At 39.6% G+C, this 43232-nt stretch carries 30 protein-coding genes and 1 pseudogene; 18 read left to right on the top strand and 13 right to left on the bottom strand.

What is annotated here, in order from left to right; genetic code table 11:
- The 6 genes from serS to LBQ60_02965 form a co-directional block, all read left to right on the top strand.
- On the top strand, positions 1-867 hold an 867-nt coding region (gene serS / locus LBQ60_02990), incomplete at its 5' end, for a serine--tRNA ligase (protein ID MDR2036869.1).
- Positions 868-1127: 260 nt separating this feature from the next.
- A complete protein-coding gene (locus LBQ60_02985; GenBank protein MDR2036868.1) occupies positions 1128-1811 on the top strand; it encodes an energy transducer TonB in 684 nt (227 codons plus the stop codon).
- Between the two features lie 118 nt (positions 1812-1929).
- Complete coding sequence (locus tag LBQ60_02980; GenBank protein ID MDR2036867.1) at positions 1930-2619, top strand: energy transducer TonB; 690 nt, start codon at positions 1930-1932, stop codon at positions 2617-2619.
- Between the two features lie 70 nt (positions 2620-2689).
- The gene (hflX, locus tag LBQ60_02975) at positions 2690-3907 is read left to right on the top strand and encodes a GTPase HflX (GenBank protein ID MDR2036866.1); all 1218 of its coding nucleotides are present in this window, start codon (positions 2690-2692) and stop codon (positions 3905-3907) included.
- Between the two features lie 32 nt (positions 3908-3939).
- Complete coding sequence (locus LBQ60_02970; protein MDR2036865.1) at positions 3940-4410, top strand: 23S rRNA (pseudouridine(1915)-N(3))-methyltransferase RlmH; 471 nt, start codon at positions 3940-3942, stop codon at positions 4408-4410.
- A 32-nt stretch (positions 4411-4442) separates the two neighbouring features.
- A complete protein-coding gene (locus LBQ60_02965; GenBank protein ID MDR2036864.1) occupies positions 4443-5234 on the top strand; it encodes an aminotransferase class IV in 792 nt (263 codons plus the stop codon).
- A 216-nt stretch (positions 5235-5450) separates the two neighbouring features.
- On the opposite strand, the gene LBQ60_02960 is transcribed toward LBQ60_02965, so the two are convergent.
- Both LBQ60_02960 and LBQ60_02955 read right to left on the bottom strand, forming a co-directional pair.
- On the bottom strand, positions 5451-6215 hold the full coding sequence (locus LBQ60_02960) for a LytTR family DNA-binding domain-containing protein (GenBank protein MDR2036863.1): 765 nt from the start codon (positions 6213-6215) through the stop codon (positions 5451-5453).
- Complete coding sequence (locus tag LBQ60_02955) at positions 6190-7002, bottom strand: histidine kinase (protein ID MDR2036862.1); 813 nt, start codon at positions 7000-7002, stop codon at positions 6190-6192. Before LBQ60_02955 ends, LBQ60_02960 begins: the two co-directional genes overlap by 26 nt.
- Before the next feature lie 1070 nt (positions 7003-8072).
- On the opposite strand from LBQ60_02955, the gene nagB reads away from it, so the two are divergent.
- From nagB to nadC, 3 genes are all read left to right on the top strand, one after another.
- A complete protein-coding gene (gene nagB, locus LBQ60_02950; protein MDR2036861.1) occupies positions 8073-10010 on the top strand; it encodes a glucosamine-6-phosphate deaminase in 1938 nt (645 codons plus the stop codon).
- 282 nt (positions 10011-10292) lie between these two features.
- Complete coding sequence (locus LBQ60_02945; GenBank protein MDR2036860.1) at positions 10293-10697, top strand: DUF4783 domain-containing protein; 405 nt, start codon at positions 10293-10295, stop codon at positions 10695-10697.
- Complete coding sequence (gene nadC / locus LBQ60_02940; GenBank protein MDR2036859.1) at positions 10694-11542, top strand: carboxylating nicotinate-nucleotide diphosphorylase; 849 nt, start codon at positions 10694-10696, stop codon at positions 11540-11542. The genes LBQ60_02945 and nadC overlap by 4 nt, the downstream gene beginning before the upstream one ends.
- A 76-nt stretch (positions 11543-11618) precedes the next feature.
- Here nadC and LBQ60_02935 read toward each other — a convergent pair whose 3' ends face one another.
- The 4 genes from LBQ60_02935 to LBQ60_02920 form a co-directional block, all read right to left on the bottom strand.
- Positions 11619-12986 (bottom strand): TrpB-like pyridoxal phosphate-dependent enzyme, encoded by a 1368-nt coding sequence (locus LBQ60_02935; protein MDR2036858.1) that lies wholly within the window; start codon positions 12984-12986, stop codon positions 11619-11621.
- A 618-nt stretch (positions 12987-13604) separates the two neighbouring features.
- Positions 13605-15503, bottom strand: a complete 1899-nt coding sequence (gene dnaK / locus LBQ60_02930) for a molecular chaperone DnaK (protein MDR2036857.1) — start codon at positions 15501-15503, stop codon at positions 13605-13607.
- A gap of 110 nt (positions 15504-15613) precedes the next feature.
- Positions 15614-17314, bottom strand: a complete 1701-nt coding sequence (gldG, locus tag LBQ60_02925; GenBank protein ID MDR2036856.1) for a gliding motility-associated ABC transporter substrate-binding protein GldG — start codon at positions 17312-17314, stop codon at positions 15614-15616.
- A 17-nt stretch (positions 17315-17331) separates the two neighbouring features.
- A complete protein-coding gene (locus LBQ60_02920) occupies positions 17332-18240 on the bottom strand; it encodes an alpha/beta hydrolase (protein ID MDR2036855.1) in 909 nt (302 codons plus the stop codon).
- A gap of 173 nt (positions 18241-18413) precedes the next feature.
- Here LBQ60_02920 and LBQ60_02915 point away from each other — a divergent pair, with 173 nt between their 5' ends.
- The 4 genes from LBQ60_02915 to LBQ60_02900 all read left to right on the top strand — a co-directional run bounded on the left by LBQ60_02915 (position 18414) and on the right by LBQ60_02900 (position 22917).
- The gene (locus tag LBQ60_02915) at positions 18414-19397 is read left to right on the top strand and encodes a hypothetical protein (GenBank protein MDR2036854.1); all 984 of its coding nucleotides are present in this window, start codon (positions 18414-18416) and stop codon (positions 19395-19397) included.
- A gap of 3 nt (positions 19398-19400) precedes the next feature.
- Positions 19401-20114 (top strand): YebC/PmpR family DNA-binding transcriptional regulator, encoded by a 714-nt coding sequence (locus LBQ60_02910; GenBank protein ID MDR2036853.1) that lies wholly within the window; start codon positions 19401-19403, stop codon positions 20112-20114.
- Between the two features lie 27 nt (positions 20115-20141).
- Positions 20142-21458: a Gfo/Idh/MocA family oxidoreductase gene (locus LBQ60_02905; GenBank protein ID MDR2036852.1), complete on the top strand. Its 1317-nt coding sequence runs from the start codon at positions 20142-20144 to the stop codon at positions 21456-21458.
- A gap of 88 nt (positions 21459-21546) precedes the next feature.
- Positions 21547-22917 (top strand): Gfo/Idh/MocA family oxidoreductase, encoded by a 1371-nt coding sequence (locus tag LBQ60_02900; protein ID MDR2036851.1) that lies wholly within the window; start codon positions 21547-21549, stop codon positions 22915-22917.
- 15 nt (positions 22918-22932) lie between these two features.
- Here LBQ60_02900 and LBQ60_02895 read toward each other — a convergent pair whose 3' ends face one another.
- Positions 22933-23832, bottom strand: coding sequence for a class I SAM-dependent methyltransferase (locus LBQ60_02895; GenBank protein MDR2036850.1), 900 nt, complete (start codon positions 23830-23832; stop codon positions 22933-22935).
- Positions 23829-24281, bottom strand: a complete 453-nt coding sequence (locus LBQ60_02890; protein MDR2036849.1) for a hypothetical protein — start codon at positions 24279-24281, stop codon at positions 23829-23831. The genes LBQ60_02895 and LBQ60_02890 overlap by 4 nt, the downstream gene beginning before the upstream one ends.
- A 375-nt stretch (positions 24282-24656) precedes the next feature.
- On the opposite strand from LBQ60_02890, the gene LBQ60_02885 reads away from it, so the two are divergent.
- Positions 24657-25571 (top strand): MBL fold metallo-hydrolase, encoded by a 915-nt coding sequence (locus LBQ60_02885; GenBank protein MDR2036848.1) that lies wholly within the window; start codon positions 24657-24659, stop codon positions 25569-25571.
- 64 nt (positions 25572-25635) lie between these two features.
- Entirely contained in the window at positions 25636-26367 is a 732-nt protein-coding gene (locus LBQ60_02880) for a TIGR02757 family protein (protein MDR2036847.1), read from the top strand.
- Between the two features lie 65 nt (positions 26368-26432).
- Here the strand turns inward: LBQ60_02880 and LBQ60_02875 are convergent, their stop codons facing one another.
- Positions 26433-27956, bottom strand: a complete 1524-nt coding sequence (locus LBQ60_02875) for a hypothetical protein (GenBank protein MDR2036846.1) — start codon at positions 27954-27956, stop codon at positions 26433-26435.
- A 183-nt stretch (positions 27957-28139) separates the two neighbouring features.
- Complete coding sequence (locus LBQ60_02870) at positions 28140-29402, bottom strand: hypothetical protein (protein ID MDR2036845.1); 1263 nt, start codon at positions 29400-29402, stop codon at positions 28140-28142.
- Positions 29403-29488: 86 nt separating this feature from the next.
- Between LBQ60_02870 and LBQ60_02865 the strand changes: the two are divergent.
- The 3 genes and pseudogenes from LBQ60_02865 (at position 29489) to LBQ60_02855 (ending at position 34617) form a co-directional block, all read left to right on the top strand.
- A pseudogene (locus LBQ60_02865) lies at positions 29489-31285 on the top strand (YgiQ family radical SAM protein).
- 135 nt (positions 31286-31420) lie between these two features.
- Positions 31421-33277, top strand: coding sequence for a PQQ-binding-like beta-propeller repeat protein (locus LBQ60_02860; protein MDR2036844.1), 1857 nt, complete (start codon positions 31421-31423; stop codon positions 33275-33277).
- A gap of 41 nt (positions 33278-33318) precedes the next feature.
- Complete coding sequence (locus LBQ60_02855) at positions 33319-34617, top strand: serine hydrolase (protein MDR2036843.1); 1299 nt, start codon at positions 33319-33321, stop codon at positions 34615-34617.
- Positions 34618-34655: 38 nt separating this feature from the next.
- On the opposite strand, the gene LBQ60_02850 is transcribed toward LBQ60_02855, so the two are convergent.
- The 3 genes from LBQ60_02850 to LBQ60_02840 form a co-directional block, all read right to left on the bottom strand.
- The gene (locus LBQ60_02850; GenBank protein ID MDR2036842.1) at positions 34656-37403 is read right to left on the bottom strand and encodes a TonB-dependent receptor; all 2748 of its coding nucleotides are present in this window, start codon (positions 37401-37403) and stop codon (positions 34656-34658) included.
- A gap of 15 nt (positions 37404-37418) precedes the next feature.
- Complete coding sequence (locus LBQ60_02845) at positions 37419-39395, bottom strand: HAMP domain-containing histidine kinase (GenBank protein ID MDR2036841.1); 1977 nt, start codon at positions 39393-39395, stop codon at positions 37419-37421.
- A gap of 192 nt (positions 39396-39587) precedes the next feature.
- Entirely contained in the window at positions 39588-42620 is a 3033-nt protein-coding gene (locus LBQ60_02840; GenBank protein ID MDR2036840.1) for a DUF2723 domain-containing protein, read from the bottom strand.
- Positions 42621-43232: the final 612 nt, after the last annotated feature.

Genomic DNA, 43232 nt, shown 5'->3' with positions numbered 1-43232 from the left:
CCGGAAAACGCTTTGCCTCACTGGGATTTGGCAAAAAAATATGACTTAATAGATTTTGAGTTAGGCGTAAAGCTTACCGGTGCCGGATTTCCGGTTTATAAAGGAAAAGGCGCCCGTTTACAACGCGCACTGATCAGTTTTTTTCTAGATGAGGCGCAAAAGTCAGGATATCAGGAAGTGATTCCTCCTCTGATGGTGAACGAAGATTCAGGATTCGGTACAGGGCAACTTCCGGATAAGGAAGGACAGATGTACCATGTTACCATGGATAATTTTTACCTGATTCCTACTGCAGAGGTCCCTGTTACCAACATATACCGTGATGTGATCATGGATGTTGCGGATTTTCCGGTAAAAATGACCGCTTATACCCCTTGTTTCCGTCGTGAAGCAGGTTCATATGGTAAAGATGTACGTGGATTGAATCGTTTGCATCAGTTTGATAAAGTCGAGATCGTTCGTCTGGAACATCCTGACCGCTCTTATGAAGCGCTTGATGAGATGGTACAACATGTTGAATCATTGGTTCAAAAGCTTGGTTTGCCTTATCGAATCTTACGATTATGCGGAGGAGATATGAGCTTTACTTCATCTTTGACCTATGATTTTGAAGTTTATTCCGCCGCTCAGAAAATGTGGCTGGAAGTCAGTTCTGTTTCTAATTTCGAGTCATTTCAGGCCAATCGTTTAAAACTTCGTTACCGGGATGAGAATAATAAAAAACCTCAACTGGCACATACCCTCAACGGCAGTGCTTTAGCTTTACCCCGTATAGTTGCTGCTTTGCTTGAAAACGGTCAAACTCCGGAAGGCATTCTTCTTCCCGAGCCGTTACATACTTATACAGGATTTTCACATATTGACTAATATTAAACATGTAGTGCATTTGCACTACATGTTTAATATATGCTGCTCTCATTTGCACTATTTGGGATATTTTAACATTTTTTCACAATTCAGGCATAATTTTTGTTTCTGGCTTAATAGGGAATCAACAAAAATTAGAAAGATTCATTAAGTTCTTATCAGGCGCCGATGTTATTTACTTGACTGTTGAAGATAAACAGTCATGGATATGTGATTTTTTGTGATTGTGTGAGCAATCAAAAACCGTTCATTTTTTTGTTATGGAAACCAAGAAAACTAATCGAGCGAACCTAGAGAAAAAACGCAGCTTGTTTTTTCAGATAGGATTATTGACGGCCTTAGGATTTATCTTTGTGGCATTTGAGTGGCAGGCAGCTCCCCGTATTTCTGATATTACGTGGGATATTGCTTCAAGAATCGATATTGATGATATCGACATGATCAGGACGAAAACACCGGAAGTACCACCTCCAGCACCGGCTCTTCCCAGTCATAACCTGGCTATCGTCGATAACACAGTTGAGTTGGATAATAGTACTTTAATCATTGACGTCGAACCGGTAGGAAATATTTTACCAGAAGATCTTTTTACAAGCAGCAAGCTCGATGAAGAACCTGAGCCTGATTTTTTTATTATTGTAGAAGATCCCCCACTATTCAACGGTAAACCGGCTGAAATCGGTTTCCGGGAATACATCAAAGACCATTTGGACTATCCGGCCGTTGCCATTGAAAATGGTATTTTTGGAACAGTATTTGTAGAATTTATAGTAGACGCAAAGGGGAATGTTACGGATGCCAAAGTGATGCGTGGGGCGGATCCGGTATTAGATAAAGAAGCATTACGTTTGATTATGGCTTCGCCTCAATGGACTCCCGGAAAACAACGGGAAAAGCCGGTGAAGGTAAAATATACATTTCCGATAGTTTTTAGATTGCGGTAAGTTGGTCTTTGACAGTAGATTAGTGTACGTGAGCGTATAAAAAGTTTAATGAAAAATAATATTTTTTGTATTTGAGTATAAAAATATATATTTTTACACACCTAAAAAGTTAATCGTTATGGAACTGAAGAAAAGTGATAAAGCGAATTTAGAAAAGAAACGCACCATGTTTATCGAGATAGGTATGTTGGTTGCGTTGGGCTTCGTGCTCCTTGCCTTTGAATGGCAAACATCTCCCAGGGTGATATCTGACGACTTCAAGCCGGTGCAAGCCGCTATTGAAGAGGAGATTATTCCTATAACCCGTCAGGATCAACCGCCACCACCGGCTCCGGAACCACCTAAAGTGGCGGATATTTTGTCTATCGTTGATGACAATGTGCAGGTAGAGAGTGATTTTCAGATTGACGTTGAAGCCGATCAGAATCTTGAAATTGACATTGTTGAATATGAAGAAGCCGAGTTGGAAGAAGAAGAAGAAGAGTTCCTGTTTGCCGTTATTGAAGACAAGCCTCTTTTTAATGGTAAACCGGCAGATGAAGGGTTTCGCGAGTATGTTTCTAAAAACACCGTTTATCCTCCTGTAGCTCAGGAAAATGGTCTTGGAGGAAGGGTGTATATCGAATTTGTTATTGATAAAGACGGAAGCGTTATTGATGCTAAAGTTGTTCGTGGTCAGGACCCCTCTTTAGATGCGGAAGCATTAAGGGTTGTAAAGTCTTCTCCTAAATGGACTCCCGGAAAACAAAGAGGTAAAGCAGTAAAAGTCAGATATACTTTCCCTGTTAATTTTAGATTACAAAATTAAACTTGTAAAATGTATATAGGAGCTCTGACATATAAGTCAGGGCTTTTTTTTTGTAAATATTATATTATTTATGTCGCAAAATATCAGTACAGCGAAGGAAATAGAAAAAGCAGTTTTGGTCGGTATCATCACTTCTGAGCAAAAAGAAGCCGAAGCAAAAGAATATCTTAAAGAATTGGCGTTCCTTACGGAGACAGCCGGTGGAATTCCTGTAAAAGAATTCATTCAACGCATGGAAACCCCAAATCCTTCCACTTTTGTCGGAACCGGGAAACTGAACGAGATACGTGAATATGTTAAGGAAAATGAAATAGATCTGGTTATTTTTGACGATGACCTGACCCCATCTCAGTTACGGAATATTGAACGGGAGTTGGAATGTAAAATACTGGATCGTACCAATCTTATCCTGGATATTTTTGCTAAACGGGCACAAACATCTTATGCCAAAACCCAGGTAGAACTGGCACAATATCAATATTTACTTCCTCGCCTGACGAGAATGTGGACCCATCTTGAACGTCAGCAGGGAGGGATTGGGGTTCGCGGACCGGGTGAAACGGAGATAGAAACCGACAGGCGTATTATTCGTGATAAAATCACCAAGTTGAAAGAACAGTTGAAGAAAATTGATAATCAGATGGTCGTTCAGCGAAGAAACCGGGGGAACATTGTTCGTGTAGCTTTGGTCGGTTATACCAATGTGGGAAAATCCACATTAATGAATCTATTGAGCAAATCGGAAGTTTTTGCTGAAAATAAACTTTTTGCTACGCTGGATACCACAGTTAGAAAAGTCGTAATTGATACATTGCCGTTTCTACTTACTGATACTGTCGGGTTTATACGAAAACTACCCCATCATCTGGTAGAGTCTTTTAAATCTACTTTGGATGAAGTTCGGGAAGCAGATATTCTGGCCCACGTTGTGGATATTTCACATCCACGGTTTGAGGAACAGATAGAAGTGGTTAACCAAACTTTGCTCGATCTTAAGGCTCAGGATAAACCGACCATTTTGGTTTTCAATAAGGTAGATAGGTATCAGTATATAGCCAAAGACGAAGATGACCTAACTCCGAAAACCAAAGAAAATATCAGTCTTGATGAATTGCAACAAACATGGATGGCCCGGAATGATCAATTGAGTGTGTTCATATCTGCCAAGCAGAAACAAAATATTGAACAACTTAAGAGCATCCTGTTTCAGGAAGTGCGGACGATACATGCTCAGCGTTATCCTTATGAACAACATCCGGCAGTGTATTTTAACCCATCTTCCGAATAATCCTGTTAATATTATCGAACCTGGATTTTTCAATGAAAATCACATTTATATGGACTGGCAAGACATCGGAATCCTGGTTACAGGAGGGAATAGCTGTATATGAAAAAAGATTAAAACATTATATATCTTTTTCAGTTGAAGTTATTATGTTAAAAAATATACCGAAACACGATGTTGAAAGGCAGAAGGTTTTGGAGGGAGAGGCCATTCTTGGCAGGATTGATCCGTCTGATGAAGTATACTTATTAGATGAGCATGGAACAGAATATTCTTCGGAAAAGTTAGCCGCTTTTCTCCAAATGAAAATGTCTTCAAGTATAAAAAATCTTGTTTTTGTAGTAGGTGGACCATACGGTTTTTCACAGAGGATATACCAAAGAGCCAACGGACAAATATCTTTTTCAAAGTTTACATTTTCACACCAGATGATCCGTCTGTTACTATGTGAACAGATATATCGAGCATTTACTATTATTAAAGGCGAATCATACCATCATTCTTAAATCATCATTATTCACTTAAAGATCAGTTTGATATGCTTTATCAATATATGATATTCGATGGCCGGACAGAACCTGTCAATTCTTATCCCCAGGAAAGATACGGCATCTTATATGAGGTTATACGTGTAACTAACGGAGTATTTCTTTTCCTGGGAGATCATCTTGAACGACTGCAATATTCTGCAAAATTGGCGAAGGTTACATTGCCTCCCGATATTAATTTCAAACAACAATTGGAAGAGCTTTTAAAAATAAATAAAGTAAAAAGCGGCAATATTAAGTTAGAATTTTCCTATCGGGAGGGAAAAATTGGGCATTATGCATTTTTCTTCATACCCCATCGTTATCCTTCTGAAGATCTTTATTCTATAGGCTTCCGTTCAACTCTTTTTTACGCCGAAAGGCAAAATCCTAATGCCAAGGTCATACAGCAAACGTTTATCCGTGAGGTGGATCGGATCATAAAAGAAAAAGGAGTATATGAGGTTATTTTGGTTCATCCTGACGGTTATATTACAGAAGGCGCCCGGTCCAACTTTTTTATGGTTGATAATGGGGTGGTATACACAGCTCCGGAAGTTGATGTTTTACCAGGTATTACCCGGAAATATGTCCTGCAAATATGCCATGAACTTTCTATTCCTCTTCTGGAAAAACGAGTAGAGGTATCTCATCTTAACAAAATGAGTGCTGCTTTTATATCCGGGACTTCACCTAAAGTGTTGCCTGTAGCCGAGATTGATGAGTTAAAGTTTGATCCTCTCGATCCGGTTGTTCGTAAAATCATGGATCGTTATGATGAAATGACCGGATTAAAAAAATAGAATAAAAAATAAACTTTTTTCTGAACATTTTTTCATTTTCCGTGTTATATATATCGGAAGTTTGCTTCCCGTTATATACGTTCTTATGTTATATTTAATATTTAAAGGTTAAGAGTCAAGGTTCGGTAAATGAATCTAGTTTCTGTGTGTGTTAATGGGAAAGGGGCATATGCCCCTTTTTTCTTTTAATTATTCAAAGACTTTTGATATGTTTTCTTAACCTTCGCGGGTATACCAAGTTTTAAATTCCGGGACCCTTGCCCTGCTTACAATTACTTTATCTGCAGTGGGTACGGATAAATTAATTGATAGTTTGCTGCCAAACCAGACGGAAATATCGTTGATAGCATGGTGTGATAGAATATATTGACGGTTTGCTCTAAAAAACAGGGAAGGATCCAACCGTTTAGAAATTTCATCTAACGAAGTATCCACAGTATAAATATGTTGGTCAAAGGTGATGATTTTCGCCATTTTGAATTCAGAATAAAAATAAGCAATCTTTTCTGCAGCAAGGGGGATCAGTTTGTCCTTATGGGGAATAAGGAAGTGAGTTTTATAGTTCTCTTTTGTTTCTTTTAGGGTGGCCAGCAGATTGTTAATCAAATCCATATTGTCCTGTTTGAATGTAAGATTCTTCAACTTTAACATAGCCCGTTCCAATCCTTTTTTATTGATTGGTTTGAGCAGATAGTCAATGCTGTTTACCTCAAATGCTTTTAAGGAATATTCATCATAAGCTGTAGTGAATATGATCGGACAATTGATGGTCGTCTGGTCGAAAATAGAAAAGGATGAACCATCGGCCAGATGAATATCTAAGAAAACCAAATCGGGGGCCGGATTCGATGAAAACCATTCCACACTGTCTTCCACGCTCTGTAAAACCGTTATTATCTCAATTTCTTTGTCTACTTCTGCGATTAAACGTTGCAGGGTTTGTGCCGCTACAAATTCATCTTCTACAATAATAGCTTTCATCTTGTATTACTTTTGGTTTTTCTTTTTCTTTGATCAGAGGGACCTCTACACTGAAAATACCATCCATGTCCTTAATGATTATCTCCTTACGGAACAGAAGTCGATACCTTTCGTTAAGATTGGCCAGTCCCACTCCACTTCCGGCTTCCACTTCCGGCTTCCGGCGTATATTGTTTCGTACAAGAATCGTATCATGACCGGAGGTCTCAATCGTCACCTCCAGCGGATATTTATTACTGACTATATTATGCTTGATAGCATTTTCTATTAATAATTGTAATCCGCAGGGTAAAATATAATAATCAAGGTAAAGGTCATCAATGTTGGTGATCAATTGTAAACTATCATTATAACGTATCTTCATCAGATATATATATGACATGGTAAAATCCAACTCTTCGCTTAATGACAATATTTCTTTATTATGCATGGTATGCCGGAATACTAAAGACAGTTGGTCTACATATTCATGAGCTTTATCATCATCATAGCCGATCAAGCCATTCAACGTATTAAGTGAGTTAAAGAGAAAATGAGGATCTACCTGGTTTTTGAGGACATCATAACGATTCTGCAGGTTTTCTGTGAGGAGCCTCTGGTTTTCCAACCGGGTCTTCTGACGTTGCTCCCACATGAATGTTAAAGCAGTCAGCAGAAAAACAATCACTAAAACGATCAGATCTTTAACAAAATTGAACGTGAGATGAGCATTAGGCGAAGCCGGATTCTCATTGAACAACCAAATCTGGCATTTCGCAAATAGAGGGCTTAAGAATAGAACCAGCAAAAAAGAGCCAATTACGGTCAAAAAAAATCGCTTTCGTGGATTCCTGTGGGCTTGCATTGCCCAGAACTGATACCTGAATAATATATAGAGCATAACCGCATTTATCAGGAACTGCAATAGGAGATTTATGCCAATAATATCAAAAATCTTAACCCCATTACCTATATCCCTCAATTTGGCGTATAGAAATCCCAGTAGCATAATAAACCCCAGAATTATACTAATAAATACAGATAAACGCCAAGCAAGTCCATGCCCATAATGGAATATTTTTTCCTTTTTTCGCATTTATTCAGGTTTTACTAATTTTCATGATAAAAAATATAGTTTATAATACATTACAAATGTACCGGATAAATCTACGCTAAAAAAAAAATAATTACCGGAAGAACATTCTGAGGTACTGAAGTGACAAATATATCAGCTAAAATAAATAACCTCAAATTTAATGATTGTTATTCGTTGTTTTTGGAAAATTTGGCACGGTATTTGTGTTGTATTTAGCAGTTCTTTAATTTAATAATTTATTACCATGAAAACTAAGGTTAATACCAGTAGCTTTTCAACGAAAGGTAATAAGAATTTCGGTCTAATCAGAAATTCTTTTTTTGTACGTAAGTACAGAACCACGTTGTAAGAAGCGAGTCGCAACTACAAGGTAGTCTGGGCGACTGTTTTTTTATAACGAAGACCGTTAACAAACATACAATGCTCATGAAGATTTTGAGCATTTTTTAAGCTTTTAAGGTTAGTTTAATTGATAATTGTTTGGTTTGTTAGATTGAGTTGGCATGTGCCGACTCTTTCTACTTTAATTTTACAACAGACTTACTATTTTTTTCCATTTTTTATTTTTTTTGTTTCACATTATTTCAATGTAAGAAATATTGATCGGCTTTTAGGAATTCCTATAAGTTGAATTGATAATTATCGTTTTTTTATTGAGGAAATAATGCTAAATTTGTTTCATGTTATTATGTTGTTGATAAAGCAGCATATGTATCTTTGTCCAATACCATGAACTAAACCAAATATTGTATTTTATGAAAATATATAATTACAGACAAAAAATGGAACCCGTTCTAAAAGAAGGGGTGAACTCGTATGAAGCCATCAGACGTTATGAAAAAACGCCTACAGAGATATATGCCAATGCGGATGATGCTGTTTTAGAAGTAGCTCAGGATATTGTTGAAATGATCCAGAAAAAAGCATTGCGGGGAGAACCATTTGTACTCGGACTGGCTACCGGGGCGACTACATCTGCACTTTACGAACAATTAGTACGGATACATAAGGAGGAAGGCATTAGTTTTAAGAATGTCCATACGTTTAATATTGATGAATACTATCCAATTAAACCGGACGCATTGCAAAGCCACTATCGGTATATGAAAGAATATTTATTTGATCATATTGATATTCCTAAGGAAAATATTAACTTTCCTGACGGATCCATAGCTCCTGAACACGTTGCTTCTTTTTGTGCCGGATATGACCGAAAGATTGCCAGTCTGGGCGGGATAGATCTGCAAATATTAGGCATTGGCCGTACCGGACATGTTGGGTTTAATGAGCCAGGTTCAATGGTAAATTCACCTACGCGTTTAATAACGCTGGATTCTATTACCCGTGTAGACGCTGCTGCTGATTTCTTTGGAGAGGAATTTGTTCCGCGGAGGGCTATTACAATGGGACTTGGTACGATTCTGGCTGCAAAGAAAATAGTTCTGTTGGCATGGGGAGAAGGGAAAGCACGTATTATTCAAAGTGCCGTAGAAGGGCCAATAACAGATAGCCTTCCGACTTCTTATCTACAGAATCACACCAATGCAAAAATTGTACTTGATTTAGCCGCTGGATCGGAATTGACACGAATGAAAACTCCTTGGTTAGTGGGTGTTTGTAACTGGAATGATCGTTTGATCCGTAAAGCAGTAGTTTGGTTATGTCAAAAAACGGAAAAGCCCATACTGAAACTTACCGATCGTGACTATAATGATAATGGTATGAGTGACCTGAATGCCGAATTCGGGCCGGCAAGTATGATTAATATTAATGTTTTTAATGATTTGCAGCATACTATTTCCGGATGGCCGGGAGGAAAACCCAATGCCGATGATAGTACCCGGCCGGAAAGAGCATTACCCTATCCGAAAAAAGTAGTTATTTTCAGTCCACACCCTGACGATGATGTGATTTCCATGGGTGGGACTTTTGCCCGTCTGGTTCAACAGAAACACGATGTCCATGTAGCATATCAGACTTCCGGTAACATTGCGGTCTTTGATGATGATGTTATCCGCTTTCTTGATTTCGGCAATCAATTCAGTAAGATTTTTGAATTAGGTGGTGCCGATACAAAAAATATTTATGAAAAGCTGGCTAAAAAATTAACTAATAAAAAGCCTGGAGAGCCAGATATTCCGGAGGTAAGGAAACTTAAAGGAGCCATTCGCCGTAGTGAAGCTAAGGCAGCTGACCGTTATCTGGGAGTCCCCGAAGATCATGTACATTATTTGGATATGCCGTTCTATGAAACAGGCACTGTGAAAAAAAGCGAATTAAGTGAGGCCGATATTAAAATTATTATTGATCTGTTACAAGAGATCAAACCTCATCAAATATATGCGGCTGGGGATCTTTCCGATCCGCATGGTACCCATCGGGTTTGTATCAATGCTATACTTATAGCATTACATGAATTGAAAGAAGAACCTTGGATGAAAGACTGCCGTTTATGGCTGTACCGGGGAGCATGGCAAGAATGGGATATTGATCAGGTGGATATGGCTGTTCCGCTCAGTCCGGAAGAAGTATTGATCAAACGTAAAGCTATTTATAAGCATTCTTCACAAAATAATGGTCCGGTATTTCCAGGTGCAGATCCACGGGAATTCTGGCAAAGAGCGGAAGAAAGGAACCATGCGACAGCAGTACTGTATGATAAATTAGGTATGGCGGAATATCAGGCTATCGAAGTTTTTGTCCGGCATGAAATAGAATAAGGAAATGTCAGATATGTGTAGATGTATGTAGCATATACATATATACTTCTGTACATATCTGATGTTTTGAATCGGCTGGAAATGAGATAGTAAATGGTTCTTGTAATACTTGTTGTTGATATCTTTTATAAAAAAGAACCATTCGATAAATATTAATTTCATATCTTGTACCATCATATCATTTGGACTCAATTTTTACGTTTGGTTCAATTTTTGAAGTATTTTTTGTGATATATGAAATTATCGTATATTATCTTATTTTGATTGTAAAGTGTTTTTTTAATGAAGTGTAGTAAAATATTGATTGCAGGATTGTTTTGGACTTGTGTTGCATTTACGCAAACGCAGAATAAGTTACCCGCAGATATTGTGCGAGCTTTGGAAACTGGCAATTCGAAAGAAATAAGTAAGCATTTTTATTCTTCGGTGGAGTTAATACTTACGCAAAGTTCAGGGGTATATGGAAAATCACAGGCTGAAAAAATACTGAAGAATTTTTTTGATACTAATGGTCCTAACTTTAAATATAAGGACAAACACGGTAATGGATCTAAAGACGACTCACAACGTAACTATATCGGGGACTTAACCAACGATAACGGAATACGTTACAGGATATCCATATACATGAAAAATAATCAAATACACCAATTGAGATTAGAAATTGGTGAGCAGGAGGGCTTATGATTGATCCAGACTATTTAAAAGCATTTATAGATAGTGCATTTAAGGAAGATATCGGAGACGGAGATCATACGTCTTTGGCTTGTATTCCTCACGAGCAAGAGGGTAAAGCTCAATTACTGGTCAAACAGTCCGGTATATTGGCAGGTGTTGAAGTAGCACAACAGATTTTTCGTCAATTCGATCCTTCTTTACAGGTAGAAATTTACATTAAAGATGGTACAATAGTAAATCCGGGTGATGTGGCTTTTGTTGTAAAAGGAACCGTTATCTCCATACTTCAGTGTGAACGCCTTGTGTTGAACCTAATGCAACATATGAGCGGAATAGCAACCCAAACACGGCAGTATGTCGAAAAAATAGCGGGTACGTCAGCAAAGTTGCTGGATACACGTAAGACTACTCCGGGTATGCGCTTATTAGATAAGGAAGCTGTCCATATAGGGGGTGGGGTTAATCATCGTGTCGGATTATTTGATATGATTCTGATAAAAGATAATCATATTGATTTTGCAGGAGGAATTGAAAATGCTATTGACCGGGTACATGAATATCTTAAAGAAAAAAAGAAGTCTTTAAAGATTGAAATCGAGGCCCGTAGCTTGGACGACATTGAACGAATTCTCAGGCATAATAGAGTGGATCGTATTATGTTGGATAACTTTAATACAGATACCACAAAAAAAGCGGTGAAAATGATCGATGGAAAATATGAGATCGAGTCTTCGGGGAACATTACATTGGACAACATTCGAGACTACGCACTCTGTGGGGTCGACTATATTTCAGTGGGCGCACTTACTCATCAGGTCAAGGGATTGGATATGAGTCTGAAAGCCATTGATTAAAAATAGGATGAAATATTGAAAAACAAAAGAGACAGCCTTCATAAAAGCTGTCTCTTTTTGCTAGGTAGCTAAATGCTTAAATGATCTTTTCCAATTCATTGATGTTTTTTGCGATGTCTTCATCTGTCAGGGTATAGTTGGTTAAGTCCCCTGCCAGATATTGGTCATAGGCAGCCATATCAACTAACCCATGTCCGGAAAGATTGAAAAGGATGTTCTTTTGAACTCCTTCTTCTTTTGCTTTAAGTGCTTCGTTGATGGCAGCTGCAATAGCATGGCAAGATTCAGGAGCAGGTACGATTCCTTCGGTACGGGCAAAAAGAATTCCCGATTTGAAAGAATCTAACTGGTTGATATCTACGGCTTCTATCAATTTGTCTTTCATCAGTTGACTGACAATGGTCCCTGCGCCGTGGTAACGCAATCCTCCGGCATGAATATGGGCGGGAGCAAAATTATGTCCTAATGTATACATGGGTAATAGTGGAGTGTAACCAGCCTCATCTCCGAAATCATATTGGAATACACCACGGGTAAGTTTCGGACAGGATGCAGGTTCAGCTGCAATGAAACGGGTTTTGGGTCCGTTGTTTTTGAAACTATGCCGCATGAAAGGGTAAGATATTCCCGAAAAGTTAGATCCGCCGCCAAAGCACCCGATAATGATATCCGGGTATTCTCCTGCCATTCCCATTTGTTTTTCAGCTTCTAATCCGATTACTGTCTGGTGTAAAGCTACATGATTCAGTACGCTACCTAATGTGTATTTACAATTGGGTGTCTGCAATGCGAGTTCTATAGCTTCTGAAATAGCCGTTCCCAGGCTTCCCTGATAGGTGGGGTTTTCGGTCAGGATTTTTCGGCCGGCTTTGGTAGACATACTAGGCGACGAGATAACTTGCGCCCCCCAGGTTTGCATCAATGAGCGACGATAAGGTTTTTGTTCGTAACTCACTTTCACCATATATACAGCCAATTCCAGGCCAAATACCTTTGCAGCAAATGACAAAGCGGTTCCCCATTGTCCGGCTCCGGTTTCTGTAGTGATATTGGTCACTCCTTGTTCTTTACAATAATAAGCCTGTGCTAAAGCTGAATTTAGCTTATGCGATCCTACCGGGCTCACGCTTTCGTTTTTGAAATAAATATGCGCGGGGGTGTCCAATGCTTTTTCCAAACCATAAGCGCGTACTAAAGGAGTAGGACGATAGATCTTATATTGTTCACGTACTTCTTCAGGGATATCAACCCAGGCATCTTTCTGATTCAGTTCTTGTTTTGACAGTTCTTCTGCAAAAATGGGAAACAGATCTTCGGGCTTTAATGCTTCTTTGGTTCCGGGATTCAGAATTGGCATCGGTTTGTTGGGCATATCCGCCATAATGTTGTACCATTGTGTGGGTATCTCCGATTCATTCAACACAAACTTTTTAGTCTTTGTCATTGTTCTTGGTTTTTATGAGATTGAATTATTTTCAAAAAATGGAAAATAAAAAAGCCTGTTGCGACGAACAACAGGCTTTATATGTTTGGAATAAACACAACAGGGCTTATTGTTCGCCGAACAATATTTGCCACCACCAAAAAATTGTATTTATTGCTACATTCATATTGCATTTTTTATTGCTGCAAATATATAAAAAAATATCATGAAACAAATTTTTTATAAACAACTATTGTCAGAAATTCAAAGTAGCATCAAGGTCAATGATATTGATATTGGGAGATCGTTTTACAGTATAGCAAGATAAACCGAATAAAGAAAAGTGGTTTTTAAGTTTTAACATCCCAATTCGTCTATGAACAAAATTGGTACATAATATGCAAATAGTAAAAATCCAGACTGTCACATGTAACTGTGTTATCATATAAATGTTTTATAAAATTATGTAAATAAATAGATGTTATCCATTACAGGTGATAATAATGGATTTTTAGCAGACCTAAAAGTCAAATCGTATTTTTTATTTATCACATTTTTCAATCACTTATACATAAAAAACCGCTGTAAACAATTTGCTTACAGCGGATTCTTGATTTCTATATCTCTGATTGAAAGTGGTTATTTCACTTCTTCGAAGTCAACATCAGTCACTTCGTCATCATTCTTAGGGTTTCCTCCCTGTTGACCGGCATCCGGTCCGGGTTGTCCTTGTTGTTGGGCTCCTGCCTTATACATTTCCTCAGAGGCGGCCTGGAATACCGTATTCAATTCCTGCATCGATGCATCGATGCCTGGGATATCTTCAGCCTTATGTGCTTCTTTCAGTTTGGAAAGTGCAGCTTCAATAGGGCCTTTCTTGTCGGCTGGAAGCTTGTCTCCAAACTCTTTCAATTGTTTTTCTGTTTGGAATATCATACTATCCGCCTGATTCATCTTGTCGACCTTTTCCTTGGCCTGGCGATCGGTTTCAGCATTGGCTTCTGCCTCCTGCTTCATTCGTTGTATTTCCTGATCGGTTAATCCGGAAGATGCTTCGATACGGATACTCTGCTGCTTCCCGGTACCTTTGTCTTTTGCCGATACATTCAATATTCCGTTGGCATCGATATCAAACATGACCTCAACCTGTGGAACACCACGAGGGGCTGGTGGTATACCGTCCAGATGGAATCTTCCGATAGTTTTATTTCCATTTGCCATAGGGCGTTCTCCCTGCAATACATGTATTTCTACCGAAGGTTGATTGTCAGAAGCTGTTGAAAAAACTTCCGTCTTTTTGGTGGGAATAGTGGTATTGGCTTCAATTAATTTGGTCATTACTCCTCCTAATGTTTCAATACCAAGTGATAAAGGAGTAACATCCAACAAAAGAACATCCTTTACCTCTCCTGTCAAAACACCACCTTGAATTGCAGCGCCAATGGCAACCACTTCATCCGGATTTACGCCTTTGGATGGAGCCTTTCCGAAGAATTTTTCAACCAGTTCCTGAATAGCAGGAATACGGGTGGAACCTCCTACCAAAATTACTTCGTTGATATCGGAGACAGACATACCTGCATCTTTCAACGCTTTTTTACATGGCTCTAATGTAGCCTGGATCAATTTATCCGCTAATTTTTCAAATTGGGCGCGGGTTAATGTTTTTACCAGATGCTTTGGAATGCCGTCTACCGGCATGATATACGGAAGATTAATTTCAGTCTGGGTTGAGCTAGATAATTCGATCTTAGCTTTTTCTGCAGCTTCCTTCAACCGTTGCAGAGCCATCGGGTCTTTCCGTAAATCTATATTTTCATCTTTCTTAAATTCTTCTGCCAACCAATCAATGATTACCTGGTCAAAGTCATCGCCACCAAGATGTGTATCACCATTGGTCGATTTTACTTCGAATACGCCATCACCAAGTTCCAGGATTGAAATGTCAAATGTTCCACCACCAAGGTCGAAAACAGCAATTTTCATATCCTGGTGTTTTTTATCCATTCCATATGCCAGAGCTGCAGCCGTAGGTTCATTAATTATACGGCGGACGTTCAGGCCTGCAATTTCTCCGGCTTCTTTAGTCGCCTGACGTTGAGAGTCATTAAAATATGCAGGTACGGTAATTACTGCTTCCGAAACTTCTTGTCCAAGATAATCTTCAGCCGTTTTTTTCATTTTTTGAAGAATGATTGCTGAAATTTCCTGCGGAGTGTATTTCCGGTCACCGATTTGTACCCGTGGCATGTTGTTCTCATTGACAACGGTATAAGTTACATTGCCTACTTCCTTACCTACCTGTGCATACGTTTCACCCATGAATCGCTTAATGGAATACACTGTATTTTTCGGATTAGTGATGGCTTGTCGTTTTGCGGGATCGCCTACTTTCCGTTCACCATTTTCAACAAAAGCTACAATCGAAGGTGTCGTCCTGCGACCTTCATTATTGGGAATAACGATCGGCTCATTCCCTTCCATTACAGCAACGCATGAATTAGTAGTGCCTAAGTCAATACCTATTATCTTACCCATTTTCTGTATATAATTTTAAGTTAAAAATCTGATTAAATATTCATCTGATATTATTCAATGATTATGCCAACCGGATTTTTGACCTATAAATGCGACATTCTGTCAGAAAGTCACCTGCCAATGATACGGCCGTACTTGTATTTGCGCCATCGGCCATATAAGATACCTCCGCATATAATAAGGATAACAGGAAGTACGACATTGATTATTTGCCACTTTACCTGTTCCTTCGCCACTTTCTGTTTATTGAGTAAACGTAGTTGGAATTCACGATTTCGTAGTTTCATTAATCCTGCATCATCGGTTAAGTAGTCGACGGCATTTACCAGGAAATCCTTATTCCCGAATGGATGTCTGCTATAGCGATCATAGCCGAGAGGATTAGTGGATGCAACTTGTCCTTGGGGAGTATTGCGAACGTCATTGCGGGCAATGTCACCGTCAGATACAACAATCATTTTAGTCTCGACACTAGATGTGATCTGCTTTTTATCGAGATCGGGGAAAAGGCTCTTTGCATTCCTGCTGCGATACAATGATGGGAATTTTCCTTCAAGTAAAACTGCAGTAATCCTATGTGGTTTATTAAATTGCTTTTTATCAATGATTTGAGTGACTTCGTCAAGGTAAATCATGAATGGAGCAGTTTTAATACGTGAAATCTGGGAGGATTGTAATAAAACTGTCTTAGTAATATCAGAGCTACTTCCTACCGTATCAATATCATTAGCATAACGTAACCATACCGGATTCAAATATCTAGTGATTACATGATTTGCAGAAGGGGTAACTACGGGATAATACAACCATGGAGCTGGGGTAGGCTGCGAAGAACCATCTGCCAATGTCACAGGGATACCATTATTATTGACATCTTGTATCAGGTAGGGATTGACACGCACTCCATAATTAAATAATTGATCTTCCAGATTAAGTTGAGAAGCCAATGCAAATGTATATCCAATCGAGAATAAACTATCAGTATTGACATCAACTGCATCCATCAGCCACATTACTTTTCCTCCACGCATAATATATTGATCAATGATATATTTATCCTTTTCCTCAAATGCTTTCTGAGGCTTAGCAATGATTATGGCCTTATAATCATCTAATGCATCTATTTGTCCGTCAATGATTTTTCGATCCACGTCGTGTGAATTGGCACATTCAAACGCAAAATCATAAGTTTCAGCCCGGCTAAGCTCTCCATGGCCGATAATAAAGGCTATTTTCCCGATACTATCGACACTCAACAGATGAATGGCTTTAATTAATTCGTATTCAAGAGATTCAATGGATGCGTTTAATATTACATCTGGAGATAATACCCTGTTATCACTCAGTAGATTAACAGCCACCATCCGATCTTTATACGAGATAACGGTTCCGGGAAAAATAGTCTGTTGCGATAGATTACCATCCTTATTGGTTATATTCACGCTGGTTTTACGAAGCCCTATTTTTTCCAGCTCTTGATAGAAATGTTCCCTATCTTTGGTATCAACGGCATCCGAAGGATTAATGAAATGATAAGATAACCTGTCTCGTGAATAGCTTTTGAAATCATCAAGTATTTCACGGACATTATTCTTTAATCTGCGGAATTCTGCAGGCATTTCACCATCTAAATAAATATCAAGATACAAAGGAGCGTCTAATTGGCGCAATATGTGCTTTGTCTCATCAGAGAGTGTGTATCGTTTTTCTGTAGTAAGGTCGATCCTGAAAAAATACCTGGATGAAATCAGTCCTAGCAACAGTAATGCCAGTATCCCAATAACGCATCGACGAATATTTCTTTTTTTCATATTGATACTAAGAATGGTTATTTTTTTATGATTGTTTTGAGTAGCCAATCACTCAAAGGGATACTCCATTCTTTGAATTGATCTTTTTCAGGATTGGTTCCCCAACCATGTCCTCCTGATGGAATAATGTATAAAGCAGCAGGGATCTGATATTGTTTTAAAGCCGAATAAAACTCAATACTATTACGTGGTATTACTGTTTTATCATCATCGCTCAGAATAAGAAAGGTTGGAGGAGTTTCGGCCGTAACATGTTCCTCATTAGAATATAATTTGACTAATTGTGCATTATAGTTATTACCTATCAAATTATTACGGGATCCCATATGGGTAAATTCCTCTTTCATAGTAATGACCGGATAAAAAAGGATCATGAAGTCGGGGCGATTGCTTACTCGTTCAATGGGATCGGCCGCAGAAAGATTACCTGCATTAAAATGCGTTCCGGCTGTAGATGCCAGATGGCCTCCAGCAGAAAATCCGGCAATGCCGATTTTTAACGGATTGATCTCCCATTCTTCCGCGTGATACCTGACTATTTGTAATGCCCGTTGAGCATCCTTTAAAGGAATAAAATGCTTTTTATTGGGCAGACGATATTTTAAGACAATGGCTGTCACCCCTTTTTCAACAAGCCATTTTGCAAAATCATGTCCTTCATGGTAGATGGCTTCTCCTGCATAACCTCCTCCGGGACAAATTACCACAGCTGCCCCTGTATTGTTTTTCTTTTCCGGATGGGAGACAAACATTGATCCTTCACTGATATTACGTACAAAAAAGTTGTTTTCGGTAATTTCAGTTTCATTAATTCCATTACTTTCAGGAGCGCCTTTGGGCCATAATGGCATCTCAATAGGTTTTTGGGCAATGATTATATTGCTGATCATTAATATGATAGATAATGATGTGAAAAGGCGTTTCATTGTATCTTTTGAATAATTACTAAAAAGTGATTACAAAATTAATAAAAATACCGACATAAGGAGTGATAAGATAATTACAGTAGGTGCCGAATATAATTCAATCGATAATCACAATAAATTAAAGAAATCTTTTTATTTTTGATGCCTGATATATCAAATTTATAATTTAAAAAATGGAAAATTCTGAAATACAGAAAAAACAAAACCAATCTGATGAGATAGATATTTTTGAATTTTGTTCCCGGGTATGGAGTGCATTTGTATCCTTCCTTATCCAGATAGGGAATTTTTTCTTATCCATCATCATATTTATTATTCGGAAATTGGGATGGATTGTGTCATTTGCAGCATTAGGCGCTATTGCCGGGATTCTATACTATGTCCTTACACCTACTGTTTACTCTTCTGTTTTGGAGGCCCGTACCGGAGATGTGGATAACTCGGTGGTGATCGATCATATCAATAAGCTGGCTGCTACAAATGGCAAACCGAAAATTCTTGCCAATTTTATCGGGATCACCGAAGAAGATGCCCGGAAAGTGGTATCCATCAAAGCATATTATGGTATTGATTACAATAAAAGCGGGGTTATTGAAGCAGATTATGACGAAACTTATAATCCAAGGGACACCAACCAGGTACGTGTTCCTTCCTATTTATTTCTTAAAGCATCAGTACTTGATGAAGACATATTTCCAATGTTGCGTGAACATATAATGAAATATATTAAAACTAACCAATATATCAATAGATCGCATGAGCTTTCACAAGCACAGAAAAAGTCATATATTTCAGAATTGGAAGTTGAGATACAAAAAATAGATGATCTTCAGCGCTTTCAATACAAGCAGAATCCATTTTCAAACTCCACAAAAGAATATTTTTTAATAAAACCGGAAGCGAAGCTTTTTCATGAGGATCTACTGGCGCTTTATAACAAAAAACAAGGTTTGGAGAGAGATTTGGAAATGTATAATGAAGATGTGATGATTATTGTTCAGGATTTTACTCCCTTATCTCAGGAGGAACAGCCGATGACTTCTCGTGCATTAAAATGGGGATTAATTGGGGCAGGACTTGGGCTTGTTTGTGCTGTTATCTGGCAATTCCGGAAAAAAATCTGGACATTAATTAAAGAAAATCCTGCAAACAATTGATCTATGGGAAGAGCATTTGAATACCGGAAAGCCCGGAAAATGAAACGGTGGGGCAATATGGCCAAAACATTTACCAAACTAGGTAAAGATATTACGATTGCAGTCAAGGAGGGTGGACCTGATTCTGACAATAACCCCCGTTTACGGGTATTGATCCAGATGAGTCGTGAGGCTAATATGCCTAAAGAGAATGTAGAGAGGGCTATCAAAAAGGCAACTTCGAAGGATCAGGCAGATTATAAAGAAATTGTCTATGAAGGATATGGTCCTTTCGGGATTGCCATTATGGTGGAAACAGCAACTGATAACCCTACCCGTACAGTAGCCAATGTACGTAGTTATTTTAATAAGTTTAACGGTTCACTAGGGACATCCGGATCTGTTGATTTCATGTTTGAACGCAAATGTGTATTCAAGGTAAAGGAAAAAGAAGGGATTGATCTGGAAGAATTTGAACTTGATTTGATTGATTTTGGTGTTGATGAGATTTTTGTGGATGATGGGGAGATTATTATTTATGCCGAATTTTCCTCTTATGGAGCATTGCAGAAATATCTTGAAGACAATGGATTTGATGTGTTGAGTTGTGAATTCGAACGCATCCCTCTTGATACAAAAGAATTGACCGATGAACAAACTGAAGAAATAGAAAAACTCCTTATCCGATTTGAAGAAGATGAAGATGTTCAGAATGTTTTTCATAATATAAAGAACTAAATAAAGAACTAAATTAAGACCGATCCTATGAGTAACCGTAGAGATTTTGTACAACAGATTCTTGCACTGGGAGCAGCGTCAGTAGTTGTTCCACGTTCTTTGTACGCCCTTGAAGGAAAGGTGGCACCCTCTGAAAGGATTTCTATTGGTCTGATAGGTTGTAAGGGTATGGGATGGAGTGACTTAAATTCATTTCTGGATCAACCGGAAGTTGAATGTGTTGCATTATGTGATATCGATGATCAGCCACTACACCAAAGAGCGCAGGATGTTGAAAAAAAGAGTGGAAAAAAACCAGCTAATTTATATAAGGACTGGAGAAAACTTATCGATGATAAAAACGTCGACCTGGTAGTCGTGGCAACACCGGATCACTGGCATTGCCTACAAATGGTTTCAGCATGTGAAGCCGGAAAGGACGTTTATTGTGAAAAACCTATCGGGAATAGTATTGAAGAATGCAATCTGATGGTAAAGGCGGCACAAAAATATGATCGTGTTGTTCAGGTTGGACAATGGCAACGTAGTGACCCGCATTGGCAGGATGCGGTTAATTATGTTCAATCCGGGAAATTGGGGAAAATACGAACGGTAAGGGTATTTTCATATCAGGGTTGGTGTCCGTCAATTCCGGTAAAACCGGATGAACCGGTTCCTCAGGGAGTGGATTATGATATGTGGTTAGGGCCAGCACCAAAACGTCCATTCAACAGAAACCGGTTTCATTTTACATTTCGTTGGTTTTGGGACTATGCCGGCGGCCTAATGACCGATTGGGGAGTTCATTTACTGGACTATGCCCTTTACGCTATGAATGTGCATACACCCAACAATATTATGGCTTCCGGAGGTAAATTTGGCTACCCTGATGATGCCTGTGAGACCCCCGATTTGTTACAGACCATCTATACATTTGATGATTTTACTGTTTTTTGGGATCATGCCATTGGAATTGATGACGGTTATTATGGCCGTAATCATGGATTGGGTTTCGTTGGGGAAAATGGTACATTAGTGCTTAACCGTGATGGATGGGAAGTAATTCCTGAAAAAGTAAATGGCAAACAACGGATGGAGGCTATTCCTTTTACCAGACGATATGGGGCAGGAGGTTTAAATTTACATGTGAAAAATCATTTAGAGTGCATTAAGGCACGGAACAGGAATACAAATGCCAGTATAGAGATAGGCGCACATATTGCGAAATTTTCTCAATTAGGGAATATTGCATACCGTACGGGGAAAAAACTGGTATGGAACGGAACAAAATTTACCAACGATAGAGGGGCCAATGCTTATCTGGTTCCCCAATATCGTTCTCCTTGGAAATTACCGAAAGTATAATAATATTCTTTAAAAACCTTTTGTGGAGTAAGATCCGTGTGCGGACACGGAGATTCAAGGCAAAATAGCAAACCCAATAATAATGATTATGGAAAGACGTAATTTTTTAAAAAACACACTAATGGGAGCGGCAGTAATCAGTGCTGGTTCATTTGTTTCCGGAGGCTTGTCCGAAGTCTTTGGTCAGAAAGCCCCGAGTAACAAAATAAAAGTAGGGCTCATCGGTTGTCGTAATCAAGGATGGAGTAATTTAGAAGCATTCCTGCGATATCCGGAAGTGGAATGTGTTTCACTTTGTGATATTGATGATGAATGGTTGAATAAGCGTGCTGCCGATATCGAAAAAAAGACAGGAAAAAAGCCACCACAGTTGGAGAAAGATTGGCGGAAAGTAATTGACAACAAAGATGTGGATGTGGTTATTATAGGAACTCCTGATCATTGGCATTGCCTTCCATTGGTAGCAGCATGTGAATCCGGTAAGGATGTTTATGTTGAAAAGCCGCTTTCCAATACGATTGAAGAATGTAACCTGATGGTGAAGGCGACACGGAAATACAACCGTATTGTACAGGTTGGACAATGGCAACGTAGTGATCCGCACTGGGACGAAGCAGCCGCATTTGTCCGGAGTGGAAAATTAGGACGCGTCCGTACTGTAAAAGTCTGGGCCTATCAACCCAGTAAATGGACACTTCCGGTAGTTCCAGATTCAAATCCGCCTGCTGGTGTCGATTATGACATGTGGCTTGGACCCGCACCTAAAAAGCCTTATAATGACAATCGGTTTCATTATAACTTCCGGTTTTTCTGGGATTATGCAGGGGGGTTAATGGCAGACTGGGGTGTACATCTATTAGATTACGCACTTGAGGGGATGAATGTCGGCTTACCTTCATATGTATACGGAGCTGGAGGAAAATATGCTTATCCTGATGATGCAATGGAAACCCCGGACACATTGATGGTCACCTATAAATATCCTGATTTTAATATTATTTGGGACCATGCCTGTGGCATTGGAACCGGATTGTTTGACAAAAAAGAAGGAGTTGCCTTTTTTGGGGAGAATGGAACATTATTATTGACAAGGGGAGGATGGGAGGTTCGTCCTGAACTGAATAATAATGGCCGTATATTTCCCTATTGCTATCCTTGTGATGCGGAACGAAAACAAGCTACACCACGGATGGAAGCAGTTTCCTGGAAAAAAGGTGAAGGGAAAGGATTATACAATCACGTGGGTAATATGCTCAAATGTATTAAAACAAGGGAACTCCCCAAATGTGACATAGAGATTGGTGCAAAAGTAGCTATCCTGAGTCATATGGGCAACATATCCAGCCGTGTAGGAAGTGCACTTAAATGGGACAACAAAACCAATACTTTTGATAATAAAAAGGCCAATCAGTTAGCTAAGGCTTATTATCGTTCTCCCTGGAAATTGCCAAAAGTGTAATCAACCTTAAATATATTATCCGTTAATTCCTCTTACGAATACGCCCAGTGGTAATTGTTTCCCGGACCGGTCCGGAAGGAACAATTCCCCGTATTCGCTTTTAATGTCGGGAAGGAAGGATCTGATCAGGTTCTCGGCAATCAAAGCCGAGAACCCCATTGAATAAAGGTTTAAGATGAGGAATGATGATTGCGGGACCAGCAATTTACAGCAGAGTCCTGTTAATTCATTGATGCTGTCTTCCAGTATCCATTTTTCTCCTTCCGGTCCACGTCCATATGCAGGCGGGTCGAGAATAATCCCATGATATTGCTTTTCACGTTTGATCTCCCTGCGGACAAATTTCATCGCATCATCTACGATCCATCGGATATCCGAAAGACGACTCGCCTCCATGTTCTCACGGCTCCAGTTGATGACCTGTTTGACGGAATCTACATGGGTAACATCGGCTCCTGCTGCTTTTGCCGCTAACGAAGCGCCACCTGTATATGCAAAAAGATTTAATAACCGTGGGGATGTTACAGGCATACTTTTGATCTGATCATATATGAAATTCCAGTTTTCTGCTTGCTCGGGGAAGATCCCGACATGTTTGAATGCGGTCAATCCGAGCCGGAACCGTAGTGACATTCCGGCATATTGGTATTGTATCCACCATTGTTGTGGCATGCCATTCCGGAGTATCCATTCACCGCGGTCATTTTCATGTTGGTTGCCTTTTCCGGTTTCTTTGCGGAAGACAGCATGAGCCATATCATCCCAATCCTTTCCGGAAAGGGATTTGTTCCATACAGCCTGCGGTTCCGGACGTGACAGGATATATTTACCAAAACGTTCCAGTTTTTCGAAATTGCCGGAATCGATCAGTTCATAATCGATCCAATGTTTTGGGGTAAGTAATTTAATGCTCATGCTTTTATCCAGAAAAGTTCGGCGAGATAATCCGTATCATGATAATAATCCACCCATCCGGTAAGGCAAGAACGGGTGATATGGTTGGAAAGTAAAGTATTGGCATAATCCTGGACAGTGCTTTCTTCTTTGTCCCTGCAGATAAAAAAAGCATTTTCTCCTTTTATTCCGTGTCGGATAGCGATTTCGCCAATAACAATGTTGGGGAGTGTGTATACAAACACAGAAGGACTGGGTTGTATATTTTCAGGATCCCTGATGGTTTCATAATGCCTCATATCGCTGTAATGAGATCCGGTAGAATTAGCCAATATGATAGCTGTAGATTCTTCCGGATGACATTCCGGATCTCCGTAAAACAAATACTCTGCAGCAAGAAATCCCAGTTTACATAAGCGATCCATCTTATAAAATTTAGGATAGTCTATATCCAGATGTTTGAAAGCCATTTTAATAAATACTCCAAAATCAGTATGATCGGAAGCTTGGAAGACTATCCGGTTATTTACACTGATCTGGTTGTTTTTTATGATGCAACAGGGAAACATAATGTCTGATATGGTATTGGGAACAAAGATATAATTTTCGGATATGTTTTCCGGAAGAACCTTTAATAATTGTCATTTCTGATCCTATATCTTTAAGTTGAAAATACGTAATTTGCTTTTTATTCTGTAATATTGCATATAAAAAATGGGCTGAAGAACAGATCTACTAAATGGGTATTTATTTGTAGTTGATATGGAATGGTGCGGAAAATCTGTTCTACTTGGAAATGTACAGTTGGGTTTGTAAATTTCTTTCAGTAAATAATCTAAAAATACATGATGTTGTCAAAAATTATCGGAAAAGTAAAAATGATGATGTTCCCGATCTTTATTCTGATCATTGGTTTAGGTTCGGGTTATTCGATGAACTCTGAGAAACCGGGAAAAATAAAAAAGACAGGGCATTTTACTTTATGGCAATTGCCGTCGCAGGTGGATAATATTGGAAACTCTTACGTTTTGAAAACCGGGAAAGGACATATCATTGTGATGGATGGGGGAGAGGTACGTGAAGCCGGTTACCTCAGGGAATTCATCAAACAGGTAGGAAATGGCGAAGTTGAAGCATGGTTCATATCTCATCCTCATGCCGACCATATAGGCGCCATTACTAGTATTCTCGGTGATCCTCAGGGTATAAAGATCAAAACCATTTATCACTCGCGTTTCTCTGAAAAAATGATTGCCGGGAACGATGATATGACCCGGAAATTTTACGGCTATCTGGATAACCTGAATCCTGGGATCACACATGTCGTTGACCTCAGAACCCCGGGATCGGAAATAAAGATTGATGGCGTGCGTTTTAAAATATTAGGAGTAACCAATGAGGAAATAACTGAAAATACGTATAATAATTCCAGCATGGTGATTCGGGTGTGGGATAAGAAAAAGTCAGTTGTATTTCTGGCCGATGCCGGAGAAGAATGCGGTGACAAAGTATTGGCTGCTTACCGCAATGATCTGGATTGCGATTATTTACAGGTCTCACATCATGGGCAGCATGGATGCCGGGAGTCGTTTTACAAAAGCATAAAATTTAAAGCCTGTTTATGGCCCACTCCTAGTTGGGTATGGGATCCCCGTCAGGGAAGTAGATTAACAACCATGGAAACACGACGCTGGATGGAGGAAATCGGAATTGCCGAACACTATGTCAGTTGCCGTGATGGTTTGGTTAAGTTGGAATAGGATCGATGTAACAGTATTTTTACGGATATAAAAAATTGAAATTTTGGTTATATTACAGCCAGTGATGAATATAAGAGAGCAATTGATCGAATGGGCGGATAAGTACGAAGATACTGAGTTTATCAAGAATGATCCGATACAGTTTCCACATCGTTTTACCGGGAAACAGGATGTGGAAATCTCTGCACTTTTAACGGCTTATTTGGCATTCGGGAGACGGGCACAGATCATAAAAAAAGTAGATGAACTTCATGCAATCATGGGATATTCTCCTCACACATATATTCTCAAAGGAGATTTCTCTTATTTCCGTAGGGCCGACAAAAGAAAATTTTACCGGTTTATCGCTTATACGGATATATATGAGTTGTTATCTATATTATGTGATTGCTACACACAATTCAATGATCTGGAAACTATAGTAATATCAAATAAACTTGTACCGCCTGTCGAGGCATTACAGAAACTTTTCGGCCATGTCCATTATTTCCCTTCCCCAAACAGCACTTCGGCCTGTAAACGGATCAACATGTTCCTGCGCTGGATGTGCCGACAGGATAGCTGTGTCGATCTGGGAATATGGAAATCGGTGGATCCTTCCAAATTATCGATTCCATTGGATACGCATGTTCACAAAATGAGCATCCGTTTAGGAATCACAAAACGAAAAAATGCGGATAAGGTTACGTCAATGGAGATTGATAGGTACTTTAAGGGAATTTTTCCTGATGACCCCAGTCGGGGGGACTTCTCTTTATTTGGATATGCTGTAAATAACCCGGAATATTTTGATTGAACCGGTAAGGGCTTTTCTTGTGAATCACATTTTTGTACGTAATATTACGAGTGAACAGATGTTGGTCAGAAATCAAAGTATATATTACGCAGGGCTGTACGGAAAGAAATCAGGAAAACCCCTGTGTGCCTGCTATTAGTAATCGTAGTTTCATTGCGGTCGGTATAGGCAACTGCCAATTGCATCATTGTTCTCGGATTGATGATCCAGGCTGCCTGAATGTGATTTGATACCACTTTTTTTCCATGGTTATATATAGGGAGTTCCTGTAGAGCTGTAACCCCGGCATCCTTTTCTTTTGCGAAATTAAACCGGTAGTCGAACCGGAATCTTCGGAAAGCATAAGAAGCAAAAGCCAGCACTTCCCTTAAATTATTACCTAAAGGATGGGCGATTGCCTGATTATAATGTGTATAAGATATATAAGTGTCTTTTGTATATGAATAACTATCCTTTTCTATTTCATTGTATTCCGCTTGCAGGAATAAGCGGTCGATGGTAAACGCATTAAAATATTTGGCACCGATCTGTTTCCCATTTTTTTTTAGGGTATTCATCATATCATCAAAAGCCAGTTGTCCGTATAGCTGGATGCTTTGCGACAGGTCATACCTGACATTGATCCCAACCAGTGAATGTGTCTTCTCACTGTTTTTGGTGAATAAAGTATTTGTCAGGATAATAGGGTTAAACATGGGAAAAGTAGGTTTAAAACGGCCTGTGCTATCCGGATTATGCCAGATGTTACTTTCAAATAAAGACAGATATAATTTTTTCCCGATGAGTACGGTCAGGTAATCGAATCCTGCTGTTTTCTTGGGATATTCATATACATCACTCTGGGAGACGATATTCATAAAAGAAGATACATTCCGGACATATTGCCATCGCCCGAATGTTGCCGTATATTTTATATATGGATAATTGAAGGTATTATCGGACAACAACAGGGAACGGTAACCGTCTCCCACAAAATGTTTTCCATGGCCGAATTGTACATTGTGTGATCTATGTATACTCCATGAAATATATCCTGAAGCATTGAAAAAATCCCATCCGGTGTTTTTATAGCGACGGGCTTGCCCCTGTCCCGGCATGACTCGCCACATGGCTGTATATTCATCCACCTGTATGGGTACTTTTATCTGGTTTTCATACACATCCGTCTCAAAAGCGAAGCGTTTTCCTAATCTGGCTCCTGCCCTTATTCCACGGGTGTTGACATATAGCTTGCGATCGGTAGAGGACTCCTTACCCAAAGAAAAATCAAAGACAGGGTCGAAAAACAGGTAGTAACCTGAGTCACCCCGTTCCAGCAGGCTTTCTTCGAATATCTTTCTTCCCCACCATGTCCGTCTGCTGCTTTGTGTGTCATTCCATACCAATGAACGGGAAGTAGCCGGTTGAATATGCTCTTGTATAAAAGGTTTCCACGAAGAAAAAAAGATATTCCCCGATGCCTGCATATCTTCTTCAACAGAGAGGGAGATATGTCTTTCCAACGGACTGTTGAACTGTGCCTGTAAGCCGGAACTATAAAGCAGACACAACAGGATCAGGGATATTATTTTGTGGGAAAACGAGGGCATATCCGGTAATTGAGAATGGAAAATTGAAAACCTTTAGCTCGGCGACGCCAATTGGGAATTATCAATAAACTGATCGACTTAAAAAACATCATCAAGTAATGCCAAACAATTAATGTCATATTTAAATAAATGTAATCAATCTGATCAATGTGACTTAAGAAAACAGTAAATAGCACTGAGTGCTTAAAAATAAAAACAAACCAGTAAATTGCTTCTTAAATTAGCGTATTCTTTCGTATTTACGATCTTTGCTTTGTCCGCATTCCGAATGTCGCCGAATGCTGCCGCTGTGTATTCCATTTCGACGGCAAACTGCCAGTTTTGGACATTATAAAACAGATGCGGTGAAATACGGTACATATATTTGATATCCGGTCTTCTGGCATACCATTCTCCGGTAACATTCCCCAATGTCCCCAGACTATTGAGGAATCCGATAAATAACCCGGTTTGCCATTTTTTCCCGTAATCTATATTTACCCAGTAATTCATGTACTGTGTAGGTGTATATGTTTCATGTCCGGTATCAGGGTTAATACTACTTACGGCATAACCGCCTATCATCAGCGACTCTGTCATATTCTGGGCATATGTACCTTGTGCCTTAAATATCCATTTTGACAATTGATACTGGAGATATGCCTGTGCGGAAAAGGTGGTCAGCTTTTCATCGGTTTTATACCTTCCGTTGGTTCCCTCGGTGAACAGGCGTGGTTTGATTGTTTTGACACTACCCACCACTCCGGCATGAAGACTTTTGGTCTTATATGCAATATCCACATCAAATTCTGGCCACACGGCATCCCGCATATAAGAGGAACTTTTAAGCGCTCCTGACGGAGATGGTCCTAGGGATGCGTAATCACTCTGGTAAAGGGCAATCACAGAAAAGTTCCAATTATTGGGACGGTAATTGAAACGTACCTGGTCACTTCTGTTGAATGCCCAGAACGGTGCGCCTGTATTGAGTCCGATCACATTCGGAATACAGCTTTGTGCCAGTGGATGCCATGTCCTTCCGAGCAACAGGCTGCTTTGCTTCCAGGCAAGGTTCACATAGGCCTGCCGTAAACGTACCCCATTCGTGTTGGATGTTCCTGTAAAATCGAATTCAATATATGCCGAAGATTTTGCCCCGAACACATCAGGAGCAAAAAAGCGGGTAGATAGACGTGATGCGATGGATAAGAAATTAGCCTTTGGTGAAGCGTTGATATCATCTCCATTTGCATCTAACATTTCCGGAGAAGGATAAAAAGTGAACAAGCCTTCTACAGCTTCTGCTGTCTGCCGTGTGTCGTAGATATAATCTACCCGGGCAAAGCCGGATATCTGCAGGCCGAAGGAACGCCCCAGGCGTATGGTGTCATTACCGGAAAAAGCGGAGATAGGAAATAAAAAAGCAATGATCAGGGAAATGTGAAAACAGCGTCTGAATAGATTCATGTTTATCCAATAATATTTAAAGTTGCGAAGATATATAAAAAGGATTGATTTCCTGATTTCGACATTATACCTATCTTTGTTTTATAATGACACGTGTAATACATCGTAAAATAACCGATTGGTTGCCCACTTCTAAAAAAGAGGTGGAGGCAAGAGGATGGGAAGAATTGGATGTGATCCTTTTTTCAGGTGATGCCTATGTCGATCATCCATCTTTTGGGGCTGCAGTTATCGGGCGCATTCTGGAAGCCGAAGGATTACGGGTGGCCATTGTTCCACAGCCTAATTGGCGCGATGATCTTCGTGATTTCAGAAAATTGGGTATTCCCCGCCTTTTTTTCGGAATATCCGGAGGATGTATGGACAGCATGGTGAATCATTATACAGCCAACAAACGTTTACGCAGTGATGATGCATACACTGCCGGTAATCAGGCAGGATTCCGGCCCGATTATGTCGTATCGGTATATTCTCGTATTTTGAAGGATTTATATCCGGATGTGCCTGTGGTAATAGGAGGCATAGAAGCCTCTTTGCGCCGGCTGACCCATTATGATTACTGGCAGGATACCCTTAAACCGAGCATTTTAGTCGATAGTGGTGCCGATTTACTGATATACTGAATGGGAGAACATCCTATTTGTTCTGTTGCCAGGGAGATGCAGTCGGGAAAAAAGATCTCCGGGTTGAAGGAGATACCCCAAACGGCTTATCTTACCCGGGACACCTTTTTTAAAGACAGCCAACAAAAGCACATCATATTACATTCGTATGAGGATTGTCTGAAAGACAAGCGGAAATTTGCGGAAAATTTTTGCCGGATAGAGACAGAGTCCAATAGATTACATTCGGTTCGTTTAATAGAGCCTTCCGTGGATAGATATGTGGTGGTTAATCCTCCTGAATACCTGTTGGATGAAAAAGATGTTGATCTGGCATTTGATCTTCCTTACACACGTTTACCTCACCCAAGGTATAAGGAAAAACATATTCCTGCCTTTGAGATGATCAAATTTTCAGTGAATATTCACCGGGGGTGCTTTGGAGGATGTAGTTTCTGTACTATCTCTGCCCATCAGGGTAAATTTGTGGCCTGCCGATCGGAAAGATCCATCATTGATGAGATAAAGCAAATCATCCGGATGCCCGGATTTAAGGGTAACCTGTCGGATCTCGGTGGACCTTCGGCCAATATGTTCGGTATGCAAGGAAAGGATAAGGCCATTTGTGAACGATGCAGCCGTTATTCCTGTATTTATCCCAGGGCCTGTAAAAACCTGGATGCAGATCATGGTCATTTGCTGGCATTATACAGGAAGATAAGGAAAATGGATGGTATCAGGAAAATATTTATCGGTAGCGGGATACGTTATGATTTATTAATGGATGCTAACGGATTTAAAGGGAGGGTAGCATCTGATTATTTTGACAATTTATTACAACACCATGTTTCGGGACGTTTGAAAGTAGCTCCGGAACATACCTCTCCAAAAGTACTGAAAGCAATGCGTAAACCTTCTTTCGACCTGTTTATAAAACTTAAGGAGAAGTTTGATAAGATCAATGAGAGGCAAAACTTAAGACAACAATTGATCCCTTATTTTATATCCAGCCATCCGGCATGTGAAAAAAAGGACATGCAGGAACTATCAGGAATCATGCGTAAAATGGGAATGAATCACCTGGAACAGGTCCAGGATTTTACTCCGACTCCTATGACATTATCTTCTGTGATGTTTTACTGTGGTTTCGATCCTTATAATGGTGAAAAAATGTATGTGGCCAGATATGGGGAAGAAAAGCAGGAGCAGAAACAATATTTTTTTAATAAAAAATATGTAAATGCTCCGGCAAATAAGAAAAAACACAAGTACAGATCATAGGATACCCAAAATTATTTGATATTTTTGAGGTTACAACAAAACTTCATTTTGACTATTTTAAGTAATACATATAAATAAATGTAATCAACTTGACCAATGCGACTTAAGAAAATAATAGATAGCACCGGGTGCTTAATGTATCGACTGTATTTATTTATCGGTTTTTTTTTATTATCAGGATCAATACATCTCTCAAACGCTCAGGATTTTCGTTTTGCATTATTGAGTGATCTTCATATTTCACAGAAGGCTCCTGTTGCGGGGGAAGATTTGAATAAGGCCGTAGAACAGATCAATCGTACTCCGGAGTTGAGTTTTGTAATTGTTTCCGGAGATATTACCGAAAACGGAGATCGCCAATCCTTATTACAGGCGAAGGCGATTCTAGATCGATTGCAGATTCCTTATCATATTACTTCAGGGAATCATGATACCAAATGGACGGAATCCGCATTTACGGATTTTGCTAATATTTTCGGTTCGGATTATTTTCGGTTCGAATACCATGGTTTTTTATTTTTAGGTTTCAATACCGGCCCTGTAGTTCGGATGGCTGAAGGTCATGTCGCGCCGCAGGATATCAATGCCTTATCCCGGGATCTGAAAAAGTGGGGAAAGAAAAAACCGGTAATTATTACTACCCATTATCCATTACAAAAAGGAGATGTAGATAATTGGTATGAAGTAACGGATTTACTGCAGCAATATAATATAAAAGCCATATTAGGCGGTCATTACCATAGTAACAGTCTGACCTATTATGATGGTATCCCGGCTTTTATCAACCGGTCTACATTACGGGCAAACGGACCAGTCGGAGGATATACTGTTTTTACTGTTTCCAGTGATTCGATTATTGCTTACAACCAGATGACGGATAATGTCGGGCCGACTTATCGGGGTGGCTATTCCCTGCATACGGAATATGTTGAAAAGAACAGGTCTTATGAACGGCCTGATTATTCCCTGAATCACTCGTATTCTCTTGTTTCGGAAGCCTGGCGTACACAATTAGGAGCGGCTATTTATGCTTCTCCTGTTGTTGCCAATAATGCTGTATACATCGGCGACGACAAAGGTTACCTGAATTGTTTGAATATGAAAAACGGGAAGGTAATATGGCGTTATCAAACCGGAAACAGGATTGTTGCAACTGCTGCCGTGTCTGAAGGACGGGTAGTGTTTGGTTCGGCAGATAAAAATATTTATTGTCTGGATACAAATGGCCGGCTCATATGGAAAATCGAAGCAAAAGAAGCGGTGATGGGTGTTCCGTTGATTGCTGATGGAGTGGTGTATATCGGGGCAAGCGATCACTGTTTCAGGGCTATTGATCTGTATTCAGGTAAGATCATTTGGGAATATACCGATATCCATGGATATATTGAATCACGGCCGTTATTGTATAAGGGAAATGTTGTTTTTGGTGCCTGGGATAATTATTTATATGCCTTATCTGCAGGCGAAGGAAAGCTTTTATGGAAATGGAATGAAAACGGGCAACGGATGCATTTTTCTCCGGCGGCAGTATGGTCGGTAGCTGCTCACGGTAAAGTTTTTATTACGGCTCCCGATAGGGCTATGACAGCTATTGATGTTCAAAACGGACATACCGTATGGCGTACCAAACAATCCACAGTGAGGGAAACGATCGGATTGTCCGAAGATTCGTCGAGGGTCTTTTCTAAAACAATGCGTGATAGTCTGGTCTGTTTCTCAGCTCAGAATAACCGGGTTGAAAAGCTCTGGGCCACCTATATCGGATACGGGTATGAATTCGCACCTTCCATGCCTCAGGAGAAAGACGGTGTGATATATGGAAGTACCATGACAGGGGAATTATTTGCGGTTGATTCTTATACCGGCCATTTAATCTGGAGGAGAAAGGTAGCTAATTCATTGGTGAATACGGTTTTTCCTCTATCAGGCAAACGTTGCATTTATAGTTGTTCCGATGGATCGGTCGCTTTGCTGGTTACAGAAAAACAGTAAGGCATCAAAGAATAGTGTTTCAAGTGTAAAATTATAAACGGATGAAAAATAAATTGAAAGAAGAAGAAATAAAAAGAAATGAAAAGTATCCTGAAAAAAGTTGCCTGCCTCTACTTTTCGACTTTATGAACATTCTTACTTTCCGACTTATGCATATGAAATATAGGATTTTATTTACATTTTTGTTGATGTGCGTTGCTATATCATTGCATGCACAGTCGATACCAAGGGTTACACCGGCCGCGGTGGGAATGGATGCGCAACGTATGGCTTATGCAGATACTGCTATTCAAAAGGCTATTGATAATGAGGAAATTCCCGGGGCAGTATTAGCTGTGGTTCGTTTCGATAAATTGGCTTATTTAAGAGCTTATGGGATGCAACAGGTACACCCTGAAAAAATACCTATGAATGAGAATGCGGTCTTTGATCTTGCTTCTGTCAGTAAAGTTATTTCTACTACTTTATCGTGTATGATCTTGATCGAACAGGGAAAACTGCGCTTATACGATAATGTATCCTTGTATATACCGGAATTCAAACCTTGGGTGGATACTTTGACCCAAAGAAGGACTGAAATCAAGATCATAAATTTATTGACACATACTTCAGGACTGCCCGCTTATGCATCTCTGGAAGAATTACAAAAAGTATATTCCACCCCTAATCCGGATGGTATGATCGAATACATTTCCAATGTTTCCCGCTTATCCGAGCCTAGGAAACAGTGCCGGTATAGTTGCCTTAATTTTATTACCTTACAACGGATTATTGAGTTGATATCTGGACAAAGCCTGCAAATATTTGCGCGGGAGAATATTTTTAAACCGCTTCATTTAAAGCATACAGATTATAATCCCGTAGGAGAAACATTATATCAGGCTGTGCCTACAGAGCCGGATAGAGTGCCTACAGGTACGGTTCATGATCCTTTAGCAAGGGTGATGAACGGAGGGGTATCGGGAAATGCCGGAGTTTTTTCAAATGCTGAAGATCTTTCTGTTTTGGCTGCCATGTTATTAAATGGCGGGGAACTGAATGGGGTTCGTATTCTGGGGCCACTTACAGTACGGACAATGTCAAAGGTCCCCTCAGGATATGAAGATTTCGGGCGTACATTGGGATGGGATACCTGGGGATCCAATCAAGGTGATCTTTTCGGTCCATATTCTTACGGACACACTGGCTTTACAGGAACCTCAATTGTTTTAGATCCTGAAACAAAAACAGCTGTGATCCTGCTGACCAATTGTGTTCATCTTAAAACCGGGACATCTATCCGTTTACGTAACCTGATATCAAACATCGTGGCCGGATCTATTATCGAGTTATCGGAATAAAGCTAATCCTTTCATTCCAGGTCTCTTACGGGATAGGCTTAGAACGTTATTTTTAATTTTACTGAACCGGTACGTCCGAATCCGTAAAATATACCATATGCAGTTGCTTTATCATGGTCGGTTCCGTCATTTGCATCCACTATGTATTCTTTGTCAAGCAAATTAAAAATATTACCGGATACCGATGCATCCAGTCCGCCTATCTTAAAACTGTAACCCGCATGAAGATCTACTACTCCTGCTGAAGGAATTCTCCATGGAGTTTCGTATTCTTTTGTTCCATTCAATACCAGATCATATGAACTGAAATTCCAGTCGGAATAATTGCGGGCATACAACAAATAATCCGCTCCGAAGTAAAGTCCTTCAATAGGTTTTATCTTGATACCTAAAGAAGCTGTGGTTTGTGCGGAACCACCAACATTAACCCCATCTAAATCTACTGTCATATAAGCATGGTCATCTGCTTGTATCCCGGACGCATGAACTATTTCCGTATTCCCTGTTTCAGGATTTCTGCCGTATGATTTTACAGGTTGTCCTCCCGAATCATAGAAGTAGCCGGTAGAATTACCCTTCCAATTCCAATCCCCCAAAGATACCATGCCCGTAATATCCAACCAGTTAAATGGTTTTGCTATGAAGTCGAGTTCAATTCCCTGGTGAACGGCATCCACTCCTGCCATATTCAGGCTGATCTGATCGATATATACATTGTTGCTTTTTACTTCAATACCTTTTGTCATGGTTTTATCCATCCATTTGGTATGATAGGCATTTAGTTTTATATCTATGAATTTGTTATGCAGTCCGTAACCCAACTCTATGGAAAATATTTTTTCATTGATGGCTTCCGGATTGGTTATGTTACTTACCTGTCCAGACAAGAAAACGCCTCCGGAATAGAAAGGCGCGCGGCTTATATAGCCAACGTTGGCAAATATATTGTGGTTATCCGTCAAATTGTAGTTGGCTCCGCCTTTTATATTATAGCCTAAAAAGTTTTCCGTTTTTGAACGGGCGTGATCTTTATCATAGTAAAACCGGTCGTATCGCCAATATGAAAAATTTGATAAAGAGCCTGAAATAAATGCATTCAGTTTTTCAAGCTTATATTCCGCTTGCGCAAACACTCCCTCCTGAGCGATGTATCCATCATAATCCCTGTAAACAATATCACCTACCCGCATTTCTTTATTGACGAAAGCATCTCCTTCTGTTGCAGCACTGTTGTTTTCAGGTAATACGCTTCCTCTTGAAGAGGAGTCAAGAAAATAATCAGCCCCATAGAGATCGATCAGTTCATTGGTATGGATACCCTTATAATACCGAAAGTCGATTCCTCCGTAGAAATCGAAGTTTTTTCCGATTTTTGTTGAATAAGTAGACAACAGTCCATACCAATTATGGCTGTTTACAGATTTCGACATTGCCATAAGCGCTCCGTCGGTACTTGCCGCATTTATTTCATATATTTCATCATAGGCAAAAGTACCATCCGGATGACGCAATTCTGTATTTAAAGTACCGTAAGATGCTCCATACCACTTATTCCTGTATGCAGAGCTAAAGCCTTGTCCGCTATAACCATATCCCCGGCCTATAGATACATATAGTGCCGTGCTGAGGTTTGATTTTTCATTGATTTGCCACAAATGATTCAAAGATATCTGGGGTTTATGGTATTCATTTTTCGAAGATGTTTTTCGCTCACCGTTAATACCATATCCATATGTCGGATTATAGGTATAAGGCCGATCATCTCCCATGAATTTTTTTACCTGTTGCCACCCATCCATCGTAAGCCCATCGTTCTTATTACGTTGATTGTGCCATTGAGGTGCCCCAAATGCCGTTAAGGAAAGTTGGTGGCTATCATTGATTCGTTTGGCAACATTGATAAAATAATTATAACTGTTGAATTCTGTCCCCTGTACATATCCTTCTCCCCAGGTTCTACCGCCAAGTAATGTTAAGGCCCAGCCATTTTTCATCAATCCGGTGGATACTTTGAATACGACCTTATTATATCCGTGATTACCCATCCCATATGATATAAATCCTCCTTTTTTTGCATCGATCGTGTTCGTAATAATGTTGACAGAGCCTCCTACCGATGGAGCAGAAACTTTTGATGCACCCAAACCTCGTTGTACCTGTACGGAACGGCTGACATCTATTAATCCGGCCCAATTGCTCCAGTAGATTCCTCCCCATTCCATATCATTCACGGGGACACCGTTTACCATTACAGCAATATTTTCTGATTTAAATCCCCTTAATCTTAACTCTGAATCGCCAAAGCCGCCTCCTTTCCGTGTTGCATATACTCCCGGAGTAGCCTTTAATATCTCGGGAAAATCCTGCATTCCTATCTTTTCCTCTATATATGAATTGTTGATCGAGGATAATGCGACAGGAGTTTTTCTTGAAATAGCAATTGAGGATGTAATAGTCACATCATCCAGTGAGTATTCATCCGTTTCCATCATAACAACACCCAGATCCAGCAGATCAGTGGCGGGAACTGTCTTCTTCAAATCTTTATATCCCAGATATTTAATTGAAATACTTGAATTTGGAGCGACCAGTAATGAAAATTTACCTTCAGAATCTGTAATATTTCCTTGATCAGCACCAATAGTCAGGATTGTGGCCCCCACTAACGGCTCCCCGTTATCTGCATCTACTACCTGACCCTTTACGATCACCTGTCCCAGAATGTTGCTATTCAATGTTATTGATAGAGTAGAAATTAATAAGCAACAAACAATATATTTATTCATTTATGTAGTTATTTTTTAATTTAAGGAATGATTCATTATCTCTTTCTCAATATCCAACGGATGTGAAAAAACAAAGCGTGTTCCATCTTTATAATGGGGATCTACCCAGATATCGCCTCCCCATTTAGATGTGATCAACTTACATATAGCGAGGCCTAAACCAGTACCTTGGACATAATTATCCAGTTTTTCAAACCTGTCGAATATTGTTTCCCTTTTATCTTCAGGGATCCCAGGTCCCGTATCAGCTACGGAGAATAGTATCCGGTGATTGGCTGCATCAATTTCAAAGTCCAATGTTATTTTTCCGTTTTTTGTAAATTTTGAAGCATTTGATAAAAGATTGATCAATATTTGTTGCAAACGTTGATCATCTGTGCGTAACTCAAATTCATTATAACGGGGATGGAAAATATATTCGTTATTATTTTGAGGGGCATGTTCGATCGTGGCTAATACCTGGTACAATAAAGGAATGATGTCACACTTTTTATAGCAGAAACTGACCTTTTCCGTTTCTAATTTTGAAATATCTAAAATATCATTGATCAATCTCAATAATAATTTGGAGCTATTCTGGATTATTTCACAATAAGTTTTTCTCTCTTTTGATGAAGGATCCTTCATGATCAGTATATTCGAAAAGCCTACTATCGCATTTAAAGGGGTTCTTATTTCATGACTCATATTTGCCAGGAATGCACTTTTTAAACGATTTGATTCTTCAGCTCTATCTTTGGCTATGCGTAATTCTACTTCGGAAACTTCTAAATTATCTTTCAACCTTTTTGTTCTGGCGTAGAAAAAGAGGGCAAGTAATAAAGCAACTGATAAAATGGTAATAATAAGTACGCCTGTCCATATCTGTAACTTGTATTGTTGGTAAAACGTCGGATTTACATTGATCAATTTTATATCCGAAGGTAGGAATGATCGATCAATATCCAGTTCGTCTATCTTTATGTTGTCTAATTTCAGATAATTAGGAACAATAGTTATCTGGTTTTTAGTTTCTTTATCCGATAAGACATGAATGATTTGCCGTGCTACATCTTTGCCAAAATTCCGGTAGTCTGGCATATAGCCGCCTATTGCCCAATAGCCCAGTCCGAGGGATGTTAATGAAAAAACAGGTAAGGATGGAATGGCTTCCATCATGGTATACGTAGCATTTCTCATAAAATATCCGTCATTTTCATCCACTCGCCAGGTACCTAACAATAATACCGTATTGGGCGGCAATGAACGTAACTCTTCAACAATCGTATAGATGCTGTGACTCCGGCCATCAAGAAGTATCAGGTTCAATTCCGGAAATTTTTTCATCTCTTTTCTTACGAAAGCCTGGATAGATACTCCTCCATATGTATTATCGGAGACAAATGCGATATTCCGGGTATCCGGGTACAATTTTTTGATGAGACGGATGTTGCTCTCGACATCATATTCATATATGAAGCCGCCCTGTACATGTTTAGACAATGAATCAGAGATTAAATCCACAGATTCCGGCATCCAATTTTTCAAAGATGCAACATTCCTGTCGGGCAGAATAATAGCATTTCTGCTTGCCATGGCCGAAAATACAGGAATATTAGCGACTGTAGAGTCATCCTGCGACAAATATGATGCCCAGGCCTCCTGACCTAATAATATAATGCTTTTAGGTTTATTGTATCCCTGGTATTTGCTTAGGATATTCTTCATCCTCTCTTTCCAGTAAAGAGATTCGGAGAAACTTCTACAATTCATGTTTTCAATATGTACAGTAGAAGTACCACCCAGCCGGTTGTATTCCTCGATAAATTCTGAAATATTTGTCGATGTGCTGTAAGAGTCAGGATTGTAGGAGCTTATGATTAGGATAGGGTGGTCGTTGTTGGACTGAAAGGCATATACAGAACAAACATTATAAAAATACAATACCTGAACCAGGCTTATAAAGAAACCGGTCCTACATATTTTTTTTATATGTATAAGTTGGTATTTCAATTTTACCAAAAGATTAAGAAAAACAACACATAAAGCGATAGATTTAACCGTGTGAGTTACCACCTTTATATTTCATTTCTCTTATGACAAATATAAATCATTTTTCCCGGAAACGATCAGTAAAATAATGGTAAAAACACTATAAAGGTGTCTGGTTTATCGCAGAATCAGTTATAGGTTAAATACGTACATTCACTGTTGTCGTTCCAGTCGTGATGAAATATAATCGTTAATTTCCTCTTGTTCATAGGCTTTTGCCAGCCTCGCAATTTCATTTAATAAAAGTTCTGTCCTTTCCGACTTTCGTTTAACGGAATCAAAATATTTTTTGGATAGAGAATAATAATAATTCAGTTCATCCAGGCAATCATCGGCATAATCCATAAGAAGACCGGAGGCTTTCTCTGTTTCACTCGCCTGAAATAATATTTCAGCCTGTATCAATGAAAAGTAATCATAAGGCAATTTGGATGGAGGAAATAGCTCCAGCGCACGATCAATTACCTTAACTGCACGTTCCCTCTTTCCTTCCTGTATCAACTGCGTAGCAAGGCGGTTATATAAATGACGGGCTCGTATTACGTTCATGGTTCTGATATTCTGGTAATCTATCCATACATCGGGTTCATTAAAACGACCCCAGCGAAAAGTGTTCATTAGCCGGTCGTACAATAAGTCCGAATCGACCCTGCCTGTATTAAGCACATCTTCACTTTCCGTTTTTATAGGAACTAAGCGGTAAGCTGTTCCGTCCAATTGCAGGTAATCATCCAGTCCCACCGTCCCGTCATGGTTGGCTGATGTCCAGTACACCGGTCGTTCCCAATTATTGGATGCAATAATTTCCAGTACCATCCAGTGTTCTTTGGTTATGGCGAATGAATTAATGCGGAAAGCTAATGTATCTAAGATTTCGTCTGCATTTTCCGGTTTCACAATACCATTGTCCAGTACCTTTTGCTTATCTACGGGTATGGAAAAGTTTTTGGTCATGATATAGTCCAGTTGTACTCCGGGTTCAGGCTCAATACGGCTGCGGGGGTCGTCGCTATTGATAAAATCCAGTGCCTGGCGAAGATCCATCGTGTCTTTTACCTGGTCGATCAGATATACGGCATCCCGTTGACCTGTAAGATATTTCGATTCGGGAAGATCGATAGGAAGGGGAGCCGATCCATATGTAGCCAGTTTCATCTGGCTGATGTACCAGTCAGCACGTAACAGCATCAGGTTGACCACCCGTACATCGGTGCGTACACCTTCTACATCCTGAAGGTACCATAAAGGGAAGGTATCATTATCACCGACGGTGAACAGGATAGCATTGGGAGCACACGAATTCAGGTAATTATAAGCAATATCCCTTGCAGTGTAGCGTCCGGAACGGTCATGGTCGTGCCAGTTTTGCTGCGCCATGATAACAGGTACGGAAATAGATAATAAACATGCAGCCGTCAAGGAAACTTTTGCAGGGATCTTTTTCTTTAGCAGGTCATAGATGGCAGCTGTTCCCAATCCGATCCATATCGCAAAAGCATAAAACGAACCGGCATAGGCATAATCACGCTCCCTCGGCTGCAGAGGAGTCTGATTCAGATAAATCACAATAGCGATTCCGGTCATAAAAAACAGGGCCATTACCACCCAGAAATATTTGATATCTTTCTGCAGGTGCCATAACAAACCGATCAGACCAAGTATCAACGGAAGCATATAGTAGGTATTACGGCCGGCATCGTTTTTCATAGGTCCGGGCAATTCATCCTGAGCCCCCAGCCGGGGAGTGTCAAATACCGGTATCCCACTCAACCAGTTTCCGTTGAGAATACTCCCGTCAGCCTGTATATCGTTTTGGCGTCCTGCAAAATTCCACATAAAATAGCGACCATACATATGTCCCAGCTGATAAGTAAAAAAGAACCTGAGGTTTTCGGCAAAAGTAGGTTTATGTAAAATTGTTTCTTTTCCATTACTATCTTTCACCCTTACCGGTCGTCCCTTTACATTTCCCCAGCTTTTGTACATCTCCACAGATGATGCGGCCGAATTGTACATCCTTGGGAATATAGTGTTGAACCGGCTATCATATACAGGCTTAATCGTACGGGTGGTTATTTCATAACGTCCATTGATCTGGGTGTAGACCGGTTTCCCTTCTACCCGTTCCGTTTCCGGGGCATTATAATACTGGCCGTAAAATAACGGGCGGTCACCGTATTGCTCCCGGTTGAGATATGACATCAAAGCAAAGACATTATCCGGGCTGTTTTCATCCATCGGTGGATTGGCCAATGAGCGGATCACGATCATGCTATAAGAAGAATACCCTATAATAATGACTACCGCTGTTAGCAGGATAGTATTGACCATATATTTCTTTTTCCGGTATGTGTAATGCAGGCCATAGATCATGGCCGCCACCAGCAGGATTATATAAAATAATACGCCGGTATTATACGGAAGTCCTAATCCGTTCACAAATGCCAGTTCTACATATCCGGCAAGTTGGACGATCCAGGGAATGATACCGTAAAGAATTCCCACAAGTATTAATGCTGATGTCAATAAGGTCAGGATCACCCCTTTTTTTGTCGGTTGGTATTTACGGAAATAATATACCAGGACAATTGCCGGGATCGCTAACAGATTCAATAAGTGTACCCCTATTGAAAGTCCCATTAAGTAAGCGATGAGTATCAGCCAACGATTGGCATAGGGAGTATCGGCTGTTTCTTCCCATTTGAGAATAGCCCAGAAAACGATAGCGGTAAAGAAAGACGAAGCGGCATATACCTCACCTTCTACTGCTGAGAACCAAAATGTATCAGAAAATGTATATGCCAGGGCACCAATGGCTCCACTGGCTAATACAGCAAATGTGTTTACAGGGGTGTATTCCTGTTTTTTTATCAATACCCTACGTGCAATATGTGTAATGCTCCAGAATAAAAACAAAATGGTAAATGCACTTGCCAAAGCAGAAAAGACATTTACCATAAATGCTACTTTGTCCGGTCCGGGAGCAAAGATAGCGAACACCCGTGCCAATAATAAAAACATGGGCGCTCCGGGCGGGTGCCCGATCTGAAGTTTATCTGCGGCAGCGATAAATTCGCCACAATCCCAGAAGCTTACGGTTGGTTCAGCAGTTAGAATATAAGTACAGGCTGCAATAGCAAAGCAACACCATCCAACAACATTGTTCAGAATACGATACCTGTGCATAAGATTATATTTTGAGGCAAAAGTAACCGAAATTAGTTCAGTGAAAGCATAAAAAACTTTAAAAGTACCGAATTTGACTTCTCATTACTTTTATTCAATAACTATCGTAGGTTAGATAAGAAAAGAATCCTATAAACAACTAATAGCATGACTTAATTCCACTGGGAAAATGAAATTATTTCACTGAATGTTAAATGCTTGTTTCAATACTTCAAAAAAAGTTGATAAATAGATTTTGAAATATAAAAAAGTTGTATTTATCTTTGCGGACTCTTTTTTTAGAGGATGCGAGTAGTTTGAGGGGATGGTGATTTTGTTATTTGCAGGTTTTTATTTGTGCATTTTTGAGTAATTACCGGATTAGGGCCGTTGTTAACGTTGGTTATAGATGTGGGTTCCGGTTGGTAGTGAAGTGGATACAAAAAAAGACAAATAAAAAAGTAAAAAAAGTTTGTATGATAACAAAAAGCACTTACCTTTGCGGCCTCTTTTGGGAGAAGCAAGTTCTTTGAGCGGGGTATTTAAGTCTAAATAAAGAAAAGCGAGCGATTTACGAAAAAAGATAAAAAAAGTTTCAAAAAAAGTTTGCGGATAAAAAAAAAGCAGTACCTT

This window comes from Bacteroidales bacterium, assembly GCA_031275285.1.
In the GTDB taxonomy this organism is placed as follows: domain Bacteria; phylum Bacteroidota; class Bacteroidia; order Bacteroidales; family UBA4181; genus JAIRLS01.
Note: the sequence above shows the minus strand (reverse complement) of the source record. Positions and strands in the feature narration are given on the sequence as shown.

What these genes read in the sequence shown, in the direction of transcription:
- LBQ60_02985 (MDR2036868.1), top strand. Translation starts at nt 1,128, where the DNA reads ATGGAAACCAAGAAAACTAATCGAGCGAACCTAGAGAAAAAACGCAGC.
- LBQ60_02980 (MDR2036867.1), top strand. Translation starts at nt 1,930, where the DNA reads ATGGAACTGAAGAAAAGTGATAAAGCGAATTTAGAAAAGAAACGCACC.
- hflX (MDR2036866.1), top strand. Translation starts at nt 2,690, where the DNA reads ATGTCGCAAAATATCAGTACAGCGAAGGAAATAGAAAAAGCAGTTTTG.
- LBQ60_02970 (MDR2036865.1), top strand. Translation starts at nt 3,940, where the DNA reads ATGAAAATCACATTTATATGGACTGGCAAGACATCGGAATCCTGGTTA.
- LBQ60_02965 (MDR2036864.1), top strand. Translation starts at nt 4,443, where the DNA reads ATGCTTTATCAATATATGATATTCGATGGCCGGACAGAACCTGTCAAT.
- LBQ60_02960 (MDR2036863.1), bottom strand. Translation starts at nt 6,215, where the DNA reads ATGAAAGCTATTATTGTAGAAGATGAATTTGTAGCGGCACAAACCCTG.
- nagB (MDR2036861.1), top strand. Translation starts at nt 8,073, where the DNA reads ATGGAACCCGTTCTAAAAGAAGGGGTGAACTCGTATGAAGCCATCAGA.
- LBQ60_02945 (MDR2036860.1), top strand. Translation starts at nt 10,293, where the DNA reads ATGAAGTGTAGTAAAATATTGATTGCAGGATTGTTTTGGACTTGTGTT.
- nadC (MDR2036859.1), top strand. Translation starts at nt 10,694, where the DNA reads ATGATTGATCCAGACTATTTAAAAGCATTTATAGATAGTGCATTTAAG.
- LBQ60_02935 (MDR2036858.1), bottom strand. Translation starts at nt 12,986, where the DNA reads ATGACAAAGACTAAAAAGTTTGTGTTGAATGAATCGGAGATACCCACA.
- dnaK (MDR2036857.1), bottom strand. Translation starts at nt 15,503, where the DNA reads ATGGGTAAGATAATAGGTATTGACTTAGGCACTACTAATTCATGCGTT.
- gldG (MDR2036856.1), bottom strand. Translation starts at nt 17,314, where the DNA reads ATGAAAAAAAGAAATATTCGTCGATGCGTTATTGGGATACTGGCATTA.
- LBQ60_02920 (MDR2036855.1), bottom strand. Translation starts at nt 18,240, where the DNA reads ATGAAACGCCTTTTCACATCATTATCTATCATATTAATGATCAGCAAT.
- LBQ60_02915 (MDR2036854.1), top strand. Translation starts at nt 18,414, where the DNA reads ATGGAAAATTCTGAAATACAGAAAAAACAAAACCAATCTGATGAGATA.
- LBQ60_02910 (MDR2036853.1), top strand. Translation starts at nt 19,401, where the DNA reads ATGGGAAGAGCATTTGAATACCGGAAAGCCCGGAAAATGAAACGGTGG.
- LBQ60_02905 (MDR2036852.1), top strand. Translation starts at nt 20,142, where the DNA reads ATGAGTAACCGTAGAGATTTTGTACAACAGATTCTTGCACTGGGAGCA.
- LBQ60_02900 (MDR2036851.1), top strand. Translation starts at nt 21,547, where the DNA reads ATGGAAAGACGTAATTTTTTAAAAAACACACTAATGGGAGCGGCAGTA.
- LBQ60_02895 (MDR2036850.1), bottom strand. Translation starts at nt 23,832, where the DNA reads ATGAGCATTAAATTACTTACCCCAAAACATTGGATCGATTATGAACTG.
- LBQ60_02890 (MDR2036849.1), bottom strand. Translation starts at nt 24,281, where the DNA reads ATGGCTTTCAAACATCTGGATATAGACTATCCTAAATTTTATAAGATG.
- LBQ60_02885 (MDR2036848.1), top strand. Translation starts at nt 24,657, where the DNA reads ATGATGTTGTCAAAAATTATCGGAAAAGTAAAAATGATGATGTTCCCG.
- LBQ60_02880 (MDR2036847.1), top strand. Translation starts at nt 25,636, where the DNA reads ATGAATATAAGAGAGCAATTGATCGAATGGGCGGATAAGTACGAAGAT.
- LBQ60_02875 (MDR2036846.1), bottom strand. Translation starts at nt 27,956, where the DNA reads ATGCCCTCGTTTTCCCACAAAATAATATCCCTGATCCTGTTGTGTCTG.
- LBQ60_02870 (MDR2036845.1), bottom strand. Translation starts at nt 29,402, where the DNA reads ATGAATCTATTCAGACGCTGTTTTCACATTTCCCTGATCATTGCTTTT.
- LBQ60_02860 (MDR2036844.1), top strand. Translation starts at nt 31,421, where the DNA reads ATGTATCGACTGTATTTATTTATCGGTTTTTTTTTATTATCAGGATCA.
- LBQ60_02855 (MDR2036843.1), top strand. Translation starts at nt 33,319, where the DNA reads ATGAAAAATAAATTGAAAGAAGAAGAAATAAAAAGAAATGAAAAGTAT.
- LBQ60_02850 (MDR2036842.1), bottom strand. Translation starts at nt 37,403, where the DNA reads ATGAATAAATATATTGTTTGTTGCTTATTAATTTCTACTCTATCAATA.
- LBQ60_02840 (MDR2036840.1), bottom strand. Translation starts at nt 42,620, where the DNA reads ATGCACAGGTATCGTATTCTGAACAATGTTGTTGGATGGTGTTGCTTT.